This window comes from Rhizobium sp. SVR5-2C, assembly GCF_056755115.1.
Genome location: NZ_JBNDHT010000006.1, coordinates 1 through 54,821, shown reverse-complemented (window position 1 = coordinate 54,821; position 54,821 = coordinate 1). Strand labels below are relative to the sequence as shown.

The 54,821-nt window shown below is 59.6% G+C and carries 56 protein-coding genes, 1 tRNA gene and 3 pseudogenes (1 of these 60 running past the window's edge); 30 read left to right on the top strand and 30 right to left on the bottom strand.

The window, feature by feature from the left end; translation table 11 throughout:
* Positions 1–214: the end of a MerR family transcriptional regulator gene (locus ACPYOI_RS03185; protein ID WP_481419637.1), read on the top strand. Its footprint begins 323 nt before the window's first position; the window shows 214 of its 537 coding nt (coding positions 324–537); its start codon lies off the left edge, out of view; its stop codon occupies positions 212–214.
* Between the two features lie 24 nt (positions 215–238).
* On the opposite strand, the gene ACPYOI_RS03180 is transcribed toward ACPYOI_RS03185, so the two are convergent.
* On the bottom strand, positions 239–1,303 hold the full coding sequence (locus ACPYOI_RS03180; RefSeq protein WP_481419636.1) for a class I SAM-dependent methyltransferase: 1,065 nt from the start codon (positions 1,301–1,303) through the stop codon (positions 239–241).
* Between the two features lie 46 nt (positions 1,304–1,349).
* Positions 1,350–1,697, bottom strand: a complete 348-nt coding sequence (locus ACPYOI_RS03175) for a response regulator (RefSeq protein WP_168829607.1) — start codon at positions 1,695–1,697, stop codon at positions 1,350–1,352.
* 173 nt (positions 1,698–1,870) lie between these two features.
* On the opposite strand from ACPYOI_RS03175, the gene ACPYOI_RS03170 reads away from it, so the two are divergent.
* The gene (locus ACPYOI_RS03170) at positions 1,871–3,493 is read left to right on the top strand and encodes a response regulator (RefSeq protein ID WP_481422533.1); all 1,623 of its coding nucleotides are present in this window, start codon (positions 1,871–1,873) and stop codon (positions 3,491–3,493) included.
* Positions 3,494–3,532: 39 nt separating this feature from the next.
* Here ACPYOI_RS03170 and ACPYOI_RS03165 read toward each other — a convergent pair whose 3' ends face one another.
* A complete protein-coding gene (locus ACPYOI_RS03165; RefSeq protein ID WP_481420155.1) occupies positions 3,533–3,847 on the bottom strand; it encodes a DUF1236 domain-containing protein in 315 nt (104 codons plus the stop codon).
* 235 nt (positions 3,848–4,082) lie between these two features.
* On the opposite strand from ACPYOI_RS03165, the gene ACPYOI_RS03160 reads away from it, so the two are divergent.
* Together ACPYOI_RS03160 and ACPYOI_RS03155 are read left to right on the top strand one after the other, a co-directional pair.
* Positions 4,083–4,748: an HAD family hydrolase gene (locus ACPYOI_RS03160; RefSeq protein ID WP_481420156.1), complete on the top strand. Its 666-nt coding sequence runs from the start codon at positions 4,083–4,085 to the stop codon at positions 4,746–4,748.
* Positions 4,749–4,946: 198 nt separating this feature from the next.
* A tRNA-Pro gene (locus ACPYOI_RS03155) sits at positions 4,947–5,020 on the top strand.
* A 531-nt stretch (positions 5,021–5,551) separates the two neighbouring features.
* On the opposite strand, the pseudogene ACPYOI_RS03150 reads toward ACPYOI_RS03155, so the two are convergent.
* Positions 5,552–5,914, bottom strand: a pseudogene (locus tag ACPYOI_RS03150) (SOS response-associated peptidase); the annotation flags it as partial.
* Here ACPYOI_RS03150 and ACPYOI_RS03145 point away from each other — a divergent pair.
* Positions 5,909–6,147, top strand: a pseudogene (locus ACPYOI_RS03145) (hypothetical protein); the annotation flags it as partial. The pseudogenes ACPYOI_RS03150 and ACPYOI_RS03145 overlap by 6 nt on opposite strands.
* Before the next feature lie 140 nt (positions 6,148–6,287).
* Here the strand turns inward: ACPYOI_RS03145 and ACPYOI_RS03140 are convergent.
* The 3 genes and pseudogenes from ACPYOI_RS03140 to ACPYOI_RS03130 form a co-directional block, all read right to left on the bottom strand.
* On the bottom strand, positions 6,288–8,072 hold the full coding sequence (locus tag ACPYOI_RS03140; protein ID WP_481419858.1) for an ABC transporter ATP-binding protein: 1,785 nt from the start codon (positions 8,070–8,072) through the stop codon (positions 6,288–6,290).
* Between the two features lie 67 nt (positions 8,073–8,139).
* Positions 8,140–9,243 carry a glycosyltransferase family 2 protein gene (locus ACPYOI_RS03135; protein WP_481419857.1) on the bottom strand — a complete coding sequence of 368 codons (1,104 nt, stop codon included), beginning with the start codon at positions 9,241–9,243 and terminating at the stop codon, positions 8,140–8,142.
* Positions 9,228–10,372, bottom strand: a pseudogene (locus tag ACPYOI_RS03130) (acyltransferase family protein). Before ACPYOI_RS03130 ends, ACPYOI_RS03135 begins: the two are co-directional and overlap by 16 nt.
* A 1,406-nt stretch (positions 10,373–11,778) precedes the next feature.
* Here ACPYOI_RS03130 and ACPYOI_RS03125 point away from each other — a divergent pair.
* Positions 11,779–13,362, top strand: a complete 1,584-nt coding sequence (locus ACPYOI_RS03125) for a Na+/H+ antiporter (RefSeq protein ID WP_481422532.1) — start codon at positions 11,779–11,781, stop codon at positions 13,360–13,362.
* 94 nt (positions 13,363–13,456) lie between these two features.
* Here the strand turns inward: ACPYOI_RS03125 and ACPYOI_RS03120 are convergent, their stop codons facing one another.
* Positions 13,457–13,741 carry a hypothetical protein gene (locus ACPYOI_RS03120; RefSeq protein WP_481422531.1) on the bottom strand — a complete coding sequence of 95 codons (285 nt, stop codon included), beginning with the start codon at positions 13,739–13,741 and terminating at the stop codon, positions 13,457–13,459.
* On the opposite strand from ACPYOI_RS03120, the gene ACPYOI_RS03115 reads away from it, so the two are divergent.
* Positions 13,650–13,868 carry a hypothetical protein gene (locus tag ACPYOI_RS03115; RefSeq protein ID WP_481419860.1) on the top strand — a complete coding sequence of 73 codons (219 nt, stop codon included), beginning with the start codon at positions 13,650–13,652 and terminating at the stop codon, positions 13,866–13,868. The genes ACPYOI_RS03120 and ACPYOI_RS03115 overlap by 92 nt on opposite strands.
* 148 nt (positions 13,869–14,016) lie before the next feature.
* Positions 14,017–14,229, top strand: a complete 213-nt coding sequence (locus ACPYOI_RS03110) for a hypothetical protein (protein ID WP_481419853.1) — start codon at positions 14,017–14,019, stop codon at positions 14,227–14,229.
* Positions 14,230–14,239: 10 nt separating this feature from the next.
* Here ACPYOI_RS03110 and ACPYOI_RS03105 read toward each other — a convergent pair whose 3' ends face one another.
* The 6 genes from ACPYOI_RS03105 to ACPYOI_RS03080 form a co-directional block, all read right to left on the bottom strand.
* Entirely contained in the window at positions 14,240–14,389 is a 150-nt protein-coding gene (locus tag ACPYOI_RS03105) for a hypothetical protein (RefSeq protein ID WP_481419852.1), read from the bottom strand.
* A 73-nt stretch (positions 14,390–14,462) separates the two neighbouring features.
* A complete protein-coding gene (locus ACPYOI_RS03100) occupies positions 14,463–14,756 on the bottom strand; it encodes a RodZ family helix-turn-helix domain-containing protein (RefSeq protein ID WP_481419859.1) in 294 nt (97 codons plus the stop codon).
* A 39-nt stretch (positions 14,757–14,795) separates the two neighbouring features.
* Positions 14,796–16,037 (bottom strand): O-antigen ligase family protein, encoded by a 1,242-nt coding sequence (locus ACPYOI_RS03095; protein WP_481419851.1) that lies wholly within the window; start codon positions 16,035–16,037, stop codon positions 14,796–14,798.
* Positions 16,034–17,581 carry an undecaprenyl-phosphate glucose phosphotransferase gene (locus ACPYOI_RS03090; RefSeq protein WP_481419850.1) on the bottom strand — a complete coding sequence of 516 codons (1,548 nt, stop codon included), beginning with the start codon at positions 17,579–17,581 and terminating at the stop codon, positions 16,034–16,036. The genes ACPYOI_RS03095 and ACPYOI_RS03090 overlap by 4 nt, the downstream gene beginning before the upstream one ends.
* A 46-nt stretch (positions 17,582–17,627) precedes the next feature.
* On the bottom strand, positions 17,628–18,809 hold the full coding sequence (locus ACPYOI_RS03085) for a glycosyltransferase family 4 protein (protein ID WP_481422530.1): 1,182 nt from the start codon (positions 18,807–18,809) through the stop codon (positions 17,628–17,630).
* Positions 18,810–18,815: 6 nt separating this feature from the next.
* Positions 18,816–19,391: a polysaccharide biosynthesis/export family protein gene (locus ACPYOI_RS03080; protein WP_481422529.1), complete on the bottom strand. Its 576-nt coding sequence runs from the start codon at positions 19,389–19,391 to the stop codon at positions 18,816–18,818.
* A 191-nt stretch (positions 19,392–19,582) separates the two neighbouring features.
* Between ACPYOI_RS03080 and ACPYOI_RS03075 the strand changes: the two genes are divergently transcribed.
* Entirely contained in the window at positions 19,583–21,736 is a 2,154-nt protein-coding gene (locus ACPYOI_RS03075) for a GumC family protein (RefSeq protein WP_481418370.1), read from the top strand.
* A gap of 15 nt (positions 21,737–21,751) precedes the next feature.
* Here the strand turns inward: ACPYOI_RS03075 and ACPYOI_RS03070 are convergent, their stop codons facing one another.
* Positions 21,752–22,843, bottom strand: coding sequence for an acyltransferase family protein (locus ACPYOI_RS03070; RefSeq protein ID WP_481418369.1), 1,092 nt, complete (start codon positions 22,841–22,843; stop codon positions 21,752–21,754).
* Between the two features lie 146 nt (positions 22,844–22,989).
* Between ACPYOI_RS03070 and ACPYOI_RS03065 the strand changes: the two genes are divergently transcribed.
* A complete protein-coding gene (locus ACPYOI_RS03065; RefSeq protein ID WP_481418368.1) occupies positions 22,990–23,916 on the top strand; it encodes an alpha/beta hydrolase in 927 nt (308 codons plus the stop codon).
* Positions 23,917–23,923: 7 nt separating this feature from the next.
* Here ACPYOI_RS03065 and ACPYOI_RS03060 read toward each other — a convergent pair whose 3' ends face one another.
* Positions 23,924–25,162 carry a GNAT family N-acetyltransferase gene (locus ACPYOI_RS03060; RefSeq protein ID WP_481418367.1) on the bottom strand — a complete coding sequence of 413 codons (1,239 nt, stop codon included), beginning with the start codon at positions 25,160–25,162 and terminating at the stop codon, positions 23,924–23,926.
* Between the two features lie 122 nt (positions 25,163–25,284).
* Positions 25,285–25,494 carry a DUF2842 domain-containing protein gene (locus tag ACPYOI_RS03055; protein WP_168829161.1) on the bottom strand — a complete coding sequence of 70 codons (210 nt, stop codon included), beginning with the start codon at positions 25,492–25,494 and terminating at the stop codon, positions 25,285–25,287.
* Between the two features lie 112 nt (positions 25,495–25,606).
* Between ACPYOI_RS03055 and ACPYOI_RS03050 the strand changes: the two genes are divergently transcribed.
* Positions 25,607–26,710 (top strand): COX15/CtaA family protein, encoded by a 1,104-nt coding sequence (locus ACPYOI_RS03050; RefSeq protein WP_481418366.1) that lies wholly within the window; start codon positions 25,607–25,609, stop codon positions 26,708–26,710.
* A 65-nt stretch (positions 26,711–26,775) separates the two neighbouring features.
* The gene (locus ACPYOI_RS03045; protein WP_481422528.1) at positions 26,776–27,660 is read left to right on the top strand and encodes an aminoglycoside phosphotransferase family protein; all 885 of its coding nucleotides are present in this window, start codon (positions 26,776–26,778) and stop codon (positions 27,658–27,660) included.
* A gap of 14 nt (positions 27,661–27,674) precedes the next feature.
* Here the strand turns inward: ACPYOI_RS03045 and ACPYOI_RS03040 are convergent, their stop codons facing one another.
* From ACPYOI_RS03040 to ACPYOI_RS03020, 5 genes are all read right to left on the bottom strand, one after another.
* Complete coding sequence (locus tag ACPYOI_RS03040; RefSeq protein WP_481418364.1) at positions 27,675–28,439, bottom strand: bestrophin-like domain; 765 nt, start codon at positions 28,437–28,439, stop codon at positions 27,675–27,677.
* A 198-nt stretch (positions 28,440–28,637) separates the two neighbouring features.
* Entirely contained in the window at positions 28,638–29,561 is a 924-nt protein-coding gene (gene argC / locus ACPYOI_RS03035) for an N-acetyl-gamma-glutamyl-phosphate reductase (RefSeq protein WP_481418363.1), read from the bottom strand.
* Between the two features lie 78 nt (positions 29,562–29,639).
* Positions 29,640–30,593: an agmatinase gene (gene speB, locus ACPYOI_RS03030; RefSeq protein ID WP_481418362.1), complete on the bottom strand. Its 954-nt coding sequence runs from the start codon at positions 30,591–30,593 to the stop codon at positions 29,640–29,642.
* A gap of 109 nt (positions 30,594–30,702) precedes the next feature.
* Positions 30,703–31,005 carry a putative quinol monooxygenase gene (locus tag ACPYOI_RS03025; RefSeq protein WP_481418361.1) on the bottom strand — a complete coding sequence of 101 codons (303 nt, stop codon included), beginning with the start codon at positions 31,003–31,005 and terminating at the stop codon, positions 30,703–30,705.
* A 94-nt stretch (positions 31,006–31,099) separates the two neighbouring features.
* Positions 31,100–31,891 carry a phenylalanine 4-monooxygenase gene (locus ACPYOI_RS03020; protein WP_481418360.1) on the bottom strand — a complete coding sequence of 264 codons (792 nt, stop codon included), beginning with the start codon at positions 31,889–31,891 and terminating at the stop codon, positions 31,100–31,102.
* 151 nt (positions 31,892–32,042) lie between these two features.
* Here ACPYOI_RS03020 and ACPYOI_RS03015 point away from each other — a divergent pair, with 151 nt between their 5' ends.
* Both ACPYOI_RS03015 and ACPYOI_RS03010 read left to right on the top strand, forming a co-directional pair.
* A complete protein-coding gene (locus ACPYOI_RS03015) occupies positions 32,043–32,504 on the top strand; it encodes an Lrp/AsnC family transcriptional regulator (RefSeq protein WP_481418359.1) in 462 nt (153 codons plus the stop codon).
* Between the two features lie 134 nt (positions 32,505–32,638).
* On the top strand, positions 32,639–33,016 hold the full coding sequence (locus tag ACPYOI_RS03010) for a VOC family protein (protein WP_168829170.1): 378 nt from the start codon (positions 32,639–32,641) through the stop codon (positions 33,014–33,016).
* Between the two features lie 115 nt (positions 33,017–33,131).
* Here ACPYOI_RS03010 and rpsI read toward each other — a convergent pair whose 3' ends face one another.
* Entirely contained in the window at positions 33,132–33,602 is a 471-nt protein-coding gene (gene rpsI, locus ACPYOI_RS03005; protein WP_481418358.1) for a 30S ribosomal protein S9, read from the bottom strand.
* Positions 33,603–33,604: 2 nt separating this feature from the next.
* Entirely contained in the window at positions 33,605–34,069 is a 465-nt protein-coding gene (gene rplM, locus ACPYOI_RS03000) for a 50S ribosomal protein L13 (protein WP_168829172.1), read from the bottom strand.
* A 367-nt stretch (positions 34,070–34,436) separates the two neighbouring features.
* Between rplM and ACPYOI_RS02995 the strand changes: the two genes are divergently transcribed.
* On the top strand, positions 34,437–35,270 hold the full coding sequence (locus ACPYOI_RS02995) for an enoyl-CoA hydratase (RefSeq protein ID WP_481418357.1): 834 nt from the start codon (positions 34,437–34,439) through the stop codon (positions 35,268–35,270).
* On the opposite strand, the gene ACPYOI_RS02990 is transcribed toward ACPYOI_RS02995, so the two are convergent.
* Together ACPYOI_RS02990 and ACPYOI_RS02985 are read right to left on the bottom strand one after the other, a co-directional pair.
* A complete protein-coding gene (locus tag ACPYOI_RS02990; protein WP_481422527.1) occupies positions 35,271–36,107 on the bottom strand; it encodes an EamA family transporter in 837 nt (278 codons plus the stop codon).
* Positions 36,108–36,557: 450 nt separating this feature from the next.
* Positions 36,558–36,881: a hypothetical protein gene (locus tag ACPYOI_RS02985; protein ID WP_481418355.1), complete on the bottom strand. Its 324-nt coding sequence runs from the start codon at positions 36,879–36,881 to the stop codon at positions 36,558–36,560.
* A 96-nt stretch (positions 36,882–36,977) separates the two neighbouring features.
* On the opposite strand from ACPYOI_RS02985, the gene ACPYOI_RS02980 reads away from it, so the two are divergent.
* The 6 genes from ACPYOI_RS02980 (at position 36,978) to ACPYOI_RS02955 (ending at position 41,296) form a co-directional block, all read left to right on the top strand.
* Positions 36,978–37,406, top strand: a complete 429-nt coding sequence (locus ACPYOI_RS02980; protein ID WP_481418354.1) for a CoA-binding protein — start codon at positions 36,978–36,980, stop codon at positions 37,404–37,406.
* A 104-nt stretch (positions 37,407–37,510) separates the two neighbouring features.
* Positions 37,511–38,794, top strand: a complete 1,284-nt coding sequence (locus ACPYOI_RS02975; RefSeq protein ID WP_481418353.1) for an O-acetylhomoserine aminocarboxypropyltransferase — start codon at positions 37,511–37,513, stop codon at positions 38,792–38,794.
* 249 nt (positions 38,795–39,043) lie between these two features.
* A complete protein-coding gene (locus ACPYOI_RS02970) occupies positions 39,044–39,709 on the top strand; it encodes a DUF5343 domain-containing protein (RefSeq protein ID WP_481422526.1) in 666 nt (221 codons plus the stop codon).
* Positions 39,702–40,178 carry a TIGR02391 family protein gene (locus ACPYOI_RS02965; RefSeq protein WP_481418351.1) on the top strand — a complete coding sequence of 159 codons (477 nt, stop codon included), beginning with the start codon at positions 39,702–39,704 and terminating at the stop codon, positions 40,176–40,178. Before ACPYOI_RS02970 ends, ACPYOI_RS02965 begins: the two co-directional genes overlap by 8 nt.
* A gap of 147 nt (positions 40,179–40,325) precedes the next feature.
* Positions 40,326–40,943, top strand: coding sequence for a LysE family transporter (locus ACPYOI_RS02960; protein ID WP_481422525.1), 618 nt, complete (start codon positions 40,326–40,328; stop codon positions 40,941–40,943).
* An 8-nt stretch (positions 40,944–40,951) separates the two neighbouring features.
* Positions 40,952–41,296 (top strand): cupin domain-containing protein, encoded by a 345-nt coding sequence (locus ACPYOI_RS02955; protein WP_481418349.1) that lies wholly within the window; start codon positions 40,952–40,954, stop codon positions 41,294–41,296.
* On the opposite strand, the gene ACPYOI_RS02950 is transcribed toward ACPYOI_RS02955, so the two are convergent.
* Both ACPYOI_RS02950 and ACPYOI_RS02945 read right to left on the bottom strand, forming a co-directional pair.
* Positions 41,297–42,001, bottom strand: coding sequence for an LrgB family protein (locus tag ACPYOI_RS02950; protein WP_481418348.1), 705 nt, complete (start codon positions 41,999–42,001; stop codon positions 41,297–41,299).
* A complete protein-coding gene (locus tag ACPYOI_RS02945) occupies positions 41,991–42,401 on the bottom strand; it encodes a CidA/LrgA family protein (RefSeq protein ID WP_481418347.1) in 411 nt (136 codons plus the stop codon). The genes ACPYOI_RS02950 and ACPYOI_RS02945 overlap by 11 nt, the downstream gene beginning before the upstream one ends.
* 98 nt (positions 42,402–42,499) lie before the next feature.
* On the opposite strand from ACPYOI_RS02945, the gene ACPYOI_RS02940 reads away from it, so the two are divergent.
* From ACPYOI_RS02940 to ACPYOI_RS02915, 6 genes are all read left to right on the top strand, one after another.
* A complete protein-coding gene (locus tag ACPYOI_RS02940) occupies positions 42,500–43,387 on the top strand; it encodes a LysR family transcriptional regulator (RefSeq protein WP_481418346.1) in 888 nt (295 codons plus the stop codon).
* 295 nt (positions 43,388–43,682) lie between these two features.
* The gene (gene pstS, locus ACPYOI_RS02935; RefSeq protein ID WP_168829182.1) at positions 43,683–44,705 is read left to right on the top strand and encodes a phosphate ABC transporter substrate-binding protein PstS; all 1,023 of its coding nucleotides are present in this window, start codon (positions 43,683–43,685) and stop codon (positions 44,703–44,705) included.
* A gap of 79 nt (positions 44,706–44,784) precedes the next feature.
* Positions 44,785–45,762, top strand: coding sequence for a phosphate ABC transporter permease subunit PstC (gene pstC / locus ACPYOI_RS02930; RefSeq protein ID WP_481418345.1), 978 nt, complete (start codon positions 44,785–44,787; stop codon positions 45,760–45,762).
* A gap of 2 nt (positions 45,763–45,764) precedes the next feature.
* Entirely contained in the window at positions 45,765–46,616 is an 852-nt protein-coding gene (gene pstA / locus ACPYOI_RS02925) for a phosphate ABC transporter permease PstA (protein ID WP_481418344.1), read from the top strand.
* A 2-nt stretch (positions 46,617–46,618) separates the two neighbouring features.
* The gene (gene pstB, locus ACPYOI_RS02920) at positions 46,619–47,422 is read left to right on the top strand and encodes a phosphate ABC transporter ATP-binding protein PstB (RefSeq protein ID WP_481418343.1); all 804 of its coding nucleotides are present in this window, start codon (positions 46,619–46,621) and stop codon (positions 47,420–47,422) included.
* Between the two features lie 257 nt (positions 47,423–47,679).
* Positions 47,680–48,450, top strand: a complete 771-nt coding sequence (locus ACPYOI_RS02915; protein WP_481418342.1) for a DUF1194 domain-containing protein — start codon at positions 47,680–47,682, stop codon at positions 48,448–48,450.
* 13 nt (positions 48,451–48,463) lie between these two features.
* Here the strand turns inward: ACPYOI_RS02915 and ACPYOI_RS02910 are convergent, their stop codons facing one another.
* On the bottom strand, positions 48,464–49,708 hold the full coding sequence (locus tag ACPYOI_RS02910) for a cytochrome P450 (RefSeq protein WP_481418341.1): 1,245 nt from the start codon (positions 49,706–49,708) through the stop codon (positions 48,464–48,466).
* A gap of 57 nt (positions 49,709–49,765) precedes the next feature.
* The gene (locus tag ACPYOI_RS02905) at positions 49,766–51,019 is read right to left on the bottom strand and encodes a GGDEF domain-containing protein (protein ID WP_481418340.1); all 1,254 of its coding nucleotides are present in this window, start codon (positions 51,017–51,019) and stop codon (positions 49,766–49,768) included.
* A 353-nt stretch (positions 51,020–51,372) separates the two neighbouring features.
* On the opposite strand from ACPYOI_RS02905, the gene clpP reads away from it, so the two are divergent.
* The 3 genes from clpP to ACPYOI_RS02890 all read left to right on the top strand — a co-directional run.
* The gene (clpP, locus tag ACPYOI_RS02900; protein WP_481418339.1) at positions 51,373–52,008 is read left to right on the top strand and encodes an ATP-dependent Clp endopeptidase proteolytic subunit ClpP; all 636 of its coding nucleotides are present in this window, start codon (positions 51,373–51,375) and stop codon (positions 52,006–52,008) included.
* Between the two features lie 288 nt (positions 52,009–52,296).
* Positions 52,297–53,574 carry an ATP-dependent Clp protease ATP-binding subunit ClpX gene (gene clpX / locus ACPYOI_RS02895; RefSeq protein ID WP_018857068.1) on the top strand — a complete coding sequence of 426 codons (1,278 nt, stop codon included), beginning with the start codon at positions 52,297–52,299 and terminating at the stop codon, positions 53,572–53,574.
* A 391-nt stretch (positions 53,575–53,965) separates the two neighbouring features.
* Positions 53,966–54,821: LON peptidase substrate-binding domain-containing protein (locus ACPYOI_RS02890; RefSeq protein ID WP_481422524.1), on the top strand; the 856-nt coding region annotated here is incomplete at its 3' end.

The following is a 54,821-nucleotide window of genomic DNA, read 5'->3' as shown; positions in this document are numbered from 1 at the left end:
CGAGCCGCGCGTCAGCGTTGCAGATGAGGATCAGCTGGTCGGGCGCGCAAAGGCACCGATTACGCGCCGTTTCTTCAACTTCGTCAGCGGCGACGATGATCAAGCCGAAGTCTCGATCGGCAAGTCGAGCGTCGGCAAGGAGGATAGAGCGCTGCTTCAGGAGGCGCTTTACGATCTCCTGGAATGTAAGCGCCTTCTCGATCAGGTACGGTAGGCGACAAAGCCCGAGCGAATCCGGCTATGCTCGTTTGGACAACACGACGGCGGCCATGTAGAGTTCATGGGGTGTGGGACAATCAGACAGTCGACGCTCAAAGCGGGTAAACAGCTCAGTCACCAAGGCGGCTGGTTCGCGAGACGGCTCAATCAAGCTGGCGATCATCGGCCCGCACCAAGCTTGCGTCATGTCTGCGTGATGCTTGGCGAAGGCCAATACATCACCACTTCTTTCGAATTGCTCCCAGCAAGGATCGGTGAGTTTGACGAGATCAAGATGCTCGAGTTCAAGGTCAGCGAAATTTTCAGCTTGTATAAATGGCTGTTGAATCTCTTCCAATGTTCGAAGACCAATCGGTATCGTGAGATGATTCTGCTCTCGTTCCGAAAGTCGGCCATCCGTCCTCATGTCGCATACAGCCGACCACAGCTCGCCGAGCAGCCATTCCCAGCCGGTGACGGTCGCCGTGCGGGCCGTAAACCCCGCTAAGAGTTTAGCGCCGGGCCGCATTTCCCGCGACCGCAGCGTCAGGAAGCGTTCCCAATCTCTCGCCTGTTGCTTTTTCACTGCAGAGACCACAGTCGGCGTGGCACTCATTCCAGCGAGAATATGGTCAGGCGCTTCTATCGTGGTGGCACTCATCCACTGCAATGCCCAGGTTGTCCAGCCAAGATGCACGCGCTGAGGCGGGAGCAATTGCTCGAAATACGACCTGCCGATCGCGGAAGGAAAGACATCGGAAGCGTCGTTCATGTAGCTGCCCGGCTCTGACACAAGCGCTTCGAACAGGGCCGAAAAATCATTCGATGGAAGGTCCGTATGGACGATTTCGATTGGCACGGATGGGCCGGATCGGAACCGCAGCGCCTTAATCGCAACGCGCATGGGGGCCATCGAATTGCGGCCTTGCGAGGAACCATAATCAACGATGGTCAAGGGACCTTCGCCAACGGTTACCGTCCGGCACGCGGTTTCCCATAATGAAAGAAGTGCGGCAATGCCAGTCGCCTGCATCGCGGAATGACGGTTGTAGAAGCCGTCTCCTTTCATCGCCGCCAGATGAGATCGCGTTGGATCGTTTGGCATGTCATCGCCTCGCGTGTAGCGGAAGCTCGCGAACGCCTTGCAGGCGTCAAGCGCCGGCGAGGCTCCTCAGTGCCTGCTGCAGATCAGACAGTTGAAAGGGCTTCTTAACGATGGGGCGCGTCCGCTCGTCGATGCCTTCGGGCGGTTCCCCATAGCCAGTCGCAAACACATAGGGCTTTCCCCTGAGATCAAGCCGCTTTGCGACCGGAAGCGAACTCCGCCCCGCAAGCGACAGGTCGAGAATAGCTGCGTCGAATTCTGTGGTCTCGGCTTTCGCCAGCGCCTGGTCGAGATCGCCCGCGGTTGCCGATACGCGATATCCGATATCGCCGAGCATATCTTCGAGAAGCATCGCGATCAGCGCATCGTCCTCGACGATGAATATGTCCTTGATGACCCTCAGCACCCGTGTTCCTCCAGGTGGTCGAACCGATATTCTGCCGGGCGAGCGGGTGTCGTCAAGATGGAATTCGTAATGATGAAGAAAACCCGTATTGCCGCCTCGAATCCGATATGCAAAATCGGAAAGGACGCCTCGGGCGTAGGGGTGAGGGAAGGCTCTTTTATATGGATTTGTTGAGCGCGACCGATTGGCTGCGTCAAAAGCCCCGGATGACCTATCCGCTGGCAGTTGCCTTGGTTGCTGTAACGTTTTTTCTGCGGCTCGCCGCAGGCGACGTGTTGAGCGGTTTTCCCTTCCTGGGTTTCTTTCCCGCGATTGTTTTTGCGAGCTTCCTCGGCGGCGCCGGGCCGGGCCTTCTTGCGGCGGTGCTATCCGCCTTTCTCGTGCAGCTATTCTTTGTTGAGCCGGACAATGCGTTCTGGCCCGAGGTTGGTTCGCAATGGCTCGCTCTTTCGACGTTTCTGATCAATGCCCTGATTGTCATCTGCTTGATGCAGGCGATCATCATCAGTCATCGCAGGCAGCGGAAGCTTCGGGAAGAACTCGCAAATTTCAACACGCGGCTCGAAGAGACCGTGGCGCGGCGCACCGCCCAACTCAAGCATGAGATGGAGGAGCATGCTGCTGCACAAGCGCAGGTCCGCCAGCTTCAAAAGATGGAGACGATCGGCCAGCTCACTGGCGGTGTCGCTCATGATTTCAATAACATGCTGGCGATCATCATCGGCAGCCTCGATCTCGCGGAACGCCGCCTTGCCGGGAAGGAGGATCCGCGTCTTCTAAATTCCATCCAGAATGCGCGCGACGGTGCTCAGCGTGCGGCCGTGCTCACGGCGCGGCTGCTGGCGTTTTCACGGCAGCAACCCCTGGCGCCCGAGGTCATTGATCTCAACAGGCTGGTGGGCGGCATGTCCGAGCTTCTTCGCCGAACGCTCGGCGAGCACATCAAGATCGAGACCGTTCTCGCAGGTGGGCTGTGGCCGACCTTCGCCGATTTGAGCCAGCTTGAAAACGCCATTCTCAATCTCGCGGTGAATGCCCGTGACGCAATGCCCGGCGGTGGCAAGCTGACAATCGAGACGGCAAATACCGAACTCGATGATCGTTACGCCCGCATGCATGCGGATGTCGATGCAGGCCAATATGTGATGACGAGCATCACAGACACCGGCATCGGCATGTCGCAGGAGGTCATAGAGCGCGCCTTCGATCCCTTCTACACGACCAAGGGGCCGGGAAAGGGCACCGGCCTCGGCTTGAGCCAGGTGTACGGCTACGTGAAGCAAAGCCGGGGCCATATCAAGATTTATTCGGAGGTCGGGCGCGGCACCACTACGAAGATTTACCTGCCCCGTCACGTCGGAGTGCAGACCGGGCGGCTTCCGGAATCCGGCGCTTTGCCCCTGCCGCAAGGCAGCGCCAAAGATACGATCCTGGTTGTCGAGGATGATGATGAGGTCCGCCGCATGACGATCGAGAGCCTGCGGGAACTCGGCTATACGGTGTTCGAGGCTTCGAGCGGCAGTGAGGCGCTGGAGGTGCTCGGGAAAAATCCCGATATCGATCTGGTTTTCACCGACATTATCATGCCGGAGATGAATGGCAGGCAGCTCGCCGACGCCGTGAACGAAAAATGGCCGGACGTGAAAATCCTGTACACGACTGGCTATACGCGAAATGCGATCGTCCACAACGGTGTGCTGGACCACGGCGTGTCGCTGCTGGCCAAGCCCTTCAGCCTCGAGCAGCTCGCTCATAAAATCCGGGAGCTTCTGAGTACTCCTTGAGAGGGGGCGCGAAGCCGTCGAGCTTCGCGCTTGACGCTGCTATTCAAGAACCTGAATAACCCGGTGCGTCTTTGGTTCTACAATCACTCGGCGTTCGTTGACAACGGTATAGGCATATCCGTCCATGTTGGGGACAGTGTGGATTTCAACGGTATCCGGAAGCGTGGTGCCAACGATTACGTCGCCCTCATAGACAACGGAGGGCGTTTGTTGCTCCATCACATAGGTGCGGACTTCGCCCGGCAACACGACGGAACCGGTCGGTGCAGGGTCGATGACGACAGTACTCTGCGCGAAGGCGGCAGAGCAGACCGTCAGCATTACTGCGGCCGTAGCCAGCATGGTCTTGCGCATGGGATGACTCTCCTTTTCTTACCAAGCCATGGTCAAAACGCTCGCATAGGTTCGTTGTTCCGGAAAAGCTTGCGGCAGTCCGCAACCTTGGCAAACCGGCTGCATCTGGCTACAGAGGATCGCAGGGAAGGGTCTGGCGCCATGAGCACGCCAACCGCAATCCTGATCCTCTGCCGGCGTGGTCCAGAGCGCGCCGCCTTTCCTGCTCTCGAAGCTTCATTGCAAGGAATTTTCTGTGTCCACCTCCAACGTACCCGGTAAACCCTACGACGCCTTCCTCTTCGACATGGACGGCACCTTGCTCAACTCGATACCAGTGGTCGAGCGCGTCTGGGGCGATTGGGCAATGCGTCACGGCCTTGAGCCTGAAGTCTTCCTGAAAACGGTACACGGCGTCCGCGCCCGCGATACCATTCGCCAGTTGGCACTTCCGGGCGTGGACCCGGACCATGAGGCTAGGGAACTGCTGATCGCGGAAATGGAAGACGTGGACGGGATTGTCGAGATCCCCGGCGCCATCCGGTTTTTGGCGAGCGTCCCCGCCGGCAAATGGGCAATCGTCACCTCCGCGCCGATCGCTCTTGCAAAACGACGCATGGCGGCCGCCGGCATTCCGATGCCTGAGGTTATCGTCAGCGGCGAGGAGGTCTCCGCCGGCAAGCCCAGCCCGGAATGCTATCTGCTCGGCGCCAAGCGCTTAGGCGTCGATCCCAAGCGGTGCCTGGTCTTCGAAGATGCCGTTGCCGGCATCCTTGCAGGTGAAGGCGCAGGAGCCGACGTCACCGTCATTACCACCACACATACGACACCATTCGAGACCCCGCATTTTTCGATCGCGGATTACGAAGCATGGAGCGTCCGGCCAATCGGCGAAAACGCGATCGCGATGGTAGGAGCGTGAGAGGAATGTCGCCTTTTTGAACGCATAACGGCTTTTTCCGCTTGCATTCAAGGCGGCGAAAAACTAAACGAAACAAGCCGTTTCGGCAGGTCGGGGCGTAGCGCAGCCCGGTAGCGCACTTGACTGGGGGTCAAGGGGTCTCTGGTTCATTATACGGGATCAGTGATTATGTTCAGACCGACCGCAGTACGGCGATGACGGAATGTAGCGCAGTCTGGTAGCGCACTTGACTGGGGGTCAAGGGGTCGTCGGTTCAAATCCGGCCATTCCGAGGTTTTTCAAGGGTTTACCTGCGGGGTGAACTTATCTTTTGGGGGTCAGTTAGTTTTGACACTAGCTGACCCTTTTGATTTCATACACACGGTTTTGCGATCTGAACACCTGAACTTTAAAGCTGTAAACGGTCATCCCGCCGCTTTATACCAAAGTATCTGCCGACTAGGCGGATTCCATTTTTCGCGGCTTTGCCGCGCTTGAAGCTTTCGCAGCAAACGCTGCGGAACCAAGGGTATGATTCGAGGCAGGTACAAGAAGGACGGACAACCGATACCGTAAGCCGCCGAATAAAGGCGGGGCCTCGCGGTCGCGTCCATAGAGCGGTCCTAGGACCTTGGTCCACTACACGGTCACGCTGAACAGCCTAACTGGTGAATGACGAGGAAGCGGATTGGTAACTGGGGTAACGCTCCTCGTACCCTCCTCCAGAGGCAGAAGGAGGCCACGGCTCAACTCATCGTCCCGGCTGTGGCCCCTTCAGGTCATCACAACGTGCAGGCATTGATGAAAGGGGCTGTGACGCCGTTTCAGACCAGTGTCGGCTCGGGATCGAGGTCGATCTGTTCGACGATATCGGGCGTGTCGTTTTTCGGTGATCCGACTTTCCTGTCGATGGGCCACATCGTCATCAGCCCCGATGGGAATGGCTTCAAAAGGTCGCTCGGATCGGGCTCCGGCGACAGCCAGCGTTGACGAGCTTCCGGGTGCAGAATGATCGGTATGCGGTCATGGATGGCGGCCATCATTTCATTCGCCGGGCAGGTGATGATGGCAAATGTGCGGACTTCTATGCCGGCCTGATCTCGAAACGTCTCCCAAACGCCGGCAAGCGCAAAGGGCGCTCCCGACTTCATAGCGACGGCATAGGGCTGCTTGTTTTTTTCGGCACCTCATCGTCCGTGACCGCAGGGGCGGCGGCGTCTCATTATCTACGACAATAGACGGCAAGACTACCCCCATGCAGTCCGGTGGCGGTTCCGCTTCCTCCAGCGCAGGTTCATCCGTCACTTCCGGAACCGCGGGCAGCCAGGCTTTCTCCACTGCGAGTGCAACCCGGCCAGATGGAACAGTCATCACGCGCCGGTCGGATGGTATCTGCGACATCACCAAACCGAAGAAGTAAGGAGACGATAATGAGAGCGAAGATCACCCTCGCGTGCATCGCCCTTATTGCGTCCATCGGTGGTACGCCTGCGATGGCGCAAGACTGCAACGCGGCCGGCACGGTCGGTTCTGGAGGTAGCGCTGCGCCCAGGCTAGCACTTACGAAGAGAGCCCTTCATGCTCGTAGAGCTGGTCCATGCTCAATGTCGCGACCTCGGCAAAGGGGATCTGATTCCTAACCCGGCCACCATCGAGTATGACGACTTCGTCGCAGAATGAAATGGTGCTGCGGTGATGGCTGATGACGATTGTCGTGCGACGACCGGCTCTTGATTTCAAGGTCTCAACGATTGCCGCCTCGGACAATCCGTCCATGGCGTTCGTGGCCTCGTCCAGAATCAGAATTTCCGGATCACGCACCAAGGCTCTTGCCAACGCGATCCGCTGCCGTTGCCCCGCCGAAAGACTGGCTCCCCTGTAGCCGACGAGAGTCTCATATCCGTCAGGCAGCTTCTCGATGAACTCGTGCGCCTCAGCGAGCTTCGATGCGCTCTCCGCCTCGGCGAGCGATGCATTGTGACCATAGGTAATGTTTTCCAGGATCGTACCCTCAACCAGCTCGAGGTCCTGGCTGGCGAGCGCAATCCGTCTTCGCCATAGGACAGGATCGATTTGATTGAGCGAGACGCCGTCGATCAGAATGTTTCCCTCATCGGGTTCCACAAATCGGCACAGAAGATTGACGATCGTGGTTTTTCCAGCGCCGGATCGTCCGACAATTGCCGTCGAGCGGCCTTGGCGGACTTCGAAGGTCGCGCCGCGCAGCACCATAGGTCGCGAGCCGGAGCCTGGATATTTCAAACTTACGCGATCGAATTTGATCTGTTTGGGAAGCGCGGGAACCACGCGGTTTCCTGATGGCGGCGCCGGTTTGTCAGATGAATCCAAGAGCCACCTGACCTCTTCCAAGGAACCGCTCCAGCTTTGCACCTGGCTCCATGCCATTTGCAGCGAACGTACATGCGGTTGCAGCCGATAAAGCAGGACCACGAAAGCCACGATAATCGGAAAACTTACGCCCCAAACCCAGGCACTCACGACGACGGTTAGAAAAAGAGCCGAATGCAGCACTTCGGTTAGCGGAGGCAGTACTGCCTGGCGGGATTGTAGAACGAACCCTGCTTTGCGCACGGCATCCGAAGCGGAATCAAAGAATGCTTTCTCGCGCTGTTCCTGTCCGAATGCACGGATTAATCGCCCGGCGTGCACGAGATGGAGCATCCGGGCGGCAAGTTCGCTGTTGAAGGAAGTGACATTCCGGCTCAGCGCTTTCAGAGTGGCTGACAGGGCTGCGTGAATAGCCTGAATGAGAACAAGCCCCAGTGCGACGCCCAATGTCATCTGCCATGAAAGAAGCAAGAGGAAGGCAAGCAAGATGACGGCTGCCGATGCGTAGACGATCGACGCGAGGACAGATTGTATTGCATCCGAAGCCCGCCAGGATTCGGTGGAAATGATGTTCAGCAGCCGCCCAGGGCTTTGCTGGAGGAAAAACGGGTATCCAATCGTCAAAAGCTGGCCGGCAAGAGAGCTTCGGATCGCATGGCCGGCTTTGCCATAGATGAAATTTGTGAGCACGGCGTTGGCGAACGCTAGGACATTCTTCAGGATGATCAATCCCAGGATGGCGCCTGCGATCACAATCAGCCTTGTCCGGTCATCCAAGCCAGCACCCACTTGCTGGAAGACCGCTGAGAGGCCGGCCAGTCCCGAGGGATCCTTATCGCCGGCGATAATACCCAGCATCGGAATGATGAGACCAATGCCTGTGCCTTCAAGGACGGCGCTGCCTAGCCCTAAAACAACGACAACCGCAACCAGGCTCAGCCGCGCGCCCAGCGCCTGACGTAAAAGCCGAAGACTTGAGGTAACGAATTCTAGCATGGCGGTTGAGACCTCAGAAGCCGGGCGAGTGCGCCTACGCGCGGGATTTTGCGGTGCTCCTGCGCCATTATGCGAGCCCGCTAAGCGGCTGTACGGTTTCGATGCGCACCGACTGACAGTAACGTACCAGCGCGTCCAGTCGCCGGGTTGCGCGATCTGACATCCGGCCCAACAATGGTGAGTGGAGGGCGGAGTGAAGACCGTATCGTTCTCGACGTCGGATAACCTGCCACTTTCCGGTTCGCGTGAGAAAGTCGTGCGTTAGCTCCGGTTGCTGCGCATCGATAATCAACCGATACAGGAAGTAGAAGAGACACAAGGCTCCGTCCGCATGGCTGGAGGATGTCGGCTCTAGTTGCTGGGCAATTTTTCGGTCTATCGAGAGGATGCAACTAGCGGCACGGCGTACCGTCCCGCAAGTGACGGCAGTGCCGATGTCACGAAGGGCGTCGGGATCGTCGCCAAGAAATTGCTGCCCGAGATTCTCGGTAACGATCTTCAGGTGGGTTCGGCGCATTTGCTGCTTGTGCCTGCTGGTGACGCTGTCGTCGTGAATACGATAGGCGACCAGGCTCTCATCGATCATGGCGGCTGGAAGCTCTCGTGCGATGCGCCTGAAGAGATCGAAGTCCTCCGCGTGCACGTAGCCGGCATCATATACCAGCATGCCGTCAGGGATGACCTTGCGGTTGTACATCACGGTCGAGTGCATGAAGATCGTAAAGAACATCGACAGTATGTGCCACTCCCCGGACTGATAGACCGGATCTGGTTTGCCGAGTACCACGCGATTGCCGACAAGCTGATCGATGCCCGTACCACAAATCGCGAGCTCAGGCCGTTGCGCAAACAAGGCAACCTGGCGTGAAAACCGCGATGGATAGGAAATATCGTCTGCATCCATCCTGGCGATCAGATCACCGTTGGCCAGAGCGATGCCCTCGTTCAAAGTCGCAATAAGCCCGCGATTCTCCCTCGAGACGATGCGGATGCGGTCGTCGGCTTTTTGATGCCGTTGGAGGATGGCCAGCGATTGATCGGTGGAGCCGTCATCGAGCGCGATCACTTCAAGGTGCGAGTACTCCTGACGCAGAATGCTTTCGAGCGCAGCGGCCACGTAGGCTTCAGCGTTGTAGACAGGGAGCACCACAGAGATCAATGGATCAGACATCGTTCAGCTTTCCTGTTATCGGGAACCAGCGCTCTGGGACGCTGCGGCAATGGCATATTCGCGGACGCTTCATATTCAGGTCCCTGCCGCCTCGCTCGCCTCGACAGGCGATGGCGCGCGGCTTTTGGAGCTGACATAAGGAAAGTGACGTTTGAGCTGGTTGAGCGGCTTCTCGAAGGCCAGCCAGGAAATCGAAGCGACCATCAAAGTGGCAATGGTTCCGACGGCAAAACGTCCCGGACCCTGTTCTGAGACGTTGACCGGGATCCAGGCTTGAGCCTTGACGAGCAGCGAAAGCACGATTGGATGGAAAAGGTAAACGCCGTAGCTGACGCGTCCGATGGCGACGATGGGCGGGAGTTGTAGCAGGCGCCAGGGGGCTCCTCGCAAGCCTGACGAAGCATATCCGACGAGCATGACGAATGGTACGAGGGGCGAAAGTTCCGCGCCGATCCATGTCAGCCATTCAAGCGCGGGTGCCATGGGGACTGATTTTAGCCACAGGAAAATGATGGCGGCGGCAGTCAAGGGAACGCAGCTTAGCCGCATCCATTTGTGGCCAAGCGTCGGTAGTACGTCGATAGACGGCAAGGAGCGCGCCTCCGACAAGCGCATCCATCGACGCGGGCGGAAGAAGATCGCGCGCAAGAGATGCTGTGCCCGTCAGTGGCCAGTAGAGGCGATACGCCAGTGAGAACGTGATGACGGCGACGCAGACCGGTGCAATCAATCGGCGCGGAGCCAGCAGGATGACCAGCGGCCAGGCGATGTAAAACTGCTCCTCTATGCTGAGGCTCCAGGTGTGACACAACACCCAGGGCGCCCATTCATCGCGGAGGGCATACCAGAAGTTCGAGAGATAGAGCGCGTGCCACTTGAGGCTGCCTCGAGCTCCTTCAAGGTTAACAAACCAAACGAAACCCAAGACCGCGAAGTAAGGAGGGAATATGCGCAACGCGCGGCGAATATAGAACGATTTCAACGCAGTGGTTGCTTCATATCGAACGGTTGAACGCGCTTCCAAGAGGAGGCGTGTAATCAGGAAACCACTGAGCACAAAGAAGAGGCGAACGCCAAGATGGCCTGAAACGGATCCCCCGGTTGCCCAGAAATGGTCGTAGAGCACCATTGAAATGGCAAGAGTCCGAAGTCCATCAAGTGGCAATTCGCGTGCATGGAACATGGATCTCCTCAACCTCGAGACCCTGCTCGCCGGAGCATAGTCCCGATGACATTCGTGCAATCACCTGTGTGTTGTTCGTTCCGTTCCGGGCGGAGCGGATTGAAGTATCGAAGCACCCCTAAAAATTATAGGAAATCGGGCCAAACTGTGACGCTAGCGCAGGATCGGACTTTGGTCTGACATGGATTTCGCCTGCGTATTCAGCCTCAGCCGGCATGATCTGGAGCGTGATTAAGGGAGAGAAGTAGCCCTCAAGGCCTACCATTCCGGCCGGCTGGGCGATTGGATCAAGGTCGGACACCGGCTTCTCAGACGGCAGCGCCTACGGCTTCAGCGCGCCAGTAGAGGCAGCACCCCAGTCTTCCGCTCGGTTTCAGAAACGAGAACCGGCCATTCCCAACCACTGCTGAAGTCGATAGCGATTCCGGCCCGTTCGCCTAGCTGTCTCTGGGTAAGGCCCAGCATTACGCGCGCAGCTTTCAACAGAGGCGCGGGAATCATAACGCCAAAGCCCACAGGTGGCGGAGACCCGGCCTAGGGTCCTGGGAGGGTTTTTGCCGGGTCTCCTTTTGCCGCACTGGGGTGCATGCGGCCCCATACTGTTGATCGAGCCCGGTCGATTCGAGCCATTGCAATGAACCGGTAAGGATAACAGCCGGTTAATATCCACCGGACGCGTTTCGATACGGCACGCGGAACTGGGTATCGGGGGCAGCAAAGACGCTGCCGGCGTTGCAGCATCCTCTCGAAATGGCTCGTAACCTGACGAAGCAACGTCGTTGCCAGTCTAAACAGCCGCACGATTGCCGCCTTTTCGGGCGGCTATTTCTTTGAGGCACGCGTGATATTCACAGCTCCTGCACCGTTCGCGTCGTGCCGCTGCGCCTTAGGCAAAAGCGAGAACGGGTGCGGAGACGATGACCAAGGCCAGAATCGAGGCGGCTGTCAGCTTAATTTTGCGCATGCGACGGGTACGCACGCCGGTCCAGTCATAGACCATAGTCGAAGATCCTCATGATCGTGGGGCGCCGGCCGGAAACGATTCTCCAGACCTAAGTTCACGCCACCTGTTGCAAGCGCTTCTATCGCCTCACTCGCTTGCCTGAAGCTTTCGATAACAATCCGGATCACCCACCATGCCGGTCCTCGACCCGCAAACGAATCCGCACGCTCTCCTGCCAAGGTGTTGCGTCTTCGCGAAGGACGCCGGGGGCGCGGCGGCGGTTTGATGACCGCTCTCTCACGGCAGCTTTTTTCTCATGATGAGGCAGCAACGCTGTGGAACCATTGCATTTCGATTGGCTACGCCTTTTGATGCGAACCATCGCAATGAACCGGCACCGGGGGCGAGCATGGAGGGCATTCACCTATTCGAGCTGGTGATCGCGATGTTTCTTGCGATCATCGCGCTTCATTATGCCGCTCACAAGCTCGCGCTCCCACCGTCCGTCGCGCTGCTCGCCGGCGGCGCGCTGCTTGCCTTCCTGCCGGGCGTGCCAGCGATCACTGTCGATCCCGGCCTCGTGCTCGTCATCTTCCTTCCGCCGCTGCTGCTGGACGGCGCCTGGTCCATCGCCGTCGCCCGTTTGCAACGCCATATGATCGGTATCGCCTCGCTTGCCGTCGGCGCGGTGTTCTTCACCTGCGCTGCGGTGGCAGTCGTGACCCATCTCCTCTTTCCGTCGCTTCCCTGGGCTGCCTGCGCGGCACTTGGCGCGATCGTATCGCCACCGGACGCCGTTTCCGCCCGCGCCGTTCTGGAGCGGGTGAGACTCCCTCGGCGGCTTCGGATTCTGCTTGAAGGCGAGAGCCTTCTCAACGATGCGAGCGGCCTGGTGCTCTTTCGTTTCGCTGTTGCGGCCGCCGCAACCGGAGCCTTCAGCACGATCGAGGCGGTTGGAAACTTCTTCCTGCTGGGGCTCGGCGGTGCCGTCGTCGGGGTTGTCGTTGGGACCGCATGGGTCAAATTCGTTCGGCGCCTTGGCGATGAATACCTCATCATCGCCGCGACGACGCTGTTGGCCTGGATTTCCTATATGCTTGGAGAGCTGCTTCACGTTTCAGGTGTCATCGCCACCGTCACGACAGGCCTGATTGCGACCTGGCACCAGCACACCGTGCTTTCGGCCGCAACGCGCATGCGAGGCTCGTCGTTCTGGACTGTGGTGATCTTCCTGATGGAAGCTTCGGTCTTCATATTGATCGGCTTGTCCTTGAGGGGCATCGTCGAGCGCGGTGGCGGCTTTGGCACGGTGGTCGCGACGATGGTGCTGCCGATATTGGTAATCCTCCTTACGCTGGTGGCCGCGCGCTTCGCCTGGGTGTTTGGATCCGATCTTGTCATCAAACTGTGCAACGCATTGGGCGCGGAACGAGCCCAGCCGCTTGGAGTTGGCGGCGCTACCGTCCTAAGCTGGGCGGGTGTCCGCGGCGTGGTCACGCTCGCACTAGCCCTGAGCTTGCCCGAGGACTTCCCTGGCCGCGACTTCATTCTGGTGACTTCGTTCGCCGTCATCATCGGAACGGTGCTCGTGCAGGGCACAACGCTGGGGCGGGTGATCAGTTGGGCAAGGCTCACCGATCCGGAGTCGGAAAAAGCACGCCTCACCATGAGTCAGGCAGAAGCCGCCATGGCTCAGGCGCAACTGGTTACCGTCCAAAGCCTGGCATACGACGCGGAGGGAAATCTCATTCACCCTCGTCTGCTGGAGCAATATCAGCGCAGGGCCACCGCGATTATCGACTATGCCGAGCGCACGGAACAGTACGTGCCCGTGCTACACGCTCATTTCGATGTCGTTCTCAGGGCGGTGGCGACTGGACGCCGGGAACTCATTCGTCTTCACCGAGCCGGTGATATTGATGACGAGACGCTGCAGGAGTTGGAACGGGATCTCGATCTCGAGGAACTAAGTGCGATTTCTGCAAAGTCGTGAAGAGGCAAACGCTGATCTCACGAGAGAAGAAGTTGAGAGACCTGCCGCGTCGATGCGGGCCTCCAGTGGAGGACGACGCTATCCGCATATCTGCTCAGTCGTGACTGTCGACCACGTCCCGTCGCCTGACCAGTTTGAGGCTCCTGTCCGGCTGGATAATGTATGTCTCCTCGACCCATCGGCCGGTCGGGTCGATAAACGTATGGGGAAGAACGGAGCCGGGCGGCGATTTGGTCAATTTCGCCGCTGGCTGACCCCCATATGTGATACTTCCCCGGATTGGCTCGATGCCTTCGGAAGTGCTGGTGCAGCCGGATAGCGCGAGGGCAACGACCAAAATCATCCTTGAAATTTTCACCATTGGCGACCTTTTGAGCATTTGTCACGGGCGGCGGCCAGCTCTTTTCGAGAGTCCCGCAGCACGAAAGTTGACGGCTCTCTACGACTATGCGGCGAAGCATAAGCTTAATTACCGCGCGAAAAAAGCCGACAAAGAAGGCCCATAAAACGCGCCGCTACTCCCGATTTTTCTGGAAGAATCGTGCCAGTTGCCAAGCTGCAGGCCGGCGCGCATACTATCACCATCGTCGGCTATGGATGGGCGGCCGGTGATTGAAGCGGTTGTGCTTTCGCCCTAATGGAAAGTGCGCCCCAATGCTCGATACACGAATTCATCCCCTTGATCTGCCGCTGTTTTCAAGCGATCTGGATGTGATTTCCAGAGTGCTTGACGCTGTCTGTGCGGAAAGAGGGCTGAGCCGCAACACGCCAGAGGCCGAACGCCTCGGCGCGGTGATTATCCAGCTCTACCGCCAGGGCGCAAAGGACGGCGCGAAACTCACCGCCCTTGCACAGGCGTATCTCTAGGCTCCGCCTATCACTTTTCCTCGACCGAAATGCCATGCTCCCCGATGCGGAGCTCGACGCCATCGGGCTTGCGTTCCTCGTGGATAATATAGGCGCCCAAGCCGATGACGATGACGACCAGGGCGCCGATGACGAAATAGAGGCCATTGCTGCGGGTCAAGACAAATCCCCCAACCGTTGACGGTGCGGAGAAAACGCCAGCAGGCTCACTCGGGTTCCGCGCGTTGCAGTTGTCAGCCGTCGTTGGAGGCGTTGAGAAATTCGGGACGGATGCCGTCATCGCTTTCCGAGCGCGCCCGAAGACGCACGCCGGGACCGCCTTCGTCCTGGCCGCCGCTTGAGATGAAGATTACGCCAGCTGCTTCCAGCGCGTGTTTGGCCGCGAGAAAAGCGCGGGGCTCGCCCACTCCATCGCCGTCTTCAAGCGCTTCAATGATATCCGGCGCGAGGCCGGATGCGGCTGCGAGTTCATTGATGCTCATTCCGGTCATGGCGCGTGCGCCACGTATCTGAATTCCTGTGATCATGTTTGAGAGTGTAGCGCTCATCTCGCCATTCTCAAGTGCTTAGCGGCTTGAGCGAGCCAAATCGCACTGGTGCTTATGTTCGAGTGCGGCGCATCCCCAGACGATGCCGAAGAGCAGATAGACATGCCGCCAATGGTCAAGATCGATGACATTGCCGATCGCGGCGTGCCCGATGAGGCAGATCCAGGCGACCATCAGGTAGGGCTGCCAAGGCCGCTCCTTGAGGAGGTTCTTGAAGCCGAGGTAGAGCGTCCAGATGAACATCGACACATAGCTGACGAAACCAAGCCAGCCATAGGTCGTCAGCGACTTCAGCCAGATATTGTGTTCGTCTTCCGGAAATATCGTGCCGAACACCATCGGCCCGATGCCGAGCGGCCTTTCCATCATCATCTGGAAGCCGATGCGGTGACGGTCGAAACGTCCGAGGTACTCGCCGTCATATTGCTGGACGAGTTGTGCCCGGGTGCTGAAGAGGTCGCTGACCTTCGGAAACTGCAGCGCGATGACGAGGGCCGCCACCATCAGCAAGATCGCCGACAAGGAAAGGATGAGGATGCGCAACCGAAAGGCGCCGCTTCTCTCTTTCAGGAGCATCAGGAAGATGAGCAGCACGACTCCGAGCAGGAAGAGGCCCCAGGCGGCACGCGAAAACGACAGGAATACGCCGAGCGCAAGGATCAGCAATGCGCCGGCGCGAAGCAGCGAGGTTTTCAGGTCGCGTGTCAGAATGCCGTGAACGAGATAGAGCGACGGCGCGACGAGGAACGGGCCGAAGACGTTCGGATCCTGAAACGCGCCCTTCGCACGGTCGTAGAGCGTAAAGACTTCCGCGCCGGGAAAGGCATGGAAATAGCCGAGAATACCGAGTGACGAGGTGATGAGGGCGGCAAAGACCCAGGCATTGAGGATGAGCGCCAGCCTCCTGGCGCTGTCTTCGATGATTGCGGCGTAGAAGACCGAAGTCAGCGCAAGGAACGTCGAGACGGCGATGTACATCGGACCGCCGGTCATGTCCTTCATCTGCGTCAGCGAAAGCATGCCGCCGACATTGAAGGTCAAGAGCAGCGTTAGCAGGATTGCGGTGTAGCGCGAAATACGAAGGCCGAGAATGAACCAGATTCCGACCAGCCCGGCCATCCAGAGCTCGTAGGGCGCGGGCTCGTCGATCACGAAGCCGGAGAGGAAGACGCCGAAGGCGACCATCGCCGAGCCGATAAGGCGCAACGTCGCGCGCTGCGGCTGGGCGACGCGGGAATATGTCGCCTCGATCGCGCTCAATAGGCGTTTTCCGTGTTGAGCAGCCGGATCGGTGTCAGGAACAAGATCTTGAGGTCGAACCAGAGCGACCAGTTTTCGATATAGTAGAGGTCGTAGGCAGTGCGGAACTTGATCTTGTCGTCATTGTCGATCTCGCCGCGCCAGCCGTTGATCTGCGCCCAGCCGGTCACGCCGGGCTTCACGCGGTGGCGTGCGAAATAACCTTCCACAATGTCGCCCCAGGCGCGATCCTTCGTCTGCGCCAGGACCGCGTGCGGCCGGGGGCCGACGAGCGAAAGATCGCCCTTCAGTACGTTGAACAACTGCGGCAGCTCATCGATCGATGATTTGCGGATGATACGGCCGACCGGCGTCACGCGTGGGTCGCCTTTGGTCACCACCGTCTTGGCATTGTAGTCGCTCATGTTGGTGTACATGGAGCGGAACTTGAAGACGTTGATGACCTCGTTGTTGAAGCCATGGCGCTTCTGCATGAAGAAGACCGGCCCCTTGGAGGTCAGCTTGATGGCGATTGCGGTGACAACCATCACCGGCCATAACAGGAGAAGTGCCAGCGTCGCAAAGACCAGGTCGAAGCCGCGCTTGGCCACTGAGTCCCAGTCGCGGATCGGCTTCCTGAAGATGTCGAGCATCGGCACGGAGCCGATGTGAGAATAGGCACGCGGCCGGAACCGCAGGCGGTTCGCATGCGCTGCAAGACGGATATCGACCGGCAGGACCCAGAGCTTCTTGAGGAGCTGCAGAATACGGTCTTCGGCGCTGAGCGGCAGCGAGATGATCAGCATGTCGATCCGGGTCAGCCGCACGAATTCAACCAGCTCGGCAACCGTGCCCAACTTCGGATAGCCGGCGACCATGACCGGCGAGCGCTTTTCCCCGCGATCGTCGAAGATGCCGCAAATGCGGATGTCGTTATCCGCCTGCAATTCGAGCATGCGGATCAGATCCTTGGCAGGTTCGCCGCCGCCGACGATCACGGCACGGCGTTCCATGATACCGTTGCGCGCCCAGCTTCGAATCCCTTGGGCGGCGAGGAAGCGCGAGCCAAGCAGGAAGAGGGCGGCAAGCAGGAACCAGAGGAGATGCAGGTTCAACTGAGCCCAGGGGAGATCGCGAAAGAACCAGAAAATCACTTCCATTCCGGCAAAGGCAGCCGTCCACGCGCCGAAGATGCGTGGCAGCAGCCGCACGCGGGTCCTGAGCGCCGGGATGGAATAGGTATCCGCAAGTTGCAGCGCCAGGACGCCCAGCGCGGCGGCGGCGGCGGCCATACCGGCACGGGCGGCAAGGGTTTCGCTGCCGTCTCCCGGCCAGATCAGGAAGGCGGCGAGTCCGATTAAGAATTGCGAGACGAATTCGAACAGCCGAAGCTGGCCGATGACGATAGCCGGTGAATGCGTACCTTCGCGGAACTGTTCGGCAATCTGCCGGGCGTAAGGATTGATCTCGCCCGGGGCTTCCCGCTCGTCGGCAGGCTTCATCTCGGAGAGCCGCTTGCGCAGCGCTTCCACGTCGAACTGATCGTTTCTCTCTGCTTTGGTCATAGGGCTTCGGCCGCTCGTTGTCCCAAACGGCATTAGCAGAAAGGCCCTAAGAAAGATTTACGGACGCCTCATAGCTTTCGGAGGCTGGCGATCTCCCGACGAGCTGATAGTACAGTTTCAGGACATCCTTTGCCATGATCGAGGCGGAAAAGGTGGACTTTACCGACTCGGTCGAAGGCATGGCCGCGTCATGCCAGCCGGGCGTCGTCAGTGCTTCGGCCATCGCGCGGGCAAGGTCATCCGCATCATTGGGCGTAACGAGCGCAGGACTGTTCTTTCCCAAGGCCTCCGGAATGCCGCCAACGCGGCTCGCGATGATCGTCTTTCCGGCCCCGAGCCCTTCAAGGACGATATAGGGCATGGCTTCGGCACGGGACGGCACCACAAGGTTCCGTGACATCGCGAAGGCTTCCTGCACCCTCATCGGCGGCAGCATGCCGATGCGCTTGCCGAGCCCGCGTTCAACCATCATGTCACGGTATCTTTCGCGGTCCGGTCCGTCGCCGATCATCAGCGCGGAGAGCGGGCGGCCGATCAACCGCTCGGTCTTCGCAAACGCGTCCACAAACAGATCGGGACCCTTGAGGTCCCGAAGCATGCCGACATAGATGAAGTGCACGGCGTCTGATCGGGTGGGAATGATCTGGAATTCCCGCTCCCCGATCCCGTTGTAGATCAGCCGCGTCTTTGTTCTGGGACGGCCGACCTTCTTGGCATAAGTGTCACGCTCGTATTCGCAGATGAAGATGAGGGCATCGGTGAAATATTCCTGCAGCCGCTCCATCCGGAGCACGAACTGTCCGCCGAACGACGAGCGGGAATAATGCAGGCTTCCGCCATGCGCAGTATAGAGGCGGGCAACGCGATACCTGTTTACCCGCAAGGCTGAGCCGACAAGGCGCGCAAGCACGCCGCCTTTGGCGCCGTGCCCGTGCAGCACATCCGGCCGCAAACTTTTGATGTTCTTGTAAGTTTCCCATATGACGCCGATATCCGAGAGCGCGATGGAGCGCCGGATCGGCATACGCGTCAGGCCGAGCGAGAGGTAGGGACGGATATCGTCGAAAAGGCGATCCTCATGCTCGCCGCCTGTGGAGCTGTCGCAGAGAATGCCGACCTCGTGGCCGGCCCTGCTGTGCTCCTCCACCAGGTCGCGGACATGGCGGAATATTCCGCCGACCGGGGACCTGAAGCAATGGAGGATGCGGAGCGGTTTCTGTTCTGCCATCAGCGATCAGAACAGCCGTTCACGGACATAGATCGTGTCGCCGGCAATGATCGAGGACGAAATGTTGACGCGCCCGGTCAGCACCTGGCCGTTGATCTTGCGCGTGACATCGACCATGCGCTGATTGGCGCGCGCGGTGAAGCCACCGGCAACGGCGATCGCGTTCTGCACGGTCATGCCCGGCACATAGGAATACTGGCCCGGCTGATCGACTTCGCCCATGATGAAGACCGAGCGATAGCGGTCGACGTCGATCGTCACGTCGGGATCGCGCAGGTAACCCTGTTTCAGCTTCTGGGCGATCTGGCCGGACAGCTGCTGCAGCGTGCGTCCGCGCGCAGGCACTTGCCCGATCAGCGGGAAGGCGATGTAGCCAGCCTGATCGACCATGTAGGTGTTGGTCATGCTGGGCTGATCGAAAACCGTGATGCGCAGGCGGTCACCGCTGTCGAGCGAATAGGGCTGTATCGTGGCCTGATTGAAGGCTCTCGGTGCGGGCTGATAGGTGGTGCAGCCGCTCACCGCCGCAGTCATGGCGACAAGGCTCAGGGCCAGAAGCGTCTTGGGCTGGGCGAAAGGCATCCGCATAGGCTCACAGGAAATGAACTCGGTGCTGCCGTTATCAATCCGTTAGGGTTAATGCGCGGTAAAAACGCGCGTGATTTTTTGGATTCTGCCCGATCAGTCCGGGCTTGTTTGGGCCTGGCGACATTAACCGTTGGGTTACCGTAGTCGTTTACGCTTCGCACCGTGTTTGTTCTTGGAGTACGAGTATGTCCGGCGTAGCGGGTAATCAGGATGTGGACATCGACCTTGGCCAGCTTGTCCGCGCCGTTTGGGCGCGCCGGCTGAAGGTTGTCGCGATTACGCTGATCGGGGCAGGGGTTGCCTTTGCGGGCGCCAAGATGATCTCGCCGCAGTACCGCGGCGAGACGCGTCTGCTGATCGAACCACGCGCACCGGCTTTCGCCAACACCACGCAATCGAACGACGGCAACGCCGGACCACTGCTCGACGAGCTGAATATCGCCAGCCAGGTGCAGCTTCTGCAGTCGGCCGATCTCATCAAGAAGGTCATCAATAGCGAGAAGCTGTACGACCTGCCTGAGTTTGATGATGCCGCCAACGGCTCTGCGCTGACCGACATTCTCGTCGCGCTGCATATCAAGAAGAACCCGCTCGAAAACCCGCCCGAGGAACGTGTGATCGATGCGTTCACGGAGCGCCTCCAGGTTTTTCAGGTTCCCGGTTCGCGCGTCATCGGCATCGCCTTCGCGTCGAAGGACCCGAAGCTCGCCGCCCGCATTCCGAACGCCATGGCGAGCGCCTATCTCGCCACGCAGAGCGGCGCGAAGCTCGATACGAATTCCGAAGCCACCCGTTGGCTGGAACCGGAGATCGAAAGCCTGCGCCAGAAAGTGAATGATGCCGAACAGAAGGTCGCCGAATACCGGGCCAAGCACGGCCTCCTGCCGACCAATGGCGGCAGCAATTTTCCGACCCAGCAACTGAACGATATTTCCGCCGAGCTTACGCGTGTTCGCGGCGAAAAGGCGAATGCGGAGGCGCGCGCCCAGGCCGTCCGCAATGCTCTCTCCTCGGGCGAGGCTTCGGATACGCTGCCGGACATCATGTCTTCGCAGTCCATGCAGCGGCTTAAGGCAACTGAATCCGGTCTCCAGTCTCAGATTTCCGATCTCAGCACGACGCTGCTCAACAATCATCCGAGGCTGAAAAGCCTGCGCGCCCAGCTTGCCGACATCAAGACGCAGATCCACCAGGAAACGCAGAAAATTCTGGCCAGCATTGAGAACGAAGCGAAAGTCGCCGATCTTCGCGCTACCGAGCTCGAGCGCCAGTCCGGCACGCTGCAGGCAAACAGCGCCCAGGCGGGCGAGGACGAGGTCGGCCTGAATGCCCTGCAGCGCGAGGCAAACGCCCAGCGCCAACTGCTCGAAACCTATCTCGTACGCTATCGCGAAGCCGCATCCCGCGCCGACAAAAATTCGAGCCCGGCCGATGCCCGCATCGTCTCCCGCGCCATCGAGCCCGTCGATCCCTATTTCCCGAAGGTCGTGCCGATCGTGATCGTCGTCGCCGTCGCGACGCTGCTCATGAGCTCGATCGTCATCATGCTCGCCGAGCTTTTCAGTGGTCGCGCTTTGCGCCCGGTCGAGGGCGGCGTCATGCCGGCTGCGCGAATCGAGGACGAAGAGCAGGCCGTCGCCGCACCGAAAGCCAAGCGCGATGTCGCCCCCAGCATGCTGTCAGCACCCGTCGAGGAGGAGCCGGAGGAAGACGCGCCTGCAGAGCAGGCTGCGCCGCCCGAGGAAGAAAACGAGTTTTCGATCGGATCGGTCGCGGAATACCTGATCGGCAGCCGCGCCCCGCTCGCCATTGCCATATCACCGACCGGTGACGATGGCTCTGCCGCAACCGTTTCGCTTGCCCGGAGCCTTGCCGATGCCGGCCAGCGCGTGGTTCTCGTGGACATGACCGGATCCGGCTATCCGACCGAGCTGATGGCTGAAGATCAGGATGCGCCCGGCGTCACCGATCTGTTGTGCGGCACTGCCGCTTTCGGCGATACGATCCATGGTGACCGTTACACCGATGCCCATCTGATCCCGCAGGGCACCAGCGACGTCCGCAAGGCGATGCGCGGTGCAGACCGGCTTTCCCTGCTTCTCGATGCTCTGGTTTCCGCCTACGATCTCGTCATCGTCGAATGCGGCGCGGCCGACGTTGCCGGCGTCTCGCGTCTGACACGCAGGAAGGATGTCGAAATCATCCTTTCGATGCCGGAAGTGATCGAAGAGGAGTTCGTCTCGGCGATGACGGCCTTCGAGAAGGCCGGCTATGAGCGCGTCGTGCTGATGTCGGGCGGCGAGACGGTGATGGAAGACCTGTCGCGCCACGCGGCCTAGTTGGATCTGTCGCCTCTAGTTCGATCGCAACTGCGGCTCGCGCAGCAACATGAGCGGCCTTTTGACGACGCGTTCCGCAGACGTGACGAAGCAGGAAATCAGCAGCACGCAAGCGATCGAGGCACAGAACAGCAGGCTCATCGATGCCGGGGAAACGGGCGGTAGTACCGTGGCCAACGACTGCACGATCGAGCCGCCGAAGGTGTAGTGATTAAGGTATAGGGCGTAGCTCAAGCTCCCGAGATATCGGACCGTTTTCCGCTGCAGGTCGCTGAACTGGACTTCGAATCTGTCTGAATGGGTGATGCACAGCACCATGAGGCCGACAGCCGTCAGCCAGAGCAGGGCGGCTGCCGTGCCGGTCCCCCACAAGAAAACCCTGCCAACGAAAATTTCGACAAGGCACATGGAACCCGCGAGAAGGGTTAGGCCGTTTTCAGTCACGGAGCGACTGCCGCGGAGCCTGAGCCACAGAAACATTCCCAGCGCGAAGAATACGCCATAGCGCAGGAGAAAAACCTTCGAAGGAAAGCGCGAAAGGGCCGCAAACAGCTCCTTGTCGAGCAGAAATGCCACCGACCAGACCACGAGATAGAGCGTGCTTATGGCGCAGAGGATTTTTGCGAGGCTTTCCAGGGAAACGCGCGGCGCAAAGACGATCGTAATCCCCACCATGAGATAGAAGACCGCTTCGACGACGAGGGACCACACGACGCCGTCGATGTAAGGCCCGATTGGCGAAAGAACCGAAGAGCGGATGAGCGGTGGGACCAGCGACCCAATCTCTTCGCCTGCAAACGCCAATGCCGCAAATGCGATCAGGCTGGAAATCCACAGGGCCGGCAAAATTCGGACAGCCCGCAAGTGCATGAAACGCAAGGCGCCTGCCAAGCTGCGTGCGCCCTCAGCACTCATGGAGATCACGAAGCCCGAAATCACGAAAAAGATTTCCACACCGACATCGCCGACCCCATCGAAGCACCAGAGGAACGGGAAGACGCGCCCGCTCGCTTCAGGCAGGTCGAATGTCGCGAAATGGTACAGTAGAACCAAGGCGGCAGCATAAATTCTGACTAGATCTATCACATAATAATGTGTTTTCTTCATGCTTCAGACCGTCATCGCTCCAGAATAGTAGTAGAAAGAATATCTATTTGAATTGATTGGAGGTGAGTTTATATTCATGCTGACACTATGTTGTCTATGAAATATTTTTTGCCATCATGCAGATGGCAAGATGCGAGATATATAGCGTGTTTTCTAGATTAAGTGGACGCATTGCCGTGGTGCTGGCACTGGCCGGGCTCGTGTCCTTCTGGCTGGCGCCGGGATGGCACGTTCTTCTCGCGTCGTCCGACGCCAATCGCAGAGACGTTAAGGACATCGCCTATGGAGCTGATCCCAGCAATCGAATGGATCTCTATAAGCCACCCGGCGAGGGACCGTTTCCGGCAATCATCTATGTCCACGGCGGCGGGTGGTGGAACGGCGACAAGAAGTTTCTCACCGACGATACAATAGATTACATGGTGTCGAAGGGAGCCGCGGTCGTCGCTATCAACTATCGCAATCTGATCGCGGCAAAACGCGACGGGATATTCCCGCCTGTGCTGGCCCCGCTCGATGACACCAGATCCGCCTACCAATATCTCCTGAAGAACGGAAGGAGCATGGGTATCGACAACACACGGCTTGCCGTATGGGGCGATTCAGCGGGCGGATTCAATGCACTTTGGCTCGCCTTGTCGGTCGAGAAGGAGCACCCTTCACCGATCAAGGCTGTGGGCGGGATCGATGCGCAAACGACGATCGATCCCTTTGAAATGCGCGATTGGGTCAGTCCGTCGATCGACTACGGCGGACATGCCTTTGGCCTGCCGGAGGCTGATTTTCAGTCATTTCTGGCGCAACGGAGCAAGTTCCTCGATGCCATCATGGCGCTGTCGCCGTCACATTTGGTGGGCGCGGACTCGCCTCCAATCGTGCTTTTGTATTCCAAAGAACTGCAGGATCAGTCAACCGATCACATGTCGCTCGTTCACAGTCCGAAATTCGGGGCTGGATTTGAGAAGGTCGCCAAAGAAAACGGGCAGGCGATAACCCTTCTCGATGGTGCAGCACGCATTCCGGCGCGCTATGACGACTTCTTTGATTTCCTGATTGACCATGTCACGAAATAAGAGCGCCCTAGCTCCCGAACTTTGCCCTTAGGCGTTGAGCGAATTTATAGAGGCCGGGCCGCGCCTTGATATAGGCCTTGCTGCGTGTCACCGCGCGGTGCGCCAAGCCTGCGATGCTTCCGATCCGCGAGATCGGCAGCACCACGTCATGGTGATCCGTCTCCACCGGTGCCCAGGAGCGCTTGTAGATCTGATCGCCGAGGCCGAAGTCGAAAAGCGCGACGCCCTTCCCATGCAGGCCGGAGATCATCTGCCAATAGAGGAATTCCCCCGGGCTTGCCTCCGCCGCCAGACGCTCGTCGATCGAGCTGAACTGGCAGATCACATGATCTCCCTTGCGCGAGATGCCGGAGAGCGCCGCGATATGTCCTTCGTTCTCGCCCTTCAGGCGAAGCGCGTGCATCTGGAGCCCGAAGCCGCCGCCGTCGCGAACATCGATCAGACCGTGGAGGAACGCGCGCGTTTCCGTATCAGCGAAGACGTCCGGCTGCCCGAATGCCTTGAAGCGTTCGGCTTTTTGCGCAAAGAACCGGTCGAGAAAGGCGTGCTGTTCGCTGGACGACCCGCCGTCGGTATAGTCGAAGCCGCCGAGGGCCTCGAGCCGTTTCGACTGGACGCGAAATTTCTTTCGGCGGCTCTTGGCATTCAATTGCTTGAGCGTTGTCTCGAAGTTTTCAAGCAGCGGCAGCTGATAGGCATGGTTCTGGTTCTGCACCATGGGCAGAAGGCCGAGCGGATTCTTCCGGCCGCGCCATTTCAGCGGGATGTTCTGCAAAAGCAGCAGATCGGCCTTTCCACGAAGCGCCTGTCGAAGGCTCTCGGCAAAGCGGCGCGGATCGAGAACGTCCATGCCGGCTAGAAACCGTGTCGAAAAAAGCCCGGTATTGATGTTGCTGTGATCGGCGCCGATGAATCTCGCGATCCGCACGCCGTGGGAATGTTCGATTTCGGCAGGGAGGATGAAGGCCGTTTCGCCATGGCAGCTTCCGCGCAGGATCGCGAGCGGCCGCCGGTAGGCGCTGACCCATGCATTGCACCAGTCATAGCCTTGATGGAGTGACACCAGATTGTCGCGCTCCAATGCGCGCCAATCCTTTTCCAGCTGAGCCATTGTGTCGAAGGCTACGACCTCGAGTTCGGCGATCGCCAGCTTGGCGCTCGCCGATAGGAGGCTCGAAATGCTCGCATCGGTTCGCGCCGCTTCGTCAGGCACCTGTTGATAGGTATCGAGCTTTTGCGTCTGCACGCGTCTTCTCCGGTCAAGATGGCTTGGCCGGAAGCCTAACGGACGAGCGGCTTCATTTGGCTTAAACGGAAGTGGTGAGAGCGGTTTTTCCGCGGATCACGGTTATTCCGGCGTTAACGCCTTCATTTCGCCTTCGGGCCGGCCATCCATTTGATGATCAGCATGGCCGGCAGAACCCAGAGCAGGCCGGTGAGCAAGAAGTAGAGAAATTGGGCCCAGGACGGCGCGTCCGCGAGCGTTACCACCGCGATCGTGTTCGCCAGCAGCGCATAAAGCAGCACGAGGACGACGATGAGGATCGTACCGATGAGTTTGCGCAGGCGGATGGGCATGATTTATGTTCCGGATGGCTGAATGGCCAGCGCGACCGCATGCCGCAAAGGCTCGGGGCTTGTTTTGCATGAGCCGGTGGGGCAAATCAACTGCCGGAAAGAAGGAGCAGTCATGACCGTCGCGAACTTGACCACGGAACAGGCGATCTTGAGCAAGGTCCGCAAGCAGGACCGGAACCGCCGCGGGCTGCGCCTCTGGCTTGGCTTCGTGCTGCTCGCACTCTTCTGTCTTGTGCTCGTCGGCGGCGCGACGCGTCTTACCAATTCCGGCCTCTCGATCACGGAATGGCAGCCGATCCACGGCGTCATTCCGCCGCTGAGCGCCGCCGAATGGCAGGAGGAATTCGAGCTCTACCAGCGCATCCCGCAATTCCAGCAGCTGAACAGCGATATGACGGTCGACGAGTTCAAATCGATTTTCTGGTGGGAATGGGCGCATCGTTTGCTGGCCCGCTCGATCGGCGTCGTCTTTGCCCTGCCGCTCATCTTCTTCTGGTTCACCGGCCGCATCGAGAAGCGGCTGCGCTGGCCGCTCGTCGGCGTTTTGGCGTTGGGCGGACTGCAGGGCTTCATCGGCTGGTGGATGGTGTCTTCCGGCCTCACCAAGCTGACCAGCGTCTCGCAATACCGTCTCGCCACGCATCTCGTCATGGCCTGCCTGATCTTTGCCTCCTGCATGTGGATCATGCGCGGCCTCTCTCCGCATTCCAACGACCCGGCGCCGACCAAAAGCTCGCACACCTGGGCCGGCGTGATTGCGATCTTCTCGCTCTTCCAGATCTATCTCGGCGCACTGGTCGCAGGCCTCGACGCAGGTTTTTCCTACAACACCTGGCCGCTGATGGACGGCGCGATCATTCCGTCGGATCTTTTCATCCAGCAGCCCGCCTGGATCAATTTGTTCGAAAATCCGAAGACCGTTCAGTTCATCCATCGCGTCGGCGCCTGCACGCTCCTTGCGCTCACCTTCATCAACATGGTGATCGCGCTTCGCTTTGCGCCTCAAACCACCCACGCCCGCCGCGCCGTCCTCCTCTTTGGGCTCGTGATGCTGCAAGCGGCGATCGGCATCGCGACACTTGTCATGCAGGTGCCGCTGGACCTGGCTCTTCTGCACCAGGCAGGCGCGTTGGTCGTCTTCGGTTTTGCGGTGGCCAACTGGCGCGGCTTCTATGGCGAATTTCCGCGCGAGACTGCGGTCGACCGTCGCGACTGAGACAGGCTTCAGGGTGGTGTAAGCGCGGCATCTCGACTAAACGTTGTTTCAGCCGAGGAAACGCCATGCTTGTCATCGACGACACACTCGTCGCGCGCCTGATCGCCGCCCAGTTTCCGCAATGGGCACATCTTCCGATCCGCCCCGTCGCGGACGGCGGCTGGGACAACCGCATCTTCCACCTTGGCGAGGCGATGACTGTTCGCCTGCCGAGCGCTGAACGTTACGCCGCGCAGGTCGAGAAGGAGCAGTATTGGCTGCCGCGGCTCGCCCCGCACCTGCCGCTTTCGATCCCGGTGCCGCTGGCGATGGGCGAGCCGGGAGAGGGCTATCCCTTCCGCTGGTCGGTCTATGCCTGGCGCAAGGGCGAGGCGGCGCTTCCGGAGCGGATTCGGGACCTTGCCGAGTTCGCTGGCGATCTCGGGCGCTTTCTGCTTGCCCTAAACTCAGTCGATCCGACCGGTGGGCCGCCTGCGGGACCGCATAATTTCTTCCGGGGCGGCGCGCTTGCGGTCTATGACGCGGAAACGCGCCGGGCGCTCGAAATGCTGGAGGGCCGCGTCGATACGGCTGCGGCAGAGGAAATCTGGGCGGCGGCGCTGTCCACCGAATGGGAACGTCCGCCCGTCTGGTTTCACGGCGATGTCGCCTACGGCAATCTTCTGGTCGACGAAGGACGGCTTAGCGCGGTCATCGATTTCGGCACATCCGGCATCGGCGATCCGGCCTGCGATCTGGTGATCGCCTGGACGATGTTCGAAGGCAGGAGCCGCGCGGCCTATCGTGACGTCCTGTCGCTCGATGCCAGCACCTGGGCACGCGGACGCGGCTGGGCACTCTGGAAGGCGCTGATCGTGGCCGCCGGCATGGTCGGGGGCAAGCCTAGAGATATCGAGAAGTCCTGGAGCATCATCGACGAGGTGATCGAGGACCATCGCCGCTACGCCTGACTACAGCTTTCACCTCAGGGATCCGGCCCGCTGATCTCCTCCTGCAATCGCTCGAAGGCGGTGGGAAACAGCGTCGCTGGCGGGCTGTAGGGGTTCGAGAAGGCGTAGATGAAGAACAGGATGATGCCAGTGAAGGCTCCGAAGATCGATAGCAGCAGCAGGTTGCGACCGTCGGGCTGGTAGGGGTAGTAGCCGATAGCGGTGAAGATCACGCCGGAGATTGCTGCAAACCAGAAGATCGGGCTGACGGAGTCGGTTCCGCTGTTTTCGCGCTGGTCGCGGGATTCCGAAATAAGGTGTATCTCCTCGAGCATGTGGCTGCGCAGGCTTTCCTGTTTCGCGTTGGCGGGCGTGAGTTCGAGAGCCGTCAGATAGACGATGTTCCATTGGTCCCAGGCGGCCGACGAAAGCTCTCCCGTGCGCGCGAGCTCGTTCCATTCCTCATTAATGACGATGCGGACATAGTCCGCCAGCGCCTTCTGGATCGGCGCCTGCGCCTGTGGGCCGTAGCGCTCCGCATCGTAATAGATGTCGCCGACGGCATTGCTTTCCACCGCGCTTTCGGACTTCAGCGCCTGATATTCCAGCATCTCCTGTGCGAAGACGAGTGCCAGGATGAGGGCATGAAGGCTCGCGATGCGCGTCGCGACGGAGCTTGCAAGCTCTCGGTCCCGGCCATCCGGATCGCCGCCCATGAGGAAACGCATGGCGAAATACGCCACGAGCACGACCGCCGTTGTTCCCCCGGTGAAAGCGATGCCGATCAAAACTGACGTCATGAATCTCCCTCGCGCGCAAAGTGTACGGCCTTCGCGGCAAGCGGGCAATCGGGTGGTTTCAGCGCAGCAGGCAGTCGCAGACCGGCATGCCGCAGATCGCGGATGCAGCGATCACGATGTAGCAAATCCTGCGGAAGGTCTTCTCTTTCGCAAGGTCGAACTGGCTTAAGCCGGAAGGGGCAAAAAATGCCCCAATCCTCACGCGCCCAGCATCAGGTCCATGTTCTGGACGGCCGCCCCGGAGGCCCCCTTGCCGAGATTGTCGTAGACGGCGACAAGAAGCGCCTGTGCCATATCGTCATTGGCAAAGACGTGCAGGCGCATGCGGTTGGTGTTGTTGTAGATCTCCGGGTTGAGCTCCGGTGTGCGCTCCGGCGCTTCGAAAGGAGCGACCTCCACGAAGCCCTTGGTACCGGCATAGTAGTCGGCGATTGCGGCATGCAGCTCGGCACCCTTCGGCACCTTCGGCAGGTGCGAGAGCTGCAGCGGTACGGTGACGACCATACCCTGAGCGAAATTGCCGACGACCGGCTGGAAGAAGGGCACGCGCGTGAGCTTGGCGTAGCGCTGCAGCTCCGGCAGATGCTTGTGCTTGAAGGTCAGGCCGTAGGGCATGTATTCCGCCGCGTCCTCGCCCTTGGCCACATAATCCTCGATCATCGTGCGGCCGCCGCCGCTATAACCGGTGATGCCGTTGACGGTAACCGGGAAATCGGCAGGGACGAGACCGGCCTCGACAAGCGGGCGCAGCGTGGCGATCGGCCCTTGCGGCCAGCAGCCCGGATTGGAGACGCGCTTGGCCGAGGCGATGATGCCGGCCTGTTCCTTGCTCATTTCCGGAAAGCCGTAGGCCCAGCCTTCGGCGACGCGGTGCGCCGTCGAGGCGTCGATCACCTTCGTCTGGTCGTTCTCGATCAGGCTGACGCTTTCCTTGGCGGCGTCGTCAGGCAGGCAGAGGATGGCGATATCGGCCTCGTTGAGCAGGGCGGCACGGACGGCCTTGTCCTTGCGGCTCTCGCTCGGGATCGACAGCAACTCAAGATCTCGGCGCTCAGCCAGACGCTCGCGGATCTGCAGACCCGTCGTTCCAGCCTCGCCATCGATGAAGATCTTTGCTGCCATGATAATCCTGCGCTTTCGATGAGTTCGAAGTTCTTCCGGCTTCAGTTTGCCATGAAGTTGAATCAGTTTGATAACGGCCTAGCGGGCCGCGGCGCGCCTCTCGGCGCGGAGGCCCAGCATATACATCGCGACCGTTGCTCCCGCAATGGCAGTGATATCCGCATGGTCGTAAGGCGGCGAGACCTCGACGACGTCCGCGCCGCGGATGTCGAGCTGCTGCAGCCGCTGCAGCACCGAAAGGATCTTGGCGCTCGACGGTCCGCCCGCAACCGGCGTGCCCGTACCCGGCGCATAGGCCGGATCGAGGCAGTCGATATCGAAGGTGAGATAGGATGGATGCCCCTGGGTGTGGGCGATGATTGTCGATGCGATCTCGGCGGCCCCCATCTCTTCGACCTCATGGCCGTAGAGAATCCGGATGCCGAAATCCTCCGGCGCATGAGTGCGGATGCCAATCTGGATCGAGTGGTCGGGATCGATGATGCCATCGCGGACGGCACGCGCCACGAAGGAGCCGTGGTCGATGCGTCTGTTGTCGTCGAGCCAGGTATCCTGATGCGCGTCGAACTGCACCAGCGCCAGTGGGCCGTGTCGGGCGGCATGCGCCTTCAGGATCGGCCATGTCACGTAGTGGTCGCCGCCGAGCGTCAGCATGAACGCACCGCTGTCGAGGATCGTCTTCGCCTGCCGCTCGATCGCCGCTGGCGTCTCCTGATGATTGCCGTAGTCGAGCAAACAGTCGCCATAGTCGATAACCGCCATCTCGGCAAAGAGGTCGCGGTTGAAGGGATATTGCGGATCGTTGTCGAAGATCGCCGAGGCGCGGCGGATCGCCTGGGGTCCGAAGCGCGTTCCCGGTCGGTTGGACGTTGCCGCATCGAAGGGAATACCCCATACGACAACGTCGGCGCCATTAAGATCCTTGGTGAACCGGCGCCGCATGAAGGATAGCGCTCCGGCAAAGGTTGGATCGCTGGCGGCGGAAGTCAGGCTGGTTGCCGTGAAGGCGTGGTCGATGGAGTTGCTCGCCAAGTTCTTGCCCCTCTTAACGGATTGTTCAACTGAGCGGATCGGACATGGACTACAAGAAAAGAGGAGAAGGAGAAAGGCCGGACGGAGCCGGCCTATCGTCTGGCGAGCGTCAATCGGGTAGTTTGTCCGCCAGAACCTCCGGGTTCTTGATCTGCGGTGGCGTTTCAAACAGTTCAGCGGCGCGCGCCATCAAGGCCGCCGCTACCTTGCCGTTCAAATGTGCCTGCCTGCCGGCCTCACTGTTGAAGGCGTCGAAAATGGCAAACGTGTTGTGATCGTAGCGCACGGCAAACCACGCGGTCGTTTCGGGTTCGTCCGCGACGAGCGCCTGGGCGCTCTTCAGAAAATCCGCGACTTCGTCTTCCTTGCCGGATCTGGCTTTCAGTTCGACATGCAGTGCGAGCTTGGTCATCCTTGCCTCCTCTGGCTTGCGCGTTCTAAGCGCCGGCGATCAAGCTAACATCAACTCGCGACCGAATTGAGCTGCTTTGAGACGCTAGCCGCGGTCACGACGCTTTGGCTTCGAACGCCGGCGGAAAATCGCCGAGCGCCTTCGCCTCGTTGATGGGTGCGCCGATATCCTCCTCGATGATCGATTCCAGCTGCGCGAAGCTATCGATGACGTAGTAGATCGGCTGCAGGATATCGATGCGATAGGGGGTTCTCAGCACCGTCATCAGGTCGAACGGACGGAATTCGCAGGCCTTGCCTTCCATCGCGGCGCGCGTTTCGTTTGGCGAGGAAACGATGCCGGCGCCGTAGCAGCGGCGGCCGTTCGGCGTGTTGATGAGGCCGAACTCGACGGTGAACCAGAAAATACGGAATAGGTGCCAGGAGTATTCCTTGCCGAGCCCAACGGCCTTCTCGCCGAAGCGGCGAACGAAATTTGCATAGCTCTGGTGGGTGAGCAGCGGGCAGTGGCCGAAGACCTCGTGGAAGATATCCGGCTCCTCGATGTAGTCGATGTGCTCGCGGCGGCGGATGAACGTCGCCAAGGGGAATTTGCCCTGCGACAGCAATTCATAGAAACGCGACGGCGGGATGAGCGCAGGCACGCCTTCCACACCGAACCCGGTCGTCTGGTTGAGGCGCCGGTTGATATCGCCAAGCTGGGGAACCTTGCCCGGTTTCAATCCGAGCATCTTCACGCCGTCCAGATATTCCTGGCAGGCCTTGTCGGCGAGCAGCGTCATCTGGCGCTGATAGAGCTCGCTCCAGATCCGGTCTTCTTCTTCCGTGTAATGGTAGATGCCCTCCGCATCCGGCAGGTTCGCCGTATAGGTACTTTCCTTGGGCATGAGCGGCCTCCCGTCCTTACGTCCGATGAGCCGGGGTGTTCCAGCCGCCGGCTGCGAGATCACCATTATATCCACGAAAATCCGGGTAAACATTTCGGGATTACCGGATTATGGTTAGAATATGGGAGAATAATCCGGGAGGGGGCCAAAGATGAAAGAAAGCTTGCAAGCTGCCCGCAAGCTCCTGCGACTCGTGCAGACCGGAGACGGTTCATCGCTCGCTGCGCTGGCGGAGAAGGCCGGCATGTCGCAAAGCACCGCCTGGCGCAAGATGCAGGAACTGGAGGCCGAGGGCGTCATCCGCAAGCGGGTTGCTCTGCTCGATCCGGCAAAACTCGACCTCAAGCTCTGCATCATCGCGCATGTGACGCTCGAGGACCATCACGAGGAGGCGATTGAAGCCTTTGCCAGCGTCGTGCGGGACCGGCCGGAGATCATGGAGTGCTATGCGCTGTCGGGAACCTTCGACTACATGTTAAAGATTAGAGCGCGCGACGTCGAAGCCTACGAGATTTTCATGACCCGCCACCTCATGCGCAATCCGCATGTCCGCAACGTGGTTTCCAGCTTTGTCCTGCGCGAACTGAAGTCGACGACCGAGTTGCCGATCTAACAAGCGTTGCAGCGATCTACCGGTTTGCTGACTTGAGGCTCCCCGTCATAAGCTTTAGCGTGCTGCTTGGCGCTTGCGAAGCGTCGGCCGTTGGCTATGTTCATTTCCGCAGCGGGCAACAAGAGGAGTGCTTCATGTTCGATCATGTGTCGATTGGCGTCAAAGACCTCGAACGGGCGCGGAAATTCTACGATGCCGCTCTGACCGCGCTGGGTTATGAGCGTCTGTCTAATTTTGACGGCACGGTTGGCTATGGCGAGGACAGGGCACGCTTTTGGGTGAGCGAGGTGGAAAGACCGGTTCCGGCGGATCGAGGATCCGGCCTGCACTTCTGCTTCGTCGCTCCGAGCAAAGCGGCGGTCGACGCCTTTCATGCTGCGAGCCTGGCAAATGGCGGCGAGGACAACGGGCAGCCGGGAATTCGGCCCGATTACGGGCAGTTCTACTATGCTGCCTTCATCATCGACCCGGACGGCTACCGGCTCGAGGCCTATTTCAATATGGGGGAGTGACGGCGCAATCGGGCGCCATGACGGCGCTGCTGCCGCTCCAGATTTCAAAGAGACATGATCAACGAAAAAGGCCGGGCAAAACCCGGCCTTTTCCAAATCCGTATTTCCGAAGCGCTTAACGCTTGGAGAACTGGAACGAACGGCGGGCCTTGGCCTTACCGTACTTCTTACGCTCGACGACGCGGCTGTCGCGGGTCAGGAAGCCGCCCTTCTTCAGCACCGAGCGTAGGCCCGGTTCGAAGTAGGTGAGGGCCTTCGAGAGACCGTGGCGAACGGCACCGGCCTGGCCGGAAAGTCCGCCGCCAGCAACCGTTGCAACGATGTCGAACTGGCCGTCACGGGCAGCAGCGACGATCGGCTGGCGCAGGATCATCTGCAGGACCGGACGGGCGAAATATGCCGTGAAGTCCTTGCCGTTGATGATGATCTTGCCGGAGCCGGCCTTCACCCAAACGCGGGCGACGGCGTCCTTGCGCTTGCCGGTCGCATAGGAACGGCCAAGCGAATCGACCTTGCGGACGTGAGCCGGAGCAGCTGCTGCTTCGGTCGCCGTGCCGAGATCCTTCAGGGAGGAGAGGTCAGCCATTCTTAGGCGCTCCTTACGTTCTTCTTGTTCAGCTTGGAGACGTCGAGGACGGTCGGCTGCTGTGCTTCGTGGGGATGGTTGGAACCGGCATAGACGCGGAGGTTTTTCATCTGGCGGCGGCCGAGCGGGCCACGCGGAACCATGCGCTCAACGGCCTTCTCGAGGACGCGCTCCGGGAAGCGGCCTTCGATGATCTGGCGCGCGGTGCGCTCCTTGATGCCGCCGGCATAACCGGTGTGCCAGTAGTAGACCTTGTCTTCGTACTTCTTGCCGGTGAAAACGACCTTGTCGGCATTGATGACGATAACATTGTCGCCGTCGTCAACGTGAGGCGTGAAGGTTGCCTTGTGCTTGCCGCGCAGACGCATAGCGATGACGGAAGCAAGACGGCCAACGACGAGCCCTTCGGCGTCGATGATGACCCACTTCTTCTCCACCTCTGCAGGCTTCTGGGAGAAAGTTGCCATAGTAGTTACTCTCTTTTGGATCCCTTGTGCCCGAAGGCGAAGGGCGTTTCTTGTTGCTTGGTTTGCCGAACCCGGAGGCGCGGCAAAAAAGAAAGCAGCCGGAAAGGGCTGCGTTCTGGCGCGGGGTATAAAGGCAAAGCCCTCTTCGGTCAATATTGCCGATTTGGATGACTTGAAAAATTATCTATTAGAATCAATGCGTTATTTGTGAGGTAATATGGTACCGTAAGTTTGTGCTTATTGGGAGGCCATGACTTGTCCAAATTCCTCTGAAGCGTCGATAGCTGGCGCATCGCTTCGCCTCGAATTTGCCGGTAGCCTATGGCAGAATTGATGGCACGAAAATCGCAATGTGAGGAATTGGTCCATGGCCGAAGTCGTATCCTTCCGGAAAGATCCAAACAAGGCAGGGGAGGGTGCGCTCGTGCTTCGGCAGCTCGGCGACGGGATATTGCGGCTCACGCTCAACAATCCGCCGGTCAACGTCCTTTCGGTTGCGGTCCTGGAAACGCTGATGGGCGAACTCCAGGGCGCCGCAGGAGACCCGAATGTTCGAGTGGTGGTTGTCGCTTCGACCGGCAATGTCTTCTCGGCGGGGCACGACCTGGCGGAACTGACGGCCCATCGCGCCGATGCGGATGGCGGCGTGGCATTTTTCGAGGAAACCTTCGCGCTCGCCGCCGATCTGATGCTGGAAATCACGCGCCTGCCGAAGCCGGTGATCGCGGAGATCGACGGTCTGGCGACGGCGGCCGGCTGCCAGCTGGTCGCGTCCTGCGATCTGGCGATCTGCACCGACACCTCGACCTTCTGCACGCCGGGCGCCAATATCGGGCTTTTCTGCTCGACGCCGGCCGTGGCCGTCTCGCGCGCCGCGCACCGCAAGCAGGCCATGGAAATGCTGCTGACCGCCGAGACGATCGACGCTTCGACGGCCAAGGATTTCGGCCTCGTCAACCGAATCGTGCCCAAGCAGTATCTGACGCAGGTCGTGACGAAATATGCCTCGGTGATTGCCTCGAAATCCCCGGCGGCGCTGAGGATCGGCAAGGAGGCTTTCTACCGCCAGCTCGAAATGCCGGTCGACGAAGCCTATGGCTATGCGGCTGAGGTCATGGTGGAGAATATGCTCAACGCCGATGCGATCGAAGGCATCGGTGCTTTTCTCGGCAAGCGCTTACCGGAATGGAAGGGTGAGTAGTTACGCCAGCTTCAGGGCCAGTCCGCCGAGCGCGATGACCAAGCCAGCGACGTAGCGCCAGGGGCTTGCCTTTTCCTTCAGCACCAGCACGGAAATGACGAGGGCAAAGAGGATCGAGGTCTCGCGCAGGGCCGCAACCGTCGCGACCGGGGCTTTCGTCATGGCCCAGAGCGCCAGGCCATACGAGGCGATCGAGCCGGAGCCGCCGATGAGGCCGCGCCACCAGTTGAAGCGGACATGGGTTGCGACGGCGATGATGCCGCGGCGCGAGATTGCCCATGCGAAGAGTAGCACCGGCGGCGGCAGCGACATCCAGAGCGTATAGGAAATCGCATTGCCGGACAGGCGCGCGCCGATGCCGTCCACATAGGTATAAGTCGCGATGACGCAGGCGTTGACGAGTGCGAGCATGATGGCGTGTCTGCTGCCGCGCCGCGCCTCAAAAGCAAGTGTCAGAATGCCGGCGCAGATCGTCATGGTGCCGATGAGCGCGCCGCCCGAAAGCTTCTCGTCCAGCACAAAGCCGCTGGTCGCGACGATGAGAAGCGGCGCGCAGCCGCGCATCAGCGGATAGACCAGGCCGATATCTCCCGCCCGATAGGCTGCCGCGACCAGCTGAAAATAGGCAAATTGCAGGACAGCCGACGCCCCTATGAAGGGCCAGGCTGAAGGCTGCGGCAAAGGCAGGAAGGGCAGGAACGGCAGCGCCGCCACGGCACCGCCGGCCGAAACGAGCGCCGCATCGAGTGATTTGTTCGTCCCCGCCTTGATGATTGCGTTCCATGTCGCGTGAAGAAACGCGCCGAAGAGGACAAGCAGGATGACGTCGAGGGGCACGATGGAGACCGGGATGGGTGGCAGGCAGTGAGCGGGTATGAACCGTGTCGGCCGGAAAATCAATCTTGCAAGAAGTATTTACAACCGTAGGCTGGCCTCGAGGCCAAAATGGCAGATCAGACACTCAGTTCGCGCAGTGTCCTGGCTGTAAAATTGGCTTTCAGAGGGCGCTCGACATACGTTCATTTCGAATTTCTTCTTTCAACTATGAGATGTTACTAATGGACGCTAGAACAAAAGATGAACAAAAGGAGGACGAAAGAGGTTTTGTGAAAAAAGTATGACTAATGACCTCGGCTATACCACTGAAAAGTAGAGTATATTCTATAGTTTTGCAGTAGTTACGTTTGCGCAAATTCAAGTAGTAATTCAGGCATTCAAGGCCCGGTGAGGGCCGCAAGCCACAGGCTGCAGCCCTTGAGAAACCGGTTTCGCAATCCGTATTCGCCACTACAAATAGTTGTCAGGGATAAAGAACAGCCCTTTTCGGTTGTCTATATCCTCGCAGTAGAGGACCGGGCACGTGGGGTCGTTTCCCGTTGGGATGTTCCTCCACTCAGCATATTCGTGAGCGTCGCAGTAGCGGCTGTTGCGGATATAGCGATCATAGATCGGCAAACCCCTTGGCGAGGTCCAGCGGAAGATAACAGCGCCCTCGTTGTGAATGGCGGCCCGCGCGCTCTGGCAACTCATCGACAAAGGATTGTAGCGGGAAATCGCCAGCGCGGGCGAGGCGACAAGGACCAGCGCCATAGCGAGAGCGAGTTTTTTCATGGGATATTCCTCCTTGGAAAGCCGGATATTATATATACGCCTAAAAAGAACTGCCGGTTTCAATTTACCGCGAAGAATGGATGGAAGAAAAAGCCGATGAATCATGACCGTTATCCAGACGACTACATCGCCGGAATCCTGAAATCGGTAAAGACGATTGCACTCACCGGGGCATCCCCCAATCCGGCGCGGCCGAGCAACGGCGTGATGGGCTATCTTCTCTCGCGTGGCTACAACGTCATCCCCGTCAATCCCGGGCAGGCCGGCAAGCTGATACACGGCCAGCTCGTCTATGCCCGGCTCGCCGATATTCTGGTCCCGGTCGATATGGTCGATGTGTTTCGCGCCTCGGAACATCTCCAGGGCGTGGTGGATGAGTCGCTGGCTCTGCGCACGCTGCCGAAGGTGATCTGGTCGCAGCTTGGCGTGCGCGACGACGTAGCCGCGGCGAAGGCGGAAGCAGCCGGCATCAAAGTTGTGATGGACCGTTGTCCCGCAATCGAAATACCCCGCCTGGCGGCGTGAGTGCACGGATTTTTCTCTTGATGTCCGATGGTTGAAACGCAAAGCGGTTAACATTTGCGGTTCCTAGGCTATGCTCCCGCCATCGATAGCAGAGGGAGAACGAGATGGCGAAGAACGGTCCGGGGTTCAACACGCTGGCAATTCACGCAGGCGCGCAGCCGGACCCGGCAACACGCTCGCGGGCGACGCCGATCTACCAGACGACGGCTTTTGTCTTCGATGATTCCGATCACGCGGCCTCGCTCTTCGGGCTGCAGGCCTTCGGCAACATCTATACGCGCATCATGAACCCGACGCAGGCCGTGCTCGAGGAGCGTGTGGCGGCACTTGAGGGCGGCACGGCGGCACTGGCAGTGGCCTCGGGCCATGCAGCACAGGTCATCGTTTTTCACACGATCATGCGCCCAGGGGAAAATTTCGTCGCGGCGACGCGGCTTTACGGCGGCTCGATCAATCAGTTCGGCAATGCCTTCGAGAATTTCGGCTGGCAGGTGCGTTGGGCAGACGCGGCTGACCCGTCAAGCTTCGAAAACCAGATCGATGAAAAGACGCGGGCAATCTTCGTCGAGAGCCTTGCAAATCCCGGCGGCACCTTCGTCGATATTGCAGCCATCGCCGAGGTGGCGCACAGGCACGGCCTGCCGCTGATCGTCGACAATACCATGGCGACGCCTTATCTCATCCGTCCGATCGAACATGGGGCCGATATCGTCGTGCATTCACTGACGAAATTCCTCGGCGGCCACGGCAATTCCATGGGCGGCATCATCATCGACGGTGGCACCTTCGATTGGTCGAAATCCGGCAACTATCCGATGCTCTCAAGCCCGCGCCCGGAATATAACGGCATGGTGCTGCATGCGACCTTCGGCAATTTCGCCTTCGCAATTGCAGCCCGTGTCCTTGGCTTGCGAGATCTCGGCCCGGCAATCTCGCCCTTCAATGCCTTCCTGATCCTCACCGGCATCGAGACGCTGCCGCTCAGGATGCAGCGCCACTGCGACAATGCGCTGGCGGTCGCCAAATGGCTGAAGGCGCACAGCAAGGTCGCCTGGGTCAACTACGCCGGTCTTGACGACGACCCGAACCGTAGCCTGCAGCAGCGTTATTCCCCCAAGGGCGCCGGTTCCGTCTTCACCTTCGGCGTCAAGGGCGGCTACGAGGCTGGCAAGGCGTTGGTGGAGGGGCTGGAACTCTTCTCCCATCTCGCCAATATCGGCGACACGCGCTCGCTGGTCATCCACCCGGCTTCCACCACGCACCGTCAGCTGACGGACGAGCAGAAGACAGCCGCCGGCGCCGGCCCGGATGTCGTCCGCCTCTCGATCGGCATAGAAGACGTGCAGGATATCATCGCCGATCTCGAACAGTCGCTCTCGAGGATCTGAGGAAAGGCCTTCACGATCAGCGGGCTCTTGTTTAAGCCACGACCTGGATCGTCGCCAAACACCTTCGTGAGAGACGCTCAATAAGATGAGCTGTCGTAACGACGCAGCAATGGCAGGAACGAACTCGAGCCTGCCATTGCGTATTCATGCTCGCATAACTAGAGGACAACCCAATAAGGCGGTTTAGATCGATTGACGATCTACAGTCTAGGGGCCTGACTGAAGCTTCAATGATTCTTGGAGTGTGCCATGGCTTCGCATCCCTACATTTCTGGTCCGGGTAATATCGCGCAGATGATCAGTTTCCTGCGCAAGAATTTTCCGGCAACCGTATCCTCAGACACAGTGAAGAAGTTTCAGCTTGCGTCCAACAACGAAAGCTACGTCATAAACGCACTCCAATTCATTGGAGTGATTGACGAAGAAGGAAAGCGCACCGAGCGTGGTCATAAGGTAATGGTTTTACCTGACGGTGAGTTCGAGAGGGAATTTCAAGAACTCGTACGATCCGCATATTCAGACTTGTTCGACCTGCGTGGCGAAGACGCGTGGACGATGTCCAAGGGGGAACTGACAGGCTACTTCAAAACCGCTGACAAAACGAGTGATGTCATCGGTGGGCGGCAAGCCGGTGTTTTTCAAGTCTTCAAAACACTTGCCGGTATGGAACAAGCTGCTGAGGCGAAGCCCCGCTCGGCAGCAACAAACGGGACCAAAGCCAAAACCACCAAGCCCACGAAGGTGAAAAAGGAAGACGCCGTTTCTCAACCGATCGAGCTTCCTGCGACAAAGAGCAGTCATAAGCGTGACATGGCCCTTACCGTGCGAATTGAAATAAATCTACCCGCAGAGGGGTCTCAGGAAACCTACGACAATATTTTTCGGAGTATAAAGGCTAACCTTATCAATGATTAACGCATTTGCGAACTTCGAAAAGATTGCCAGAAGTTCGAGACATGTCGGCAAACGGTCAGCGATCGAAATACGGTCGATCCATCCCTTCGACGAAAGAAACATACACCCTGACATCGGCCGGGTCGCATTGAAGCTTTTCGATGATGGTCATTACTCTCAAGCCACATTTGAAGCCTTCAAATATCTCGACCTAACGGTCAAATCGTTGTCTAAAATCGAAGACAGCGGCCACAGCCTCATGATGAATGCTTTCTCGGAAAAGAAAGCCAAGATTAGGCTCACGGATATGGTAAACCAAAGCGAAGTAGACGAGCAAAATGGCTACCGTTTCATTTTCGCGGGATCGATGTCAGCGATCAGGAACCCACGTGGCCATGACATCAACGTAGACCCCATCGACCGATGCTTAGATCATCTCTCGATGGCGTCGGTACTGTTACGAAGACTGGAGGAGCGAGAATTTCCGTAGGTTGTTGGGGCAGGTCGTCCTCAACCGATCGGCATGGAGGAACGTGCGGGGTATCATTGCCGACCTCGAGTAGTCGCTCTTGGCCGGGGCGTCGGAAGCCTCTAAGCTCCGAGCCGTAGTCGATTTCCTGGAAAGGCCGCCTTTCTTATGTTCCTGTTTTCCGTTGCAGCCATCTGGGCCGTTGCCGCCATGACGCCGGGTCCGAATTTCTTCATCGTCGTCAGAACGGCGCTGGAGGGGTCTCGGAGTGCGGCGGTAGCCGTTATTGCGGGCGTCATCCTCGGCACCTTCTGCTGGGGACTGGCCGGCTGGCTCGGCATCAGCGCATTGTTCGCGGCCGCGCCCTTTGCCTATCTCTTCCTGAAGATTGCCGGTGGCGCCTATCTGCTTTGGCTCGGCGCAAAGCTCCTCTGGAAGACGTATACGAATGCAGGTTCCTCCGGTGAGCCAGCCACGCGTCCGGCAATCGGCACGAAGCAGGCCTTCTATTCCGGCTTCGTCACCAATCTTGCGAACCCGAAATCGGCCTTCTTCGTCGCCAGTCTCTTTGCGGCAACGCTGCCTGCCGAGCACTCCTGGCTGCACGGTGCCCTGTCGGTCGCGACCATGGTTCTCGTCTCCTCGCTGTGGTACGCCTTCGTGTTCACGATCCTGCGCAACCCCGCGGTCGCCGGAGCCTATGCGCGGGGCCGCCGCGGTATCGATGCCATGGCCGGTGTCATCTTCATGGGCTTCGGCATGAAGCTTCTGACGTCCGCCCGGTAGGAGAACTCATGCCGCACAAGATTGTCTTTGATATCGAGGCTGTCGAACCCGAAGTGGGAGCGCCCGCTGCCGACCGCATCATTGCCGGCGATCCGCAATTCCGCACCTGGAACCTGGAGGAGGCCGAAGGCGGCCTCTATGCCGGCATCTGGGAAGCGACGCCCGGCAAATGGCGCATCGCCTACGACGAGTGGGAATATTTCTGCATTCTCTCCGGCCACTCCATCGTTACCGAGGATGGCGGCGAGCCCGTCCATCTCAAGGCGGGCGACCGGATGATCCTGAGACCGGGCTTCAAGGGAACCTGGGAAGTCGTTGAAACGACTCGCAAGGATTATGTGATCCGCATCTGACTAACGAAGCAGCAAGCTGAGCAGCGGTGCCGCGAGAACGTTCACCAGTCCGACCAGCACCATGACGAGACCGGCGATCGTGCCTTCCTCGGCGCCGATCTGCTGCGCCTTGGCAACGCCTGCGCCGTGCGCTCCCATGCCGAGCAGTGCGCCGCGCGAGAGCGCCGATCTCAGCGGCAGGACACGCAGCAGGGTCTCGCCGAGGGCTGCGCCGAGGACGCCGGTGATGATGACGAAGACGGCGGTCAGGTCCGGCACACCGCCGATGTCGGCCGAAACCGTCATGGCGAAGGGCGTGCTGACCGAGCGCGCCAGTAGGCTGAGCCGCAGGTTGCCCTCGAGGCTGAGGAGGCTCGCAAGCGCCCAGGCGGAGCCCACCGCGACGCCGCTGCCGACGGTGACACCGAGCGCGAGCGCCGGCCAGTAACGCCGGATCGTCGCCCGCTGTTCGTAGATCGGGACGGCGAAGGCAACGGTCGCAGGGCCGAGCAGCATCACCAGCCAGTGGGTGGAGCGGATGTAGTCGGCATAGGTTTCGCGCATCACGACGGCAAGGATGATGAGGAGGGCGGGTGCGAAGACAAGTGGCGACAGCCACAGACGCGGCCAGCGCCGATAAGCCGCCTTGGCGAAAAAGTAGAGCGCAATGGTGATCGCGGACCAGAAGGCGGCGAGCAGCAGCGAAGGGGCGGCCTCAGAGATCATCGGGGCCTCCGCGGGCCGCCGTCAGCTGCAGGACAAGCTCCACGGCAAGCGCCGTCGTACCCATGACGACGAGCGTTCCCGTTACGATGACGGCAAGGACCTTCAGGCCGAGGAGTCCGAGGAACTCGCGATGGTCGAGCACGGCAAGCACGGCCGGAATGAAGAACAGCAGCATTTCCGCCATGAACCACTGCGCGCCCCGGCGCATGGCGGCGGGTTTGATCCATCCGGCGGCAAGCAGCGCAAGCACAAGAAACAGTCCGATGACGCTGCCGGGAACCGGTATGCCCGAGATGTGGGCGAATGCTTCCCCGGTTAACCAGAAGGTCATGATCAGGCCGATCTGGAGGAGGCGGCCCTCCCGTAGACGGGTAATGGAGGCGGTTCGAACAAGGGACATGGCTGCGTTCTCTAAAAACTGCACCATGCATATAAAGCCGGCCGATCCATGAGAAAAATGAATTGATTGAATACAAATAAGTCCATATTGGAATGGACGTGGAATTGCGGACGCTGAGGATATTTGTCGAGGTGGTGCGCCAGGGAGGCTTCTCCCAGGCGGCAAGGACGGTCTTCCTGACTCAATCGGCCGTCAGCAAGGCGGTGAAGCAGCTGGAGGACGAGCTCGGCGTTCTTCTGCTCGACAGGATCGGCCATCGCTCCAGCCTGACGGCGGCAGGCGACATCGTCTACCGGCGCGCACTCCAAATGCTTGCGGAGCAGAGCGACCTGGTTTCCGAATTGGCGGAGCTGCGTGGCCTGAGACGGGGGAGGCTGCGGCTCGGACTTCCGCCGATTGGCAGCGACGCGCTGTTCGCGCCTCTCTTTGCGGTCTACAGGAAACGCTATCCGGGCATCGAGATCCAGCTCGCCGAGCACGGAAGCAAGCGGCTGGAGGAACTCGTGCGCAGCGGCGAGGTCGATCTCGGAGTATCGCTTCTCCCGGTGCCCGACGAGTTCGAATGGCAGGATGTCCGCAACGATCCGATGGACGTGCTCCTTCCCGTCGACCACCCGCTGGCTGACGCCGGCGAAATCGAACTGGCGGCGCTGAAGGACATGCCCTTCATCCTGTTCGACACTGGCTTTGCGCTGAACCCGATGATTCTGGATGCCTGCCGCATGGCGGGCTCCCCGCCGGCGATCGCTGCCCGCTCCAGCCAGATTACCTTCATCGTCGAGCTGGTGGCCTCCGGCCTCGGTATTGGTTTCCTGCCGCGCTTCATCGCCGAGAAGCGGGTGCACGGCCGCGTGCGCCACGTCGCCGTCACCGCGCCGGCGATGGCCTGGCACATGGCCTGGATATGGCGGCGCGGCTCCTACATGTCCGACGCTGCGCGCACCTGGCTGGAGCTGGCTGCCGCGCGGAGCGGTCCTGACGCCTGAGCGCCGCGGTCTCTTCCCGGCACCTTCGCCCCCTTTCGGTATGGCAAAACCAAGGCAGTCCCACATTAAAGTTTTGTAATGTTTCCAATCGTTTGTCGCTAAGCCTTTGATTTCTCGACCTAAGGGTAGGTCGGCTCGCCGAACCGTCGTGCCGCTGTCATCGAACCGTCATCAAACTGTAATGTAGAGCGCCTAGCCCGCCTATTATGGCGGGAATTTCGGCGCTCCAGACAAGTGGATAGCCCCTCCATGGAGCGCTCTCGCCGTTGTTTTGTGCTATTCAGGAAGAGATTAAATGCTCACCAAGAAACTTCTTTCTGCCTGCCTCGGTGCGGGCCTGGCTGCCGTTTTCGCAGTCTCCGCTTCCGCCGCCGACATCACCGGCGCCGGCTCTACTTTCGTTTATCCGGTCCTGTCCAAGTGGTCGGCTGACTACAACAAGCAGACCGGCGACAAGCTGAACTATCAGTCGATCGGTTCGGGTGGCGGTATCGCCCAGATCAAGGCTGCGACCGTCGATTTCGGCGCCTCCGACGCGCCGCTGAAGCCTGAAGACCTGACGGCCGGTGGCTTCGGCCAGTTCCCGCTCGTCGTTGGCGGCATCGTTCCGGTCATCAACGTCAAGGGCATCAAGACCGGCCAGCTGAAGCTGACGGGCAAGGTTCTCGCCGACATCTATCTCGGCAACGTCACCAAGTGGAACGACAAGGCCATCGCCGACCTCAACCCCGGCCTGAAGCTGCCCGATTCGCAGATCGCCGTCGTCCACCGTTCGGACGGCTCGGGCACCTCGTTCAACTGGACGAACTTCCTCTCCAAGGTCAACCCGGATTGGAAGTCCAAGGTCGGTGAAGGCACCGCCGTCAACTGGCCGGTCGGCATCGGCGGCAAGGGCAACGAAGGCGTCGCTGCTTACGTGACCCGCGTCAAGGACTCGATCGGCTACGTCGAATACGCCTACGCCCTGCAGAACAAGCTGCCCTACGCTCTGCTTCAGAACGCCGCCGGCCAGTACCCGAAGCCGAATGCTGAAAGCTTCTCGGCTGCTGCTGCCAGCGCCGAATGGGCCAAGGCTCAGGACTTCTACCTGATCATGACCAACGCTCCAGGCGAAAAGGCCTGGCCGGTAACGGCAACCACCTGGGCGATCATGTACAAGGAGCCGAAGGACGCCGCTCGCTCCAAGGCTGCCTTCGCCTTCTTCAAGTGGGCGCTTGAAAACGGCCAGAAGGAAGCTTCTTCGCTCGACTACGTGCCGCTGCCGGCGACCCTGGTCAAGCAAATCGAAGACTACTGGACTGCCTCCTTCAAGGGCTGAGCCGACCATTATCGGGGCGGGAGCGTGGCTCTCGCCCCATTGCCTTTGAAGCCCCCTCAAAAGCAAGTCGAGTGTTAATATGAGCGAAGCATTGGCATCGCTGCCCGCGGCAAACGTGGGCGCGAAGCGGCGTGACGGCCGGACCGGCGACCGCATTTTCTCATGGATCGTGATGGGCTGCGGCCTGTTCGTTCTCGCGGCCCTGCTGGCAGCCGCGATCTCCATGGCATGGGGCGGGCTTCCTGCCTTCCGCACCTTCGGTTTCGGTTTCATCACCGGCACGGAATGGGATCCTGTCGCGCAGCACTTCGCCGGTCTCGTGCCGATTTACGGCACCCTGGTCACTTCGGCGCTCGCGATGATCATCGGCGTTCCGATCAGTCTCGGCATTGCCGTCTTCGTCACGGAAGTCGCACCGCGCTGGTTGCGAGGCCCGATCGGCGGCGCAATCGAGCTGCTGGCCGGCATCCCCAGCATCATCTACGGCATGTGGGGGCTCTTCACCTTCGCGCCTTTCATGTCGGATTACATCCAGCCGGCATTGATCGACTGGCTCGGCCCGTTGCCGGTCATTGGCCTGCTCTTTTCCGGAGCGCCGATGGGCATCGGCATGCTGACCTCCGGCATTGTGCTGGCGATCATGATCATCCCCTACATTTCTTCGGTCATGCGCGACGTCTTCCTCGTCGTCCCGGCGCAACTCAAGGAATCGGCTTATGCCCTGGGCTCGACCCGGTGGGAGGTCGTGCGCGATATCGTCATTCCGCATACGCGCACAGCCGTCGTTGGCGGTATTTTTCTCGGCCTCGGCCGGGCACTCGGCGAGACCATGGCCGTCACCTTCGTGCTCGGCAACACGCACAATATCGCTATCTCGCTGATGGAGCCCGGCAACTCGATCGCCGCCGCGATCGCCAACGAATTCACGGAAGCCGATACCGACATCTACCTGTCGTCGCTGATCGCGCTCGGTTTCATCCTTTTCGTCGTCACCTTCATTGTCCTTGCCATGGCAAAGCTGATGCTGCTGCGCATTGCGAAACAGAAGGGGGAATGAGCATGGCCGTTTCCAGCTCGCTTTATCGCTACCGGCAAGCAAAGAGCGCAATCGCGTTGACGCTTGCGACACTTGCGACGCTCATCGGCCTCGTATTTCTCGTCTGGATCTTGTGGACGACGCTCCTCAATGGCTTGGAGGCGCTGAGCCCGAAGCTCATCACTGAAATGACGCCGCCGCCGGGCGAAGACGGCGGCCTCGCCAATGCCTTCATGGGCAGCTTGATGATCGTCCTGCTCGCTGTCGTCATTGGCACGCCGATCGGTATTCTGGCCGGCACCTATCTCGCGGAATACAGCCGCGGCAAGAAGATCGGCGACCTCATCCGCTTCGTGAACGATATCCTGCTTTCCGCACCGTCGATCATCATCGGTCTCTTCGTTTATGAGGTCGTCGTGCGTCAGACGGGGCATTTTTCGGGCTATGCCGGCGGCATCGCGCTCGCTTTCATCTTCCTGCCCGTCGTCGTCCGCACCACGGACGAGATGCTGCGGCTGGTGCCGGACGTCATGCGCGAGGCAGCGCTTTCGCTCGGCATCCCGCGCTGGAAGGTGACGGTCAACGTGCTCTATCGCGCTGCCGCCGCAGGCATCCTGACCGGTGTGCTGCTCGCCGTTGCTCGCATTTCCGGCGAAACGGCGCCGCTCCTTTTCACCGCGCTGAACAATCAGTACTGGAGCACGGACATGTCCGAGCCGATGGCGAACATTCCTGTCGTCATCTTCCAATACGCCATGAGCCCTTATGACGAATGGCATGCGCTCGCCTGGGCCGGTGCCTTTGTCATGACGGCGGTCGTCCTTGTTCTGAGCGTGGTCTCACGCACCGTTCTGAATCGCAAAGGTGGCAAATGAAGATGCAGTCATCCCAATCCTTCGACGCCCGCCGGGCAACAAATCCGCTGGCAACCGACAAGCTCGCGCTGGAAAGCGTCAACTTCTTCTACGGCGATACGCATGCGATCCGCGATGTGAGCCTCAACTTTCCGGAGCGGCAGGTCTCGGCTCTGATCGGTCCGTCCGGCTGCGGCAAGTCCACGCTGCTGCGTATCCTGAACCGCATCTACATGCTCTATCCGAAGATGCGCGCCACCGGTTCGGTCAAGCTCGACGGACACAACATCCTCGAACCGGGCTTCTCGATGAATGAGCTGCGCGCCCGCGTCGGCATGGTGTTCCAGAAGCCCGTGCCGTTCCCGATGTCGATCTATGACAACATCGCCTACGGCATCCGTCACCACGAGCGCATCTCCAAGGCGGAGATGGACGTGCGCGTCGAACAGGCGCTGCGGCAGGCTGCCCTGTGGGAAGAAGTGAAGGACAAGCTGAAGGGAAGCGGCCTTGGCCTTTCCGGGGGCCAGCAGCAGCGTCTCTGCATCGCCCGTGCCGTTGCCCTTCGGCCGGAAGTCCTGCTCCTCGACGAACCCACCTCGGCACTCGACCCGATCTCGACGGCGAAGGTCGAGGAACTGGTTGCGCAGCTGAAGACCGATTTCACCATCGTCATCGTCACCCACAACATGCAACAGGCGAGCCGCATCTCCGATAACACTGCCTTCATGTATCTCGGTGAGCTCGTGGAGTACGGTCCTACGTCGCAGATATTCCAGGCCCCAAAGAACAAGCGCACCGAAGACTACATCACCGGCCGCTACGGTTGAGGAAAGGCTGTCGAAGGGTAGTTAACGCAAGATTTCTCTGGAGGATTCTTGCGTCTCTACCATCCAGGCGAGCTAATTCTGGAGTAGTACGGCGTTGAGGGCAGGAAAATGGTTCTTGCCGATTATATTATATTTAGCTAATTTAAGGTGGGTCGCTTTTCTAACATTTAGACAGCCGTCGCCGGCGCGATCGTCGCGCCGGACGTCTTTCGTGCGCGTTTTTCATGCATTTCACAAACGCATTTCGGGAGGGGCACATGCCGGTTCGAAAGCGAGCATGCAGGGGACGCCGCCGGATAGCTACGAAGTGGCTTGCCGGTCTTCTGATTGCCAATGCGAGTTGTTTTCCCGCCCGGGCAGGCGACCTCGTGGATCTGCAATTGGTGATCGCTGCCGACGTATCGACATCGATGGATGCGCAGGAAAAAGCGCTGCAGCAGCAGGGCTTCGCCAATGCCTTCCGCCGCCCGGAAATCATCGAGGCGATCACAGGAGGCAGGAATGGCCGGATCGCGGTCACCTATGTCGAGTGGGGCGGAGACGGGCAAAGGAGGGTCGTCGTGCCTTGGACGATCATCGCCAATGAGGCGGACGCCTGGCTATTCTCGCTGAAGCTTGAAGCGAACTCGCCGGCGAAGATACGCCAGGGCACCTCCATCAGCGGCATACTCTCCTACGCCGATTATCTGATCCGCTTCAGCGGTTACGACGCGACACGCTCGCTCATCAACATCTCCGGCGATGGGGTGAATAACAAGGGACTCGAAGTCGAACCCGTGCGCGCCGGCGTGCTCGCGAACGGCATCACCATAAATGCGTTGCCCATTGTGTATGACGCAATGCAGGGCGGAGAGGAGGAGGCCATCGCACCGGAGGACCTGATTGCCTATTTCAGGCGTGAGGTGATCGGTGGGCCGGGCGCTTTTGCAGAGGCGGTCGCGGCGCCGGAGCAATATTCGGCGGCGATCTACCGCAAGCTTTTGCGCGAAATCTCCAACTCCAGTGAAATCGCAGCGGTCGCGGACTAGCCCGCGATAGACGTCACCAGGCAAGGTCAAGCCGGTCGAGTCCATGGAAGTGGTAGACGTCCTTCACCGTCGGTGGCTTAGCCATCCTGAGGCCCGGCAGCCGCTCGAAAAGGATCGGCAGCACGACATTGAGTTCGAGCCTTGCCAGCGGTGCGCCGATACAGAAATGGATGCCGGCGCCGAATGAAAGGTTCGCTGCCTCGTTCCGATCCGGCTTGAAGGCCAGCGGATCACTGAATTTCGACGGGTCAAGATTGGCGGCAGCGAGGATCATGCTCACCTTGTCGCCGCGCTTGAATGAAATGCCGTCGATTTCGGCTGGCTCCAAAGCCCAGCGCTGAAAGATATGAACCGGCGCGCAGATGCGAAGTGTTTCCTCGACGGTACGCTCCGTCGTCGCTTCATCCTTGAACAGTTCGGCAGGATCATAGCCGCTGTCCAGGATGACGCGGACCGAGTTGCCGATTTGGTGAACGGTCGCCTCATGCCCGGCATTGAGCAGCACGATCGTGGTCGAGACGAGCTCGTCCTCTGTCAGGTACTGGCCCTTGTGCTCCGTGTGGATCATGTGCGTCAGCAGATCATCGCGCGGTTCGGCACGGCGTTCGGCGATCACCGTTTTCACATAATCGGAAAATTCCTTGGCCGCCCGCTCGGCGCCATCCTCATCCTCGCGCGTGCGGCCGAACAGGTACATGCGGATATAGGCGTGTGACCAGGCGAGAAGCTGCGGCCCCGTCTCTTCCGGGATGCCGATCATGCGGGCGATCATCGTAACCGGGATGATGTCGGCGAAGGCGGAAAGCAGCTCGACCTCGCCCTTGTCCTTGAAGCCGTCGATGAGCTTGTTTGCGAGCTCCGCAAGCTCCGGCTTCATTTTCTCGACATGGCGCGAGACGAAGGCGCGGTTCACGAGTGTGCGAAGCCGCGTGTGCTCCGGCGGCTCAAGTTCGAGCAGCGAGTAGCGCTCCGCGAGATCGAAGTTGGAGAGATGCTGCTCAGACTCGGGAAGGCCGAGTTCGTCGCGTGTCGCAATATGCAGGATCTGGCGACCGAAGCGGCGGTCGCGCAGCAATCCGTTCACATGGTCGTAGCCGGTGAAGAACCACTGCTTTTGCTGTTCCCAGTAGAAGGTCGGGCAATGGCTGTGAAGTGCCGCATAGACCGCGTTCGGATTGCCATAGAAAGCCGGATCGCTGCTGTCGAGCGAGACGCGGCGCGTGACGGGATCGATCGAGAGGAACGGCGCTATCATCATCCTGCGAGGCTTAGCGGATTTGCCTGGCCCCGGAAAGATGGATCAGAAAACCAGAAATCAGCTGGCCCGGGCGAACGCACCTATCCGCCGAAGCGCGTCTACCTGGTCATCCACCGTCGGCACCAATTCGCCGGCATTCTTGTCCGTTTCAGCCGAAGGAGGGGCGGCAGCTTCCTCGGCGCCGAAAACGACGCTGCAATTGCGGCCGGCAGCCTTCGCCGCATAAAGCGCGCGATCGGCGGCGGAGATCAGCCTGTCCATGTTGGCGTCGGCGGCGGAACTGATGGCAATGCCGATGCTGACGGTGGCTGGCACGATCGCCTCGGGGGTCGTAATCGGCAAACGGCAGAATTCGGCACGGATGGACTCGGCAAGCGCCTCGGCTTCCGTTTGGTCCGAAACCATTGCGAAGGCCGCGAATTCTTCGCCGCCCATGCGGCCGAAGACCTTGTTCGGCACGAACTGGCGCGCTGTTCTGGCGAAAGCGGAAAGGACGGCATCGCCTGCCTGATGACCGAAGCGGTCGTTGATGCGTTTGAAGTGATCGAGGTCGAAGAGCAGCACGGCAATCTGGCGCTCCGCGGCAAGGGCCCTCTGCTGCAGTGCGTCGAAGTGAGCGAAGAGCCCGCGGCGGTTCCAGACGCCGGTCAGTGAATCGGTGAGGCTCAAAGTGCGCAAATGCCTTTCTGAACGGTCCATGATCAGGCGGCAGGTCAAGGCAAAGGCCATGGTCAGCAGGAAGGCGCTCGCCATGGCAACCGCGCCGCCATAGTTGATCGCCTGCATGTCGCTTGCTCCGCTCACCGCGATCGTCACAGCCCCGGCGAAGCAGAGGCATGCCTGGATGATGAAAACAGCCGCAAGTTTGTGACGCGTGCGTTCGACGCGCGCGCCGGGAAAGCAGACGGCCAAGGCAAGGCCGGTGGCGCCGGTTGCCGACGCAAGATTGTAGAGAATGACGCGATTGCCGTAGTCATCGTAGACCCATGGCAGATACACGCCGGCAAGCCAGATTGCGGGCGGCAGCAGCGCCCACCATTCGATCTTCCTGCGGTCGAGCGCCATGAAGCCCGCAATCCAGGCGCTCTGGCCAAGTAGTGCGATCGCATTGCCCGCGTCGATCGATAGGATATCGGGAATTTCGCCGCGCAGCGCAACCAAGGCAAAACCGCTGCCGCTCAGCAGAAAGCCGAGGCCCCAATAAAGATAGGCTTTGTTACTGGTGTTTTGACGCCATGCCATGAACAGCAGCAAAGCCAGCGTCATGGCTTCCGAACACCAGATCGATAATCCTGTAGCGACATTAAACACGGCAAACCTCTTAAATGCGGGGCATTGTCGCATCCGGAGGTCGCCAGTTGATTAATTGCGGGCATCGTTTGCCCTATATTCGCCATTAGGCTTTCCAAAAGGTAAGCGCCCGAAGCGCGTTGGGGGTTCGTTAATCATCTCGCGGACAAAAACTGTGTTGGCTCTTGCGGGGCTCTCGCGGTGAAGCGGCGGTTAGGAGATAGCCCCCTATACGTTCTTCCTGTCTCCGGTCCGCTTCTTAACGTTATCCTTATGCGCGTCTTGAAGAAGAGGGCAGGGACACTCTATGTAGGGATGAGGCAATTTTCTTTGATTCCCGGCGCCTGCCGGCAAGACGTTGACAAAGGACGCACATGAGAAACCCAGTCGATACCGCTATGGCCCTCGTGCCGATGGTCGTGGAACAGACCAATCGCGGTGAACGCTCCTACGACATCTATTCCCGCTTGCTGAAGGAACGCATCATCTTCCTGACGGGCGCGGTCGAGGACCATATGGCGACGCTCGTTTGCGCCCAGCTGCTCTTTCTCGAGGCAGAAAACCCCAAGAAGGAAATCGCGCTTTACATCAATTCGCCGGGTGGCGTCGTCACTGCCGGCATGGCGATCTACGATACGATGCAGTTCATCAAGCCTGCCGTTTCGACGCTCTGCATCGGTCAGGCGGCTTCGATGGGCTCCCTGCTTCTTGCCGCAGGCCACAAGGACATGCGCTTTGCGACCCCGAATTCCCGCATCATGGTTCACCAGCCGTCCGGCGGCTTCCAGGGCCAGGCGTCCGATATCGAACGCCATGCGCGCGACATCCTGAAGATGAAGCGTCGCCTGAACGAGGTTTACGTGAAGCACACGGGCCGCACCTACGAGGAAGTTGAAAAGACCCTCGACCGCGACCACTTCATGGATGCCGACGAAGCTCAAAGCTGGGGCGTGATCGACAAGGTCTTGACGTCGCGCATCGAAATTGAAGGTGAGACGGATAGTAATTAATAGGGATGGTGTTTTTGCTGCCACAGTTCTATCCCAATTGTGATCGAACTAAGGGTTTCATCTGGTAGCGAAGACGCTAATAGTGGCGATTAATGCTATGTTGAAGTTTCATGACATAGCATTCGGCATTCGAAGGGGAGTTCGTTGCCGCCGGAACCGGCTTGGTTTGGTACCGGTTCTTACCCCCTTAAGCCTTGGCCGGCTGATGCTCCGGTGGGAGCAGGCCGGCGGGCCATTGAGTGGACCGCGATTTCACCTTGAAATGCGGCGTGCTGGAAGGAAAGTGATATGAGCAAGGTCAGCGGCAGCAACGGCGGCGACTCCAAGAATACCCTGTATTGTTCGTTCTGCGGAAAGAGCCAGCACGAAGTCCGGAAGCTAATCGCCGGACCGACCGTCTTCATCTGCGATGAATGCGTCGAACTGTGCATGGATATCATCCGTGAGGAAAACAAATCCTCGATGGTCAAGTCCCGCGATGGCGTTCCCACGCCCCAGGACATCATCAAGGTTCTCGATGAATACGTGATCGGCCAGCGCCAGGCGAAGAAGATCCTGTCGGTCGCCGTCCACAACCACTACAAGCGCCTCGCACACGCCTCCAAGAACGGCGAAGTCGAACTGGCGAAGTCGAACATCATGCTGGTCGGCCCGACCGGCTGCGGCAAGACCTATCTTGCCCAGACGCTCGCCCGCATCATCGACGTTCCGTTCACCATGGCCGATGCCACGACGCTGACCGAAGCCGGCTATGTCGGCGAAGACGTCGAAAACATCATCCTGAAGCTGCTGCAGGCCGCGGATTACAACGTCGAGCGCGCCCAGCGCGGCATCGTCTACATCGACGAAGTCGACAAGATTTCCCGCAAGTCAGACAATCCGTCGATCACCCGCGACGTGTCGGGCGAGGGCGTCCAGCAGGCGCTTCTGAAGATCATGGAAGGCACGGTTGCCTCCGTCCCGCCGCAAGGCGGCCGCAAGCATCCGCAGCAGGAGTTCCTGCAGGTTGACACGACGAACATCCTGTTCATCTGCGGCGGCGCCTTCGCAGGCCTCGACAAGATCATCTCCGCCCGCGGCGAGAAGACCTCGATCGGTTTCGGCGCGACCGTCAAGGCGCCGGACGACCGCCGCGTCGGTGAAGTGCTGCGCGAACTCGAGCCGGAAGATCTGGTGAAGTTCGGCCTTATCCCGGAATTCATCGGCCGTCTGCCGGTTCTGGCAACGCTCGAAGACCTCGATGAGGATGCGCTGATCCAGATCCTGTCGGAACCGAAGAACGCGCTCATCAAGCAGTATCAGCGCCTGTTCGAGATGGAGGATGTGGAACTGACCTTCCACGAGGACGCTCTGCGCGAGATTGCCCGCAAGGCAATCATCCGCAAGACGGGTGCCCGCGGCCTTCGCTCGATCATGGAGAAGATCCTGCTCGATACGATGTTCGAACTGCCGGCGCTGGAAGGCGTCCGGGAGGTCGTCATTTCCGAGGAAGTCGCCCGCGGCTCCGCCCGTCCGCTGTACATCTATGCGGATCGGCAGGACGAAAAGGCAAACGCCTCGGCCTGATGACTGCTGTTTCCTTCGGGTAGATTTAGGGGCTTGCCGTCGGCAGGCCTCTTTCTATTTGAAAAACGGTCGACGCTCCTGTTAATAGTTACTGATAGGGTTGAAAAACGCGCTTGCTGACGTTGCGTAAAGTGCCGTCGTTGGCAATGATGGAATGATTCCGCAGCGGTTCCCGGCCTTGTATGAACTGGTCCGGAAGCAGTAGGTGCCGGCCCGGTTATGCGCTTCCTTGTGGCGTTCCATGACCTGATCACAACCGTGGAATGCAGACGTTAGCGTGGCTTGAAAAGCGTAGTCCGAGCCTCCACTTGTAACCCAAGTGAGAGCACAGGCCGGTCGCATGCGGCCGTGCCAGAGAGCCCGGAAACGGGACGATGGAAAGGAAATAAGAATGACGAAGAAAACGTCTGTAGCGAGCAGCACCGCCTATCCAGTTTTGCCTCTGCGCGACATCGTGGTCTTCCCCCATATGATCGTGCCGCTGTTCGTCGGACGGGAAAAGTCGATCCGTGCGCTGGAAGAGGTCATGGGCTCCGACAAGCAGATCATGCTGGTCACCCAGATCAACGCCAGCGATGACGATCCGGATCCTTCAGCTATTCATAATGTCGGCACGGTTGCAAACGTTCTGCAGCTGTTGAAGCTGCCTGACGGCACCGTGAAGGTGCTGGTCGAGGGCCGCGCCCGCGCCGAGATTGATACCTATACAAGCCGCGAGGATTTTTACGAAGCCCTCGGTCACGTGCTCGAAGAGCCGCACGACGATCCGGTCGAACTGGAAGCGTTGTCCCGCTCCGTCGTGTCCGAGTTCGAGAGCTATGTGAAGCTCAACAAGAAGATATCGCCGGAAGTGGTCGGCGCCGCCAGCCAGATCGACGACTACTCGAAGCTCGCCGATACGGTTGCCTCGCACCTGTCGATCAAGATCACCGAGAAGCAGGAGATGCTGGAAACCACCAGCGTCAAGACCCGCCTCGAAAAGGCGCTCGGCTTCATGGAAGGCGAGATCTCGGTTCTGCAGGTTGAAAAGCGCATCCGCTCGCGCGTCAAGCGCCAGATGGAGAAGACCCAGCGCGAATACTACCTGAATGAGCAGATGAAGGCGATCCAGAAGGAGCTCGGCGACGGCGAAGAAGGCCGCGACGAGATGGCCGAACTGGAGGAGCGCATCTCCAAGACCAAGCTGTCCAAGGAAGCGCGCGAAAAGGCCGACGCCGAGCTGAAGAAGCTGCGGCAGATGAGCCCGA

What these genes read in the sequence shown, in the direction of transcription:
- ACPYOI_RS02955 (WP_481418349.1), top strand. Translation starts at nt 40,952, where the DNA reads ATGCCGCACAAGATTGTCTTTGATATCGAGGCTGTCGAACCCGAAGTG.
- ACPYOI_RS03010 (WP_168829170.1), top strand. Translation starts at nt 32,639, where the DNA reads ATGTTCGATCATGTGTCGATTGGCGTCAAAGACCTCGAACGGGCGCGG.
- ACPYOI_RS03085 (WP_481422530.1), bottom strand. Translation starts at nt 18,809, where the DNA reads ATGGCAGAACAGAAACCGCTCCGCATCCTCCATTGCTTCAGGTCCCCG.
- ACPYOI_RS03140 (WP_481419858.1), bottom strand. Translation starts at nt 8,072, where the DNA reads ATGCTAGAATTCGTTACCTCAAGTCTTCGGCTTTTACGTCAGGCGCTG.
- ACPYOI_RS03110 (WP_481419853.1), top strand. Translation starts at nt 14,017, where the DNA reads ATGCTCGATACACGAATTCATCCCCTTGATCTGCCGCTGTTTTCAAGC.
- rplM (WP_168829172.1), bottom strand. Translation starts at nt 34,069, where the DNA reads ATGGCAACTTTCTCCCAGAAGCCTGCAGAGGTGGAGAAGAAGTGGGTC.
- ACPYOI_RS03070 (WP_481418369.1), bottom strand. Translation starts at nt 22,843, where the DNA reads ATGAAGAAAACACATTATTATGTGATAGATCTAGTCAGAATTTATGCT.
- ACPYOI_RS03050 (WP_481418366.1), top strand. Translation starts at nt 25,607, where the DNA reads ATGACCGTCGCGAACTTGACCACGGAACAGGCGATCTTGAGCAAGGTC.
- ACPYOI_RS02980 (WP_481418354.1), top strand. Translation starts at nt 36,978, where the DNA reads ATGAATCATGACCGTTATCCAGACGACTACATCGCCGGAATCCTGAAA.
- pstB (WP_481418343.1), top strand. Translation starts at nt 46,619, where the DNA reads ATGCAGTCATCCCAATCCTTCGACGCCCGCCGGGCAACAAATCCGCTG.
- ACPYOI_RS02995 (WP_481418357.1), top strand. Translation starts at nt 34,437, where the DNA reads ATGGCCGAAGTCGTATCCTTCCGGAAAGATCCAAACAAGGCAGGGGAG.
- ACPYOI_RS03170 (WP_481422533.1), top strand. Translation starts at nt 1,871, where the DNA reads ATGGATTTGTTGAGCGCGACCGATTGGCTGCGTCAAAAGCCCCGGATG.
- ACPYOI_RS03165 (WP_481420155.1), bottom strand. Translation starts at nt 3,847, where the DNA reads ATGCGCAAGACCATGCTGGCTACGGCCGCAGTAATGCTGACGGTCTGC.
- argC (WP_481418363.1), bottom strand. Translation starts at nt 29,561, where the DNA reads ATGGCAGCAAAGATCTTCATCGATGGCGAGGCTGGAACGACGGGTCTG.
- ACPYOI_RS03040 (WP_481418364.1), bottom strand. Translation starts at nt 28,439, where the DNA reads ATGACGTCAGTTTTGATCGGCATCGCTTTCACCGGGGGAACAACGGCG.
- ACPYOI_RS03055 (WP_168829161.1), bottom strand. Translation starts at nt 25,494, where the DNA reads ATGCCCATCCGCCTGCGCAAACTCATCGGTACGATCCTCATCGTCGTC.
- ACPYOI_RS03080 (WP_481422529.1), bottom strand. Translation starts at nt 19,391, where the DNA reads ATGCCTTTCGCCCAGCCCAAGACGCTTCTGGCCCTGAGCCTTGTCGCC.
- ACPYOI_RS02915 (WP_481418342.1), top strand. Translation starts at nt 47,680, where the DNA reads ATGCCGGTTCGAAAGCGAGCATGCAGGGGACGCCGCCGGATAGCTACG.
- ACPYOI_RS03045 (WP_481422528.1), top strand. Translation starts at nt 26,776, where the DNA reads ATGCTTGTCATCGACGACACACTCGTCGCGCGCCTGATCGCCGCCCAG.
- ACPYOI_RS02945 (WP_481418347.1), bottom strand. Translation starts at nt 42,401, where the DNA reads ATGTCCCTTGTTCGAACCGCCTCCATTACCCGTCTACGGGAGGGCCGC.
- ACPYOI_RS02970 (WP_481422526.1), top strand. Translation starts at nt 39,044, where the DNA reads ATGGCTTCGCATCCCTACATTTCTGGTCCGGGTAATATCGCGCAGATG.
- ACPYOI_RS03120 (WP_481422531.1), bottom strand. Translation starts at nt 13,741, where the DNA reads ATGCTCAAAAGGTCGCCAATGGTGAAAATTTCAAGGATGATTTTGGTC.
- ACPYOI_RS03115 (WP_481419860.1), top strand. Translation starts at nt 13,650, where the DNA reads ATGCCTTCGGAAGTGCTGGTGCAGCCGGATAGCGCGAGGGCAACGACC.
- rpsI (WP_481418358.1), bottom strand. Translation starts at nt 33,602, where the DNA reads ATGGCTGACCTCTCCTCCCTGAAGGATCTCGGCACGGCGACCGAAGCA.
- clpP (WP_481418339.1), top strand. Translation starts at nt 51,373, where the DNA reads ATGAGAAACCCAGTCGATACCGCTATGGCCCTCGTGCCGATGGTCGTG.
- ACPYOI_RS02960 (WP_481422525.1), top strand. Translation starts at nt 40,326, where the DNA reads ATGTTCCTGTTTTCCGTTGCAGCCATCTGGGCCGTTGCCGCCATGACG.
- ACPYOI_RS03075 (WP_481418370.1), top strand. Translation starts at nt 19,583, where the DNA reads ATGTCCGGCGTAGCGGGTAATCAGGATGTGGACATCGACCTTGGCCAG.
- ACPYOI_RS03135 (WP_481419857.1), bottom strand. Translation starts at nt 9,243, where the DNA reads ATGTCTGATCCATTGATCTCTGTGGTGCTCCCTGTCTACAACGCTGAA.
- ACPYOI_RS03180 (WP_481419636.1), bottom strand. Translation starts at nt 1,303, where the DNA reads ATGCCAAACGATCCAACGCGATCTCATCTGGCGGCGATGAAAGGAGAC.
- ACPYOI_RS02975 (WP_481418353.1), top strand. Translation starts at nt 37,511, where the DNA reads ATGGCGAAGAACGGTCCGGGGTTCAACACGCTGGCAATTCACGCAGGC.
- ACPYOI_RS03090 (WP_481419850.1), bottom strand. Translation starts at nt 17,581, where the DNA reads ATGACCAAAGCAGAGAGAAACGATCAGTTCGACGTGGAAGCGCTGCGC.
- pstC (WP_481418345.1), top strand. Translation starts at nt 44,785, where the DNA reads ATGAGCGAAGCATTGGCATCGCTGCCCGCGGCAAACGTGGGCGCGAAG.
- ACPYOI_RS03100 (WP_481419859.1), bottom strand. Translation starts at nt 14,756, where the DNA reads ATGATCACAGGAATTCAGATACGTGGCGCACGCGCCATGACCGGAATG.
- ACPYOI_RS03015 (WP_481418359.1), top strand. Translation starts at nt 32,043, where the DNA reads ATGAAAGAAAGCTTGCAAGCTGCCCGCAAGCTCCTGCGACTCGTGCAG.
- ACPYOI_RS02950 (WP_481418348.1), bottom strand. Translation starts at nt 42,001, where the DNA reads ATGATCTCTGAGGCCGCCCCTTCGCTGCTGCTCGCCGCCTTCTGGTCC.
- ACPYOI_RS03025 (WP_481418361.1), bottom strand. Translation starts at nt 31,005, where the DNA reads ATGACCAAGCTCGCACTGCATGTCGAACTGAAAGCCAGATCCGGCAAG.
- ACPYOI_RS03125 (WP_481422532.1), top strand. Translation starts at nt 11,779, where the DNA reads ATGGAGGGCATTCACCTATTCGAGCTGGTGATCGCGATGTTTCTTGCG.
- ACPYOI_RS02985 (WP_481418355.1), bottom strand. Translation starts at nt 36,881, where the DNA reads ATGAAAAAACTCGCTCTCGCTATGGCGCTGGTCCTTGTCGCCTCGCCC.
- pstA (WP_481418344.1), top strand. Translation starts at nt 45,765, where the DNA reads ATGGCCGTTTCCAGCTCGCTTTATCGCTACCGGCAAGCAAAGAGCGCA.
- ACPYOI_RS02965 (WP_481418351.1), top strand. Translation starts at nt 39,702, where the DNA reads ATGATTAACGCATTTGCGAACTTCGAAAAGATTGCCAGAAGTTCGAGA.
- pstS (WP_168829182.1), top strand. Translation starts at nt 43,683, where the DNA reads ATGCTCACCAAGAAACTTCTTTCTGCCTGCCTCGGTGCGGGCCTGGCT.
- ACPYOI_RS02910 (WP_481418341.1), bottom strand. Translation starts at nt 49,708, where the DNA reads ATGATGATAGCGCCGTTCCTCTCGATCGATCCCGTCACGCGCCGCGTC.
- clpX (WP_018857068.1), top strand. Translation starts at nt 52,297, where the DNA reads ATGAGCAAGGTCAGCGGCAGCAACGGCGGCGACTCCAAGAATACCCTG.
- ACPYOI_RS03020 (WP_481418360.1), bottom strand. Translation starts at nt 31,891, where the DNA reads ATGCCCAAGGAAAGTACCTATACGGCGAACCTGCCGGATGCGGAGGGC.